The following is a 57,671-nucleotide window of genomic DNA, read 5'->3' as shown; positions in this document are numbered from 1 at the left end:
CTTTAAGCGTCTTCGCGTCCATAACGGACGACTCAGCCGCGGCGAGAGGCCCTGCTTTTACCGGGACCGAAGTAGCGCCAGCGACCTCCATCCACACCGTCCGCTTCACGCAGGAGGATTCGAAGTCGCATATGCGGATAGCGTTAGAAGCGGAATCGTTGGAAGGTAGTACGAAATAACGGCAGGATATTCTATTTCCGTCTAATGCGTTTGTGTAGGTCAAATAGTACGAATCGCCTTCACGGCGAACCTGGAGATTTTTAAGGTCGAAGGAGCCGATACGGTTAGAAACGGCTGGGCCGACAAGGCGGGAGCGGTGAGCAGTTATAAGATCTTTTACGCCGTTTTCGCTTGTTATGTTCAATCTACAGGCATCGGCAATGGCATGGCCTATGTATAATTCACTGAATATTGCTGAAAACTCAGCGGTGCGAATTTGCGAGTCAAGCGCCAACGTATCATGCGCCTTAACCGGAATAAAATCATAGCACAGCGCTACATCGGAAAACGTCAGAAGGCAGGCTATGGCAAGAACTGCCGATATAATCTTAATACCAATATTATGCATTAATTCTCCGGATTTTTTATCGCTTAATATTGTTAAAACGATAACATATATTCCAAAGAAATCAAAGCGGAAAATATAACTTTTTTATACCTTAATTTAACCCGGAGGTTCGACCGCGCAATCAACCGCGTAGGTTACCTACGCGGTTGATTCAGAGGTTTTGAGGAAAGCTACGAGATCCTTCTGCGGGATCTGATCTATCTTGCCAGTCTTGCGGGATTTGACTTCAACTATATTATTTTTGGCGTTTTTCGATCCGATTATTACCTTTATCGGTATGCCTATGAGATCAGCGTCTTTGAATTTTACTCCAGCGGATTCATTCCTATCATCGTATAAAACATCAAATCCTGATTTTATAAGCGCCTTATAGGATTCATCCGCCAGCTCTTTCACCTTTTTATCTTCCATATTCAGCGCGAGAATTATAATTTTGTACGGAGCGATGGACTCCGGCCATATTATCCCGTCCTTATCGTTCGAGGTTTCAATAAGACTGGCCATTATCCTGTTCACACCTATGCCGTAACAGCCCATTATGGCGATATTCTCTTTACCGTCCTTATCGAGGAACTTCGCCTGGAGCGCTTCCGAATATTTAGTGCCGAGCTTGAACGTGTGGCCTATCTCTATAGCCTGCTTTATCTCTATCGGCTTGCCGCACGCCGGACATCCGTCTACAGCCGTTATCATCCGTAAATCTGCAAACTCTTTCGTCTCAAAATCACGGTCTATGTTTACGTTTATAAGATGCGCGTCCTTCTTATTGGCGCCGGTAATAGAATTAACCATGCCCTTGACGCTGTTATCGGCAATTATGCGCGCGAGGCGCAATTTCACCGGGCCGGAAAACCCGACGGGCGCGAGCGTTACATCTTCTATCGTTTTGGCATCGGCGAGTTCAAGCGAGACGCATTTCAGGTAATTTTTTATCTTCGCTTCGTTGGCCTCGAAATCACCGCGCAAAAGAACCGCAACTATTTTGTCGTCGCATTTATATATCAGCGTCTTGACCAACCGCGTCGGCTCTGTCTTTAAAAGTTCGGAAACCCCCTCGATCGTCGTTATCCCCGGCGTCTCCACTTCGGCTATCGGCAGTTTCTTCTCTTTAGCCGCCTGGGCCTTACCGAACGCCGGACCCCCTTCGCACTTGGCAACTTCTGTGCTCGCGGAGTATTTGCATTTAGTGCAAACGACGATCCTGTCCTCACCCGCCGGGGTCGGCACCATGAATTCATTCGAATCGTTGCCGCCCATTATGCCGGGGTCGGCCTCTACCGCCACATACGGCAATCCGCAACGCTCGAATATCCGGCAGTAGGCATCGTACATCTTCCTGTAACTCTTCTCGAGCCCATCGCTATCGCAATCAAAGCTATAGGCGTCCTTCATTATAAACTCGGAGGTGCGCATAATGCCGAAGCGCGGCCTGGGCTCATCGCGAAACTTCGTCTGTATCTGATAGAGTGTGAACGGAAGTTCTTTATATGATTTGAGATTATTGGCTACAAGGTCTGTTATTATCTCCTCGTGGGTCGGCCCGAGAACGCACTCCTTGCCGTGGCGGTCTTTGAATTTTATAAGCACCGGCCCCAGCACATCGTAACGGCCGGTCTTCTTCCATATTTCAGGCGGATGGATGGCCGGCAGGAGCACCTCCTGACAACCAACACTATCCAGCTCTTCTCTTATTATCGCCTCGATCTTATGGAGAGTCTTCACGCCAAGCGGAAGATACGAATACGCGCCGGCGCTGAGTTTGCGGATAAACCCTCCGCGTATCATAAGCTTATGGCTTATAACTTCCGCGTCCTGCGGATCTTCTTTAAGTGTCGGGATTAACGCTTCGGTCCATTTCATATTTGTCTCAATAATTCTTTAATCGCGTCTTTTGCTTTTACTTTTTTAATCATCTTACCTTTTTTAAATAACATTCCCGAGTCTTTGCCGAACGCGATGCCTATATCCGCCTCGCGTGCCTCGCCGGGCCCATTCACTTCACAGCCCATCACGGCTATCCTGATATTTCCGTATCCTGCGGCTTGCTCCAGAACCTTCTTCTCAAGTTGTCCGACTATCGCGCCTAAGTCCACCTGGCACCGTCCGCACGTCGGGCACGCTATAACTTCCGCGCCGTCGCGCCGCATACCTACGGAACTTAATATGCGTTTGGCGGCTAAAACTTCTTCGACCGGATCGGCCGTCAATGAAACCCGTATTGTATCGCCTATGCCGTCGAGAAGAAGCGCGCCTATGCCTATCGCAGACTTTACGATACCCTGATCATGCGAACCGGAAGCGGTAACCCCCAAATGCAGAGGGTAATCGCATCTCTGCGATATTTCCCTGTAAGCGGCTACGGTCGTGGCCACATCCGAGGCCTTCAGTGATATGATTATATCACGAAAGTCCATTTGCTCAAATAATTTCACGTAGTCGAGCGCGGATTTTACGAGGGAACTCGTCACTGTCCCGCGCCCTTTAACCACCGAACCGGAGTTTACCCCTATCCTGATCGGTATCCCCGCCCCCTTCGCGGCCATTACGACCTGAGCTATCTCACCGCGCTTTCTTATATTCCCGGGATTCAAACGTATTTTATCCGCACCGTTTTTTATCGCCTCGAGCGCCAGGCGGTAGTTGAAATGGATGTCGCAGACGAGCGGTATATGTATCTTCTCTTTTATCTTTCTTACCGCGCGGGCGTCGTCCATATCCTTTACGGCAATCCTTATGATCTCACAGCCGGCGCGCTCGAGCTCTTTTATCTGAGATACCACGCGACGCACGTCGGAAGTGGCGACCTTGGCCATCGATTGTATCGACACCGGCGCGCCGCCGCCTATCTTAACGCCTCCGACAATAACCTGCCTGGTCTTCTTACGCTTTATCATTTTCCGAATAGTTTCGCTATCTTATCCGCGATCCCAAATTTAATAATGTCGTTGTAAAAAACAAATATGGTGAAGAGTATCAGTAGCGCCACCCCGACATTCGCGATCATCTCCTGCGCCTTCATCGATAACGGCTTCCCGCGCGCCTTTTCGATCGCCAGGAACAGCAAATGCCCGCCGTCTAAGATCGGGAGCGGTAGAAGATTGAATATAGCCAATGACGCGCTTAATATAGCCATGAGATTTAGAAGATATATACCGCCCATCTTCGCGGCCTGGGCGGTAATAACAAATATACCGACGGGCCCGCTCATCTCCTTAACGGACAGCTTTCCTATCAACATACCCCATAGCGCCTTGTACGTCAGCGCCGTTATCTGCCAGAGCGACTGCGCGCCCATATACATGGAACCGAAAAATCCATACCCGCCCTTAACTATCTTCTGGGCCGGCTGTATCCCGATGCGCGCGATCTCCACCTCTTTGCCGCCTAAACCGACTCTATGCTTTTCCACGACGGGCGTAATTTCCTGAACAAATACCTTACCCCGTCGCTCTACGGTCAACGAGATCGGGCCTTTGGTGTGCTTATTGATAACCGCGACAAGCGCATCCCCGTAACTTATGGCTTTGCCGTCTACGGCCACTATCTTATCGCCCGAGAGAAGGCCTGCGCTTTTAGCCGGATACCCGTCCATAACTATACCCACTTCGGTAGTCGTTACGGGCGTGCCGACCATAAATACGACGGATAGCAGTATAAAAGCGAATACATAATTCAATAGCGGACCCGCAAGTATTATCCGAAACCTGTCGAATATGGGCCTCGAAAGAAATTCCCACTTTTGGCCTGTTATCTTCTCCCCCGGCTCGTCGCCGCCCATCTTGACATATCCGCCGAGAGGAATCGCTGAAATGAGATATTCGGTATCGTCTCTTTTTATAGACGCCACCTTCGGGCCGAAACCTATCGAGAATTTCTCGACACGCACGCCGAGCGATTTCGCCGCGAAAAAATGGCCGAACTCATGAACTATAACAAGGATCCCAAGAACCACTAAAAAAATTATTACTGACAACAGATTACCCTCGCTTCCTCTTTTGAACGCCCCACGGCTTCTAATATGTCGCCAAGAGACGGCTTTGTATCGTTTATATTTTTATGCGCGGAAAGGACCCGCGATATCACTTTTGGTATATCCGAAAACTTTATCCGGCCGTCGAGATAGGAGGCGACAGTTTCTTCGTCTGCCGCGCACAGGGCCGCCGGAGCGGTTCCGCCGAACGCAGCCGCCCGGGCCGCGAGTTCAAGACATGGAAACTTTTTGTAATCCGGCTGTTTGAACGTAAGACGCCCTATTTTAGCAAAATCCACGTGTTTGGCTAAGCCGTCGGCGCGGCGCGGATACGTAAGCGCATATTGGATCGGCAGACGCATGTCCGGCGCACCGAGTTGCGCCAATATAGCGCCGTCGGCGAACTCCACCATCGAGTGTATAACCGCTTCGGGGTGGATGAGTACCTCTATCCGGGCGGCATCGACGCCGAAAAGATACTGGGCCTCGATAACCTCGAGCCCCTTATTCATCATGGTAGCGGAATCAACGGTTATTTTTCTGCCCATCTTCCACCTGGGATGGTTCAGGACATCTCCTCGTCGGAGAGAATCGAACCTTCGGGCCGGGACGTTTAAAAGCGGCCCGCCGCTACCTGTAAGGTATATCTTAGAAAGGTATTCGCGCCTGCCGTCAACGCACTGGAATATCGCGCTATGCTCGCTATCAACCGGTATGATCTCGGCGCCGGACTTCGCGGCAAGCTCCATCACGATCTGACCCGCGCTTATAAGAGCCTCTTTGTTCGCGAGAGCTACGCGGCGCTTCTTCTTTACGCTCTCGACGAGCGGCATGATGCATTCGGTGCCGGAGATCGCCATAAGCACAATATCGATCCCGCCTCGCGACAATATTTCGCTCGGGGCATCGGCGCCGCATAATATCTTAGTCGCGCCCGGCAGGAGCGCTTTTAACTGCCGCGCGAGACGCTCATCGGCTATCGAAACGACCCGTGGCCTGAAGGCGCGCGCCTGGGCCGCGAGAAGCTTTACATTGGAACCTGCGGATAGCGCGACAACCTCAAACGCTCCGCCGGAGCGCGCTACGACATCGAGCGCGCTCGTTCCTATCGATCCGGTCGACCCGAGGATTGCGATTTTTTTTCTCATTTTTTCATTAATACCGCGACATAAAAATAAAATATGGGGGCTGTGAATAATAGGCTATCTATGAGATCCAACATCCCGCCGAATCCGGAAAAGACCGCGCCGGAATCCTTAACACCCGAATCTCTCTTTAAAAGCGACTCGGCCAGATCCCCTACCTGAGCCAGTATCCCGAGCAAAATACCCAGCACCACAAGATGCGCGTAGGAAAAATCGGGAAGATAGCTCCTGCTTGCCACAGCGCTCATGACGCTGAATAAAAGCCCGCCTATCGTCCCCTCGATCGTCTTGTGCGGGCTTATCCGCGGGATAAGCGCGTGCTTGCCGGCCGCGTTGCCGACAAGATATGCCCCCACGTCGCCCATCTTCGTTACGAGGACTAAGAATGCCACCAGATACGCGCCGTTATGCAGGAATTTCAGCTTAAGAAAATAAGAGAAGAACCATGCGATGTAAAGAAGCCCGAAGAGCGTTACGGCAATACTCACAAGCGCCTGAGAGCTGTCCCGCCTTGTAAACTGCAGTACGAATATAAACAGGCACGCTATGACTATGAAGAACGGTTCGAGTGTAAAATACCCTTCTCCCCCCATCTGAAAATAGAGCATGATAGGCACGCACATACCTATTATCACGCCGAGATATTTATACACAAATATATTCTTACGCTCGACGAGAGCGAAGAACTCGATAAGCGCCAGGCCTATCATTACAGAAGCAAGAAGCGCGAAGACCCAATTCGGGAAAAAGAATATGACGAGAGTTACAAGCGTCACTATTATGATGCTCGTAATCATCCTCTTTGTAACGCTTAAATTATCCGCCAAATCTCCTCTCCCTCCTTTCGTATTCCTTTAATGCTTTTTTAAAATCCGGCTTTTTGAAATCAGGCCAGAACTTTTTAGTTATGTAAAGCTCTGAATAGGCGATCTGCCAAAGCAGAAAATTGGATAGGCGGCATTCGCCCGAAGTACGTATCATAAGATCCGGGTCCGGCAGATCTTTGGTATATAAATAATCGGCGAAACCGGCCTCGTCTATCGCTTCCGGATCGAGCCTCCCGGCCACTGCCGCTTTGGCAATACCGCGGCAGGCGTTCAATATCTCGTGCCGGGCGCCGTAATTCAAAGCCAGGTTCAGCACAAGGCCCGTATTCCCGGCGGTGGATGCCGTCACTTTCCGGATCTTTGCGCGGACGGATTCCGGCATAGCGTCGATATCACCTATGGTCGAAAATCGTATGTTATTTTTATTTAAAGATTTTTCTTCCTTGTCGAGATATTCTTCGAGAAGCCCGAAAAGCTTATCGACCTCGTCCTTCGGCCTCTTCCAGTTCTCCGTCGAAAAAGTATACAGCGTCAGCACCTTTACTCCGCATTCCCTGGCGGCCTCTATCACCTGACGGACGCTTGACGCGCCGGCGCGATGGCCGGCTATCCTCGGTAGATGATGCGCTCTTGCCCATCTGCCGTTACCGTCCATTATGATCGCAACGTGCTGAGGTATCTTTTCGGGGCTCATATATTTTACGTATATTGCTCAGTAACAGCAATGGGGGATGTAAAAATCCCCCATTGCTGGTTTATGATCCATATTTAATGACAACCGCTTACCTGTCCTATTTTACCGACTCCTGCGCTTCGGGGGCCTTTGACTCTTCAGCCGCCTTAGCTTCTTCCGATATCTTGCCCTGTATCTCTTCGTATGACTTCTTGCTCATCTCTTTGGGAAGGATAATTATCTCGACGCGGCGGTTCCTCGATCGGCCTTCTTTAGTATCATTCGCGTCAACCGGCCTGAATTCACCGTATCCTATCGCCGAGAGACGGCGGGGACTGACATCTTTGCCTATAAGATAATGGAGCACGTTGGTAGCGCGCGCCGAGGACAACTCCCAGTTTGATTTCCATCCGGAACGCTTTATCGGAGCGGAATCGGTATGACCTTCCACGCCTATATCTCTATCCGGGACCGTTTCGTTCAAAACTACCGCGACCTTATCGAGGGCGGGATAAGCATTCTTCTTCAGCTTCGCCTTGCCGGAATCGAAGAGGATGTCGTTCGCCATGGTTATGATAAGGCCCCTCTGAGTCTGCTCTAAAAGTATCTGATTGTCCGCTATCTCTTTGGCGAGCCGCTCCTCGAGGGTACGCTTAGCCTGCTCAAGATCCTCAAGCTGACTGGTCAACTGTTTTATCTTGCGTTCCTGCTCCGGTTTACCTTTGTAGAAATTGAGCGCGCAACCCGTCAATGAAACTGTGAAAATTAACGCTAAAGCCAGTACAGCGACCTTCCTCATCTTGCTCCTCCTGTTTAATGTTCGAAACCACTAATGTTTAAAATGTTAGCACCGCACACTTTTAAAGTCAAGGCAAAACCGTTACGCGCCCTTGGAAAACGTCTGTTTCCTGTCGCACCCTACGGATATGAGCACAATTTTCGTATTAAGGATATGCTGTATCCTCTTAAGGTAATTGCGCGCGTTGACTGGAAGTTTCGCGTAAGACGTCACCCTGGTAGTATCGCTCCGCCAACCCGGAAGCTCTTCATAAATAGGCTCGCAGGCGGCCAGAACCCTCGGGTTTGAAGGAAAATGATTATATATCTTGCCGCCAAATTTGTACGCCGTACATATTTTTATGGAGTCGAGGTCGTCGAGAACGTCGAGTTTTGTAACCACTATCTCATCTATTCCGTTAACCATAACTGAATGTTTCACGATAACGTTGTCGAACCATCCACAGCGCCTGGGCCGGCCGGTCGTTGCGCCAAACTCCTTGCCCTTCTTCCGTATCTGTTCCATGAGATCTTTTGTAAACTCTGTGGGAAAAGGCCCTTCGCCGACCCTCGTCGTATAAGCCTTCACAACACCTATAACCTTGCCGATCTTCGTGGGGCCTACGCCTGTGCCGGTTGAAGCTCCGCCCGCGGTGGAATTGGAAGAAGTAACGAACGGATACGTCCCGTGATCCACATCGAGGAGCGTACCCTGCGCGCCTTCAAATAGTATACGTTTCTTTTTCTTTATAGCGTCGTTCAAAGCCACTGCCGTATCAACAACGTATTTCTTTATTTCTTTCGCGTAGCCGGAATATTCTTCATACAATTCATCGAACGAAAACCCCTTCGCGCCGTATATCTTGCCTAAAATATCGTTCTTCTCGTCGAGATTGCTCTGCAGTTTTTCTCTCAGCACGGCATCGTCTATCAAGTCCGCGACGCGTATACCGGAGCGCGCCACTTTGTCCGAATAGCAGGGCCCTATCCCTCTCTTGGTGGTGCCTATTTTTTTGCGTTTCCCTTCTTTGAGTTCATCGAGCAATCTATGATATGGAAATATAACATGGGCGTTATCGCTTATAAAGAGACGGCCATCTACGTCGATGCCGCGGTTTTTCAGCATATTTATCTCGTCTAAAAGCGCTTTTGGGTCGATAACTACGCCATTGCCTATGACGCACATCTTTCGCTTATGAAGTATACCGGAAGGGATAAGATGCAGTATGAACTCCTCATCACCGATAACTACGGTATGGCCCGCGTTATTCCCGCCCTGATACCGGACGACATAATCTACTTTGCGCGTAAAGATATCGATGACTTTCCCCTTACCCTCATCGCCCCATTGGGCTCCCAGTATAACCATATTCGCCATAGTTTTTCCTTATTATTTATAAGACGTAGTCTTTGGGATCTTCGGTATCTTTGGTATTTTTGGAGTCGATATTGTGGCGGTAGCCTTTGGAATATTGTAGTTGGTTTTGGCCGACGTCGTAGCGATCGCCCTTCTCTGCCTGTTAAATTGTTCCATTTTGCGTATAAAATTCAACTGCTTATTAACTCTCTCCGTCCTTATGCGCGAGGCCTCGTTCCTTACCCTGCCGAACAATTTCCCCAGCGTCTCATCGTCGAGATTCTCCAGCTTCTTGCCCTGAAATGTATAAGATGCCTTACCGTTAGAATCCACTTCCTTTTTCAAGTCTGGAATAAAATTCATTATCTCCGCAAAATTATTCAAGCTCTCATTGACCCGATCGAGTTTCTCCGCTTTCGTCAGCTCTTTCTGCGGCGCTTCGGCCGTCACGGGGGCGGTAGCGTCGGAAGTAGCCGCGATACCGGTAGTGGCCCCAGCGGCGGTCTTCCCGGAGCCGGAGGCAACACCGGCGGCAACGATCTTCCCGGTAACCGGCTCAGCGGTAACGGACGCAGTTGCTGTTTCTTGCTTCGCGGTGTCTGCACCGAACGCGCTTATTGGAGCGCTCATAAAGCAACTCACAACAAAACCAAGCGCCAGCACCTTAAGATCCTTCATGCCCCACCCCATATATTACGGCGTCATTGTAAATATTTTACGCGCTATTTCCGGATGCCGCGCGATAAATAAAAGCTCGTCTTCGGTAAGCGGCTGTTGAGTATGGACATTGGCATACCTTACAAGCTCCAATATCTTCGTCGCTTCTTTCTCGTCCTTGAACTTCACTTCTAGCTTGTCGTAAACATTCCTAAAACCTTTAATACCACTGTATTCTCCCGCAGTTATCTGTCTGCCGGTATCTATTATTTCGGGCTCGCCGCGGCCGAGCTCTTCAAAGTCGTAGAGTTCGTAGTTACGCCTGTCTTTAAGCGCGCCGTCGGCATGTATGCCGGACTCATGCGCGAACGCATTGGCGCCCACGCCCGGTTGATTTATAGGTATCGGCACATCGAACGCGTACGAGGCGTATTTGGCCAGCTTCCAGGCGGAAGATAGCTTAACCCTCTCATCAAGAATATATTTCTTACCCTGAAAACCGCTCGAATATTTTACCGCCAGAATAACGCTGACAAGATCCGCGTTACCGGCGCGCTCACCCATGCCATTAACAGTGGTATTGATATAGGCATCTACGCCTGCGTCTATCGCCGCCTTTGCGCCCGCGACCGAGCACGCCACAACCATGCCGAGATCGTTGTGGCAATGAAGTTCTATGGGTAATTTTATTTCGGACGCTAATACTTTAACTCTCTCATATATCGTAAAAGGATCGTCGTAACCGAGCGTGTCACAATATCTTATCCTTTCGGCGCCTGCCTTCTTGGCGGCTCGCGAGAATTTTATGAGATAATCGATATGAGTTCTTGACGCGTCTTCCGCGTTCACGCCTACGTATTTTATGCCAAATTTTTTCGCTGTACGCACCGCTTCGACCATCTCTTTTATAACATCTTCCTTTGTAAACTTGCCCTGAAATTTGCCGTTTATCATCTGCTCGGACGTCGATATCGAAAGATTTAAGTTTTCCACTTTCGTCATTTTGCACGCCTTCTCGACATCGCTTTTTATGGCCCTGATCCAACCGCTCAGCACGATAGGCTTGAGCACCCCTAATTTAGCGAGCTCAAGATTGGCGTTTAAATAATTCGTCTCATGGCGCGTAACAGGAAAACCGAACTCCGACTGCGTCACACCCATATCATTAAGGTAAAGGTTGATCATCGTCTTCTGGAGTTTGGCAAGACCCAGCCGAGAGGTCTGAACGCCATCCCTATTAGTAACATCAACTATGTATATCTTATTCTGCTTCGCCATGTTGTAGACCTCGCCTTTTATTTACCTACAATTTAACAAGTTTCAGCTCGTAAACATCCCCTGAACTCTTTATCTCGTCGAGCACCTTCTTCGACACTTCACTATCGACATTCCACACGCTTACCGCGCGGCCGCCTTTCGCTTCCCTGCCGAACGACACGCTCGCGACGTTTATCTTATTCTTCCCGAATATAGTGCCTATGTGGCCTATTATCCCGGGCACGTCCTTATTAAATACCATCAGGAGAGTTCCCTCGGGTACGAAATCGACGTAAAAATCATTTACCTTCACTATCCTCGGATCAACCTTAGTAAAAAGCGTGCCGCATATGGAGCTCGTCATCCTGTCCGTCTCGACCTCCACCCATATCAAGCTGGCGAAATCCTGTATCCGGTCGGTCTTCGACTCAACGATGGTTATCCCGCGCTCCTTGGCCATGACGAGCGAATTGACGAAATTGACGGTATCCTGCATTATGGGCTTTAGCAAGCCCTTCATAATGGTCGCGGTAAACGGGGTCAGATCATATTTCAGAAGATCGCCCACATACCTGATCTTTACTTTCTTTATGTGCCCGTCGACAAGCTGTGTCTGCATACAGCCGATATTCTCGGCGAGTTTCAGGTACGGCTCGAGGACTTTATAAACTTCGGGATCGACGCACGGAACATTGACCGCATTCTTCACCCCGCGGCCTAAAAGCGCGTCGCGTACAGTGTTGGCAACATCGATGGCGACATTCATCTGCGCCTCTTCTGTAGATGCGCCCAGATGCGGCGTCAGCACTACCTTGTCGAGCTTCGCGAGCTTCGAGTTCTTCGGCGGCTCTTCCTCGAACACGTCGAACGCGGCACCCGCCACTTTACCGGCCTCGATGGCTCTCACGAGCGCCTCTTCGTCAATTATTCCGCCCCTGGCGCAATTGATAAGACGAATGCTCTTCTTCATCACCGCAAATTCTTTATCCGAGATCATATGCCGCGTCTCATCCGTAAGAGGAGTATGCACCGTTATGTAATCGGCATTCTTGTATATCGTCATGATATCGACAAGTTCTATGCCGAGTTCTTTGGCCTTTTCCACGGACAGGAACGGGTCGTACGCCATGACCTTCATCCCAAAAACAAGAGCGCGCCTGGCTACCTCGGTGCCTATCCTGCCTAAACCCACTATACCGAGCGTTTTGCCGTAAAGCTCCACGCCCATAAATTTCTTTCTCTCCCACTCACCCTTCTTCACCGACATATCCGCCTGCGGGATATTCCGCGACAACGCCATCATCATGGAGAATGCGTGCTCGGCGGTCGATATAGTGTTACCGGCGGGCGTATTTACGACTATAATGCCTTTTTTCGAAGCGGCCTCTACATCAACGTTATCCAATCCAACTCCGGCCCTGCCGATTATCTTGAGTTTTGAAGCGGCCTCGATCACATCCTTGGTTACTTTCGTCGCGCTACGCACAAGAAGAGCGTCGTAATCCTTTATCGCCGCTTTAAGCTCCTCCGGCGTCATCTTCGTATTGACATCGACCTTGAACTCTTTTTCTTTTTGAAGTATCTCGACCGCCTCTTTCGAAAGAGAGTCGCTTATCAGAACTCTAAATGACATCTTTGACCTACCTTCCTAATATCCCGGCCGCGGCGTCTATCCCGCTACCAGCTTTGAATTTATATCCCAGCTTTGTAAGCGCAGACTCCAGCGCCTTTATCGATTCTACGGTATGTTCCTTATCTATACCGCCCATGTGAGCGCCCCTGAAGATCTTACCCTTGAGAGCGTCCTGGCCTCCGGCAAATGTAACGCCATATTCCGTCTTAAGTAATTTGATTATATCATCGGCATTTATGCCCGCGGGCGCATTCACACCCGTAACTGCCGACGAGGGATGCCTGGAGAATATCGTCAGTCCCATAGCCTTACATGCCTCGCGAAATGCCTTGGCCATGTTCTCATGTTCGGCTATCACATTATCCACGCCTATTTTATTGATCGTCTCGACAGCCTTCTTGAGGCCTATGACGAGCGTTATGGCAGAGGTAAACGGCGTATCCGTGTTGAGATATGCTTTCTTGTATTTTTTAAAATTAAAATAAAACTTCGGCAATTTCGATTCTTCGACCGACTTCCATGCCTTCTCGCTTACAGAACAGAACGCGAGCCCCGGAGGTATCATGAGCCCCTTCTGCGAACCACAGATGGCTATGTCAACTCCCCACGCGTCGTTCTCGAACCTGTCCGCGCCAAGTCCGCTTATACAGTCGACGATGAAAAGCGCGTTCGTTTTTCGTACAACCTCTCCTATCGCCTTTATGTCATAGACGGTGGCAGTGGACGTTTCACAAAGAGTCGTATATACGCCCTTTACCTCCGGGTTACTCTTAAGAGCTTCCCTGATGACTTCCGGCTTAGGCGCATCGCCCCACTCGACATCTATTATGACGACTTCCACGCCATACGCCTTCGCAATGTCAGCAAATCTTTCGCCGAATTTGCCTCCGCGCACTACGATTATCTTATCGCCCGGCGACATCACATTGACGATGGACGCCTCCATGGCGCCGGTACCGCTCGAGGTAAAAGTAAAGAGGTCTCCCGAAGTTTTGAATATCTTCTTCAGGCCCTCGGTAGCATCCTTAAATATGGCCTGGTACTCCTTCGTACGATGATGTATCATCGGCCTGGCCATCTCATCTCTTATTTCCTGCGGCACCGGGGTCGGGCCCGGGGTCATCAAATAATGTTTCTTCACTTTAATCTCCTATCTTATTTCTTCCGCGTTACGTTCGCAATAACCTCATCGACTATCCCGTACGTCTTGGCTTCCTCCGCCGACATAAAATAGTCCCTTTCTGTATCCTTCTTTATCTTCTCAAGCGGTTGTTTCGTATGCTTTGCGAGGATCTCCTCGATCTTGGAACGCAACCGCAGTATCTCCTGCGCCTGTATGCTTATATCAGTGGCCTGCCCTTGAAAACCGCCCCACGGTTGGTGGATCATTATACGCGCGTGCGGAAGCGCGTAACGCTTACCCGGCCTGCCTGCGGCCAGAAGCACAGCGCCCATACTGCTCGCCTGCCCGACGCAGTAGGTATTGACGTCCGGCTTAACGAACTGCATCGTGTCGTATATCGCCAGCCCGCTCGTGACCGATCCTCCGGGCGTATTGATATATACCTCAATATCTTTGCCCGGGTCTTCCATCTGAAGAAATAAAAGCTGAGCTATAATGAGATTAGAGACAACGTCGTCGATCGGCGTTCCAATGAATATGATCCTGTCCTTCAAAAGACGCGAATATATATCATATGCCCTCTCGGACCTTCCGCTCGTTTCTATTACCATGGGAACCAATACGCTCATCACGCCCTCCTTGTGGCTTTTTACTTTTCCGCTATCTCGGCGTTCTTGATCAAGAACTGAACGACTTTCCCTTCTCGTATCTTATCTTTCAAATTGTCAACGATATCCTCTTTTTCATAATGCGCGCGGATCTCGTTTTCACTCTTGCCGGATTGCGCGGATATAGCCTTATACGCGTCATTGAGATCTTCGTCGGAAACCGCGATCTTCTCCTGATTCGCTATGTCGTCGAGAATGAACAGAAGCCGTACTTTCCGTACCGACTCGTCCTTGAACTTGCCCTTAAGTTCATCGTTCTTTTTATCGAGATCCTCTTTCTTAAAACCCTTGGACATAAGATGATGTTTCGCGTCCTCGACCATGAAGTCGAGCTGACGGGCGGCAAAACTCGATGGCACCGCGAATGCGTTGGCATCGATCAGCTTATTCAGCATCTGGTTCTCGACGTCGATCTCGGCATCCGCCGCCGCGCGCGCGGCCAGCTCCTTCGATATCTCCGCTTTCAGCTCGGCCATATTCGCCTTGCCGAATATCTTCGCGAATTCGTCGTTCAATTCCGGCAGTTGGCGTTTCTTTATCTCTTTGGCTTTTACATGATACTTCGCCATCTTCCCCGCAACATTCTTATCCGGATACTTCTCCGGGAACGGCGCCTCAATGTCGCGTTCCTCGCCTTTTTTCATCCCAGTCATCTTCTCGGTAAGGCCGGGAACCAGCGCGTCCTTGTCGAGGAATAACCACAGGTTCTCCCTGGTCTTGTGAACGCTCTTCCCGTCCACGGAGCAATCGAGATCGCTCACTATATAATCACCCATGGCGGAGGGCCTGTCTTCGACATTAACATACGTTGCGTTGACATCTCTTAAATTGGAGATCATCCTGTCTATATCTTCGTCGGATACGCTCACCTTTTTCTTATCGACTTTTATGCCTTTATAATTTTTTAATTTAAAATTCGGCCTGGTATCGACGCGGGCTTTAAACGAAAGCGAAGTTTCGCCTTCGAAATTGACGTCGCTTATATCCGGCATGCCTATAGGAGACAGCTTATGTTCTATTACGGCATCACGGTATGCATCCGGGATCAGGTGTTTTAAAACCTCTTCGCGCGCGCTCTTGGCATAATGCTGTTTGACGAGCTCTTTCGGCGCCTTTCCTGCCCTGAATCCGGGGATGACGGCATACTTCGTTATCTCGGCATAGACCTCATCGAATGCCTTCGCGATATCTTCTTTAGACACATCTATTTCGAGTAATGACGCGCATTCTTCAATGGACTTTATCTTTGCTTTCACTTCTTCTCCTTATTGATTTAATTAAAGTTTCAAAAGAGGGATTATATCACAAATGCAAAAAAAATTACATCGTGAATTTTTCACCCAGATATATCTCGCGCGCTTTGGGGCTGGATATAAGGTCTTCCTTCGGCCCTGATATCAATATCTTGCCGTCGGCCATAATGTACGATCGGTCTGTTATCGTCAAAGTCTCCCTAACGTTATGGTCGGTCAGGAGCACGCCCAAACCTTTATTTCGTAAATCTTTTATTATCTCCTGGCATTCGGCAACCGCTATCGGATCGATACCGCTGAAAGGTTCGTCGAGTAAAATGAACATTGGATTCGTAACGAGCGCGCGCGTTATCTCGACGCGCCTTTTTTCGCCGCCCGACAGGGTGTACGCTTTGTGACGCCTTAGATGAGCTATCTTGAGCTCATTTAAAAGCTCGTCGCATCTTCGTTTACGTTCACGCGGACAGAAGCCCAGCGTCTCAAGCACCGCCATGATATTCTCCTCCACGGTGAGTTTGCGAAATATGGATGGCTCCTGCGAAAGGTACCCTATGCCGCAACGGGCCCTGGCATGAAGCGGCATATCGGTGATGTCGCGCTTATCGAACACTATCGTGCCTGTATCGGGCTTAACTATACCGGTAATCATGTAAAACGTGGTAGTCTTGCCGGCGCCGTTAGGTCCGAGCAGGCCGACTATCTCACCGCGCTTCACGTTTATATCCACGGAATTAACAACGCGCCTGGCCCCGTAGCTCTTTACAAGTCCTGTCGTTTCCAGAAGATGCACTTTTATTTACCTCACTTTTTGGACGCGCCGAGAAAGTCCATCTGATCGTCGCCTTCTTGATATATGACAAGCTTGGGCTGGCCCGAGAGCACTATCTTCTTCTCCAGAGCCATATATGTCGCCCTGTCACTGTAAGTAATATTTTCACCGCGCATGATCTTCACATTTCCCTCGGCAACTATGGTCTTTACCGTCTTCGTGGCAGGATCCAGGTATATGGTAATTCTGTCCGCATCTATCGTGCCATCGTCATTCACTACATGGACGTTCTTATTAAAATATCCCTCATTTTTTTCGTAACTGAACTCCACCTCTGCGTCACATGTGATCGTCGTCTTCGCTTTCTTTAGCTTATCGGATCCATGAGCAGGCGGCGTCGAGGACGAGTTTGTTTTGTTTTGCGGCTGTAAGTCTATAAAGCTTTCCGCGCCGTTACCGTTATTTTCGATTACGGCCTTAACATTCTGCTCAAGCCGGACGTTGTTTTTCGCTTTGTCATACATCCCGGTGTCAGCGGTTATGGTCGCCTGGGCATCTTTACCGTAACTCGAAGCGGTTATATTATTGAGTTTTACCTGGTTTTCGGTGACGGCTTCCGCGGACTGGCCTTTAACATCCCATTTCTTGGAACCGTCGTCGCCTAAACCTTCGAGATCGAACGCCATTACCTTGTGCTTTATCTGGTCGCCTTCCTGAGAAGGAGCGGCAGTCTCTTTAGTGCCGGAAACCACCGGCGTCGACGTCTCCGCCGCCTGCGCGAGAGACTCTTTACGCGCGCACGCCGACACGGCACACATCATTATTATAGCTATCAGCGCCAATATCTTCTTCATGAACTTTATGCCTTCCTGGTCTTCCATCTGCGATGCATCCACACCCACTGGTCAGGATATTTCCGTATGTAAGATTCTACCACATCGGACCATTTCTGGGTATTATAAATTAGGTCCGCTTCCCTGTCGCCCGTATCGCGTAATTCGACCGGTTCATCGATCGCTATTGTATGGCCATTGCCTTCGCGGATTATGAATACGGGCAATAAAACGGCGCCGCTTGCTCTCGCCAGCGCGACAGGGCCTGCGGGCGTATATGCTGGACGGCCGAAGAAGTTGACGAAAACGCCTTCCACGGAATCCACGTCCTGATCCGCGACGATCCCCACGATCCAGTTCTTCTTTAAAGTCTTGAGCATCTTGCGCGGCGATTCATCGCGATATATGACCTCGACGTCGCGCGAACGGCGCAGTTGGTTCAAAAAATCATCGTATTTTTTGAAATATATCCGCCGGCCTATCGTAACGCCGGGATAATTATTTTCACGTAGCGCCGCGGCCATCAACTCCCAGCTTCCGAAATGCGCCGTCAGGACTATTACGCCTTTGCCTTTTTCGTATGCCTTATCGAGCCGCTCGCGGTTCCTGAACCCGACGAACTTATCCATCCGCTTCTTGTTAAACTTCGGAAGGTTTACCAGCTCGAGGGAGTTCTTGCCCAGGTTCTGGAATACGCGCCTGGCTATCGCCTCAAGCTCCGCTTCGGATTTTTCACTGCCGAACGCGTATCTCAGGTTATCTATCGTCAGGCGCCTGTATCGCGGGAGGATATAAAATGCGAACGCGCCCAGCCCCGACGCAATGGATAGTCCGGCCTTAAGCGGGATGACGGTAAAAATAAACGCGATCGCCCGGCCGATGTAGTACAAAAAGTATCTGCGTAATTTAAACTTCATAAAAAATATTTGGATGTGGCAAGGTCCCACTTGTCCTGGGACTTGAGGATGAGATCGCAGATCTCGCGGACTGCTCCGCGGCCGCCGACCTTCGAGGTAACATGATGCGCGACGACTTTGACTTCTTCCATCGCGTTTGGAACCGCGACGGCAAACCCGACACGTTTCAAGACAGGAATGTCGATAAGGTCGTCACCGATAAAACATACCTCCTCAGGAGAGACCGCGAGCTGTTTCAGCATCTGATTAAACGGGATGAGTTTATCGATAAAACCCTGGTACGCCCTGGCGACTTTAAGATCACGCGCACGGTGCTTGACGATCTTCGACTTCTTCGCGGTGATTATCACCGTCCCGATACCCGCTCTGCGCAAAAGCGTTATGCCAAAACCGTCCTGCACGTCAAAAAATTTAAGCTCCTCGCCGTAACCGCTGTACACGATACGGCCGTCCGTCATGACACCGTCGATATCGACTACCAGAACTTTAACGCGTGCGGCCTTTTTTAAAATATCGTTTGGTATCATACGAGCCCGGCCTTTAAAAGATCCTGGACGTCGAGCAGGCCTATGGGCCGATTAAACTCATCAACGACCGGAAGCTCATCTATCCTTTTCGACCGCAAGATATCAAATGCTTCCGCGGCCAGCCTGTCTTTGGTTATGGTTGTGGGATTTTTCGTCATCACATCTTTAACTTTTCTGTCGATGAGCCGTTCGTCACGCTCCACATGCCGCCTCAAATCCCCGTCCGTGAATATCCCGACAAGCTTGCCCTTAGCGTCGACTACGCTTGCGGACCCGGCGCGCGCATTTGTTATTGCGACGAGCACCCGCTTGACCGGCGTATTTTCTCCGACGACAGGATTGGCGTTGGCTTTTCTCATGATATCCGACACGGTCAATATGAGCCGCTTACCGAGTATCCCGCCCGGATGGAATAGCGCGAAGTCCTTTTCCTTAAAACCCTTCTTCTCCAAAAGCGCTACCGCTATGGCATCACCCATCGCCAGCATCGCGGTCGTGGATGTCGTCGGCGCCAGACCCAGAGAGCACGCCTCTCTCTTCACGGAAACATCTATCGAGTGGTCGGCAAACCTGCCGAGGGTAGAGCGGACATTGCCGGTTACCGCTATCAGCTTCGCGCCGATCTTTTTTATGATCGGTAAAAGCTTCACTATTTCTTCGGTCTCTCCGCTATTGGAAAGCGCGATTATCATGTCTTCTTTAGTAACGCGCCCGAGGTCGCCATGTAGCGCCTCCGCCGGATGAAGATACAAAGACGGCGTACCCGTAGAAGACATGGTGGCGGATATCTTCTGGGCGATAAAACCGGGTTTGCCCATACCGGTAACTATTATCCGCCCCCTGGTTTTGCATATCGCGTTTATTATCCTGTCAAAATCCGGGCCTATCCTGCCGATCAAAACCGTCAGGGCGTCGCGTTCTATTTTTAAAACGTCTTTAGCTATATTTTTCGACATATCCCGCCTATTTAACCGCTTTCGCTATTCTTTTCAATTTCATTAAAATATCTTCAAGCTCGTCGAGCCTTACCATATTCGGCCCGTCGCTTGGCGCATTGTCCGGATCTTCGTGAACCTCCATGAATATACCATCCGCCCCGCACGCTATCGCCGCCGACGAAAGATATGGCACGTACGCCCTCTCTCCGCCGGACTTGTCGCCCAGGCCGCCGGGCATCTGTACCGAATGCGTCGCGTCGTAAATAACAGGATAGCCGAAACCTTTCATTATCAATATCGAGCGGAAATCGCTAACCAGATTATTGTAACCGAAACTTACGCCGCGCTCGGTAAGAAGGATATTCTTATTGCCGGCGGACTCTATTTTTTTAATAACGTTCTTCATGTCCCAGGGCGCAAGAAATTGCCCCTTCTTTATATTTACTACCTTGCCGGTCTCCGCGGCCATCTTTAAAAGATCCGTCTGGCGCGAAAGAAACGCCGGTATCTGTATTATGTCAAGCACCTTCGCGGCCTCTTTCACTTCAGACTTGCAATGCACGTCCGCGAGTACGGCCACTCCCAGCTCATCTTTGACTTTCCTGAGTATCGCGAGCCCTTTTTTGAAACCCGGGCCGCGAAATGAATCTGCGGAAGTTCTGTTTGCCTTATCGTAACTCGATTTATATATAAACGGTATGCCCATCCGCCCTGTCAGGGAACGAAGAGCCCTGGCATGACGCATAGCTCCGGCCTCCGACTCAATAACGCAAGGCCCGGCTATCAAGACAAATGGATTATGCCCGCCTATTCTGATATTACCGACGCTAACTTCTTTCATTCGTCTTCTCTGTCTCCCGGTCTTTGAGAAGAGCCTGCTCGGCTCTCTTCAGGTCTTCGGAACGGTCTATGCCTATAGTGTCCAGCTTCGTTTCTACTACTTTTATCTTGTAACCATTCTCAATAACTCTCAATTGCTCGAGTTTTTCGGCATTTTCGAGCGAGGAATTCGGCAGATTCCGGAACGTGAAAAGAAAATCCTTGGTAAACGCGTATAGCCCGATATGTTTGTAGTAGACGGGCCGCTTCGCCTCATCGACCTCGCCTGTCCTGTTATATGGAATAGCGTAACGCGAAAAATATATGGCGTAACCGTTCTTATCTATCACTACCTTGACCACGTTTGAGTTGGTAAGCTCAGCGGTATCCTCTATCTTCTTTATGACCGTAGCCATCTGGGCCACCTTCTCGTCCTGGAGCGCGATGACGAGACTATCGATGATTATCGGCTTTATGAGCGGCTCGTCGCCCTGTATATTGACGGCGATGTCGACATCCATCGGATTGACGACCTCGGCCAAGCGGTCGGTGCCGGACGGCTGATCGGGGGATGTGTATACCGCTTTGCCTCCAAAGCCCTCCACTACCTTCATTATGCGTTCGTCGTCGCAAGCGACTATCAGTTCGTCGAGCGTCTTGGCGCGCCTGGCGTTCTCCCAGACATGTTGTATTACGGGTTTACCCAGAAGGTTGGCAAGCACTTTACCTTCGAATCTCGTCGCGCCCCAGCGGGCCGGTATCACTCCTATTACTTTCACTATCGCTACTCCTTTATTTTTTATTCAATTCTATTTTTATTCTCGCTAAAAGTTCGTCCGGCGTTACCACGGCAATACCGACCTTGCCCACAACGATCCCGCCCGCGCAATTCGCTATGTGCGCCGCCATTATCGGGTCCGCCCCCGCGGCAAGGGAAAGCGTGTAGCTTGCTATAACGGTATCGCCGGCTCCGGATACGTCGAATACCTCCTGGGCCACCGTCGGTATATGTTTCATCGGTTTGGCCTTTTGGAATACGGCCATACCGTGCTCCCCAAGCGTTATAAGCGCTATCCTGCATCCGATCTTCGTTAAAAGAGCGTGCCCCGCCTTAACAAGAGTCGCCTCATCTTTTATCTTAAATCCTACGGCTTTTGAAGCTTCATGGTTGTTCGGGGTAATGACACTTATGCCCCTATAATATTTGAAATGCTCTTCTTTCGGATCTACGGAAATTATCTTTTTATGTTTTTTCGCCAACGGCACTATCCGGCTCAATAATGCCGGCGTTATGACGCCCTTGCCGTAGTCTTCGATTATTATCGCGTCGATATCCTTTATCACACCTTCGATATAGCGAATCAGCGACGCTACGATATTGGCGCCCAGCGGGTCGATTCTTTCTTTGTCGATCCTTACAACCTGCTGATGCTGAGCGACAACGCGCGTCTTTAGTATCGTAGGACGCGAACTATCTGTGATGATGCCTGCCGTATTTACGCCTTTTTGCTCAAGTTCCCCCCTGAGTATCGAACCGCGTTCGTCGTCCCCGACGACACCCGCCAGGTACACTTCCGCGCCCAGCGAACTTAAGTTGTTGGCGACATTCGACGCGCCGCCGGGCATGAAGCTCTCCTTCTTTACCCAGACGACCGGAACGGGCGCTTCCGGCGATATCCTGGAAACGTCCCCCCATAAAAATTCGTCCAATATGAGATCGCCGACTACGAGCACCCTGGCGTTCTTAAAATTCTTTATCGTGTTCTTTATTCCGCCAAAACCCATCTTCTGCATTTTTATATCTTTCCTATTATAGAATGGTACAGGAACGGGAACATTATTTCATGATGACCGATAATATTGTAACCTTTGCCGCCCATCGAGGTCGGCCTCGAGAGTATATTCTGGTGGGGCCTGTACTGATTTATCATATCGAAATTAGCCGCAGTAAATATGTTCGGCTTATAGTCAAGATTGCGCGCTACGGTAAGCGCCTTCAAAAAAACTTCGGGCAATATTACCGCGGAGCCAAAATTGATCGCGACTCCGCCCTCGAGTGAGCCGACACTGTAGATGAAGTTCCGGAAATCGAGAAGCGATCCCTCGCCGATTGCCTCGCCGTTCGCGGACGGATGCTGATGCACGATGTCTGTGCCGATGGCCACGTGCACGGTAACGGGGATATTCAGTTGGTAGCCCGTAGCGAGTATGCTGAAATTACGATATGGCAGACGCGCTTTTGTTACATGCTCTCCCAGGGCTTCACCTATGCCGATGCCTTCCTGGAAACCGTCGTTTATCGCGCCATTAATAAAACCGGCCGTCTCTTTCGCCATGCCGAAAGAACCGTCGAGTATACCCTCGCCGACGTCTTCGCTCGTCCTGCCTATCATCGCTATTTCAGTATCGTGAATCATGCCGGCACCGTTGAGAGCGACGGCTTTTATCACGCCGCGCTTCATCAGGTCGATAACAAGCGGCGAAAGGCCGCACTTTATGACGTGCGCGCCCATCATGAGTATAATCATCTTCTTTTTCCGGTATGCGCCGACTATCCTGTCGACGAGCGCGTGAAGATTCCGGCTCGCAAGCACATCGGGCATGGAATCATAAAAATCTTTAAAAGATGCGCCCTTACGGCCAATTTTTGCAAATTCCTTTGTGGACACCTTGCATTTCCTGGCGTTAAGCGGTATCGTCTTTATCTTTGTAAGGTCCACCCTTTGTCTGGTCATATATTTTCCCTCAAAACTATAATTTTATCATGAATGTTACTTATACGCCACTATTTTTTACTGCGCTTGATCTTACCTTGTATATCCAGCTCAACAACTTCACCCACCGTAACTTCAAATATAACGAACCTCTCGTTCATCAGTATCTCGAACGTCTCATGCGCGGGATTGCCCCTGACTTCATCGATGATATGCTGGGCGGTAAGTCGCACTTCTTTATCGGTCATCTCTTCACACAGTTTCTTATAAAGCTTACCTTTTGACAATATCTTCACGTTACCGTTAACCTGATAACCTTTTAATGTCATGGGATCGATAAGCGACATCGATATCCTTGGGTTCGTCTTAAGATTTTCCCAGGTTTTGCTTATCGTATAATCGACCAGATAGATGCGGCCACTCTCTACTTTGAGAATGAATTTAGGCGCCGCGGTTGGATGTCCTTTAAAATCGCACGTCGCCACACCAATGAACTCCCGTTTATCGAAAAGGTTCAATAGTTCTTTTGACAACATATACCATCTTCTCCTTATACATTAAACCGTATGTTTATAATATCTCCGTCTTCGACGGTATAATCCTTGCCTTTAAGGTAATACTTGCCGGCCTCTTTCACCTTGTCTTCGCCGCCGAGCGCGACAAGGTCCGCGTATTTCATGCATTCCGCCCGTATGAAACCTTTCTGAAGGTCGGAATGTATCGCCCCCGCGGCCTCAGGCGCCGACGAGCCTTTCTTCACAAGCCACTGCCGCACCTCATCGGTTCCGACCGTGAAGAAAGATATAAGGCTCAGCGCTTTTATGCAGACACGCGTGAGAACGCTTACAGCGCTCTCGTTTATACCGAGGGCGCCCATGAATTCCTTCTTCTCATCGTCCGACTCAAACGCCGCTATTTCTTTTTCCACCTTAGCCGAAACCTGCATCACGTCGATCTTTAGCGGCGCAAGCTCGACGGCAAACTTCTTTACAACGTCCGTATCTTTTAAACCATCCTCCGAAACATTCAATACGATTATCATCTCTTTAAGCGTTACAAAAGGATAGCTCGATATTAGCTTTTTCTCATCCGCGCTCAAGTCCAAAAGACGCAAAGGCAGTGTCTTGTCGAGGTGGGTTTTTAATTTTACAAGCACCTCTTTCTCTTTTATCGACGCCTCTTCTTTGGTTTGCTTTATTTTCTGGTCGAGCCGTTCGAGGCGTTTTTCGATAAATATGAGGTCATGAAGTATCAGCTCGGAATTGACGAAATCGATATCGCGCTTTGGATCGACGGATCCGTCGACGTGGTACACGGTGTCGTCCTGAAATGCGCGCACTATATGACAGACGGCATCAAGTTCATTTATGTCCGCGAATATCTCACCCTTGGCGATCGTATCCTTCTCTATTTTGGGAAGAGTCTCTATGTCGATCCTTGCCCTGACGTCTTTCTTCGGCTTGTATATCGTTACGAGATTATCGAAACGCGGATCCTTTATCTCGGCTATGCCTTTGATAGGCTTGGCCGAAATGATCTCTTTCTCGGATGGTTTGTGATTTGTGAGCAGTTCGAAAAGCGTCTTCTTGCCTGTCTGCGGTAATCCTATCAATCCTAGTTTCATATTTTTCCTGTCGTAGAGCCTCGATTGTGCCGAGGATTCCTCCCCGGGTTAGAAAATTTGGGGATGAGCTTGCTTTTTTATATTTTATGTGTTATACTATAATTGTAACACGAGAGGGAACGATAGCGAAAGCCATTGAGGCCTATCACCTCCGAAAAAGACCCGCAAAGAGCGAGTCTTTTTTGTTTATATGCCTCCATCCATACGCAATTTTTACCTCCCCAGTATCTTAGCCGCCGCCGCGAGTACTTCATCGACGGTTACCGCTTCGAGGCATTTAAAACCGAGCTTGCAATTGTGCGCCAGGCACTCATCGCAACCCACATCCTTATGCAACACGATATCGCGTACGCCCGTCGGCCCCCAGCGCCGCGGAGATAGCCCCCTGTCGCTCCTGCCGAATACCGCCACAACCGGCGTGCCTACGGCACACGCTATATGCACCGGCCCGGAGTCATTGGAGATAAATAACTTCACTCTTCGCAGGAGGCTCGCGAGTTCCGCAATGCTCGTTTTACCCGAAAGGTTCACGCAACCGCTTTTCATAAGCGCGGCCACCTTATCACCCCGCGCCTTGTCCGCACATCCGGCGACCACCACTATCTTCGCTCCATATTTTTCATTCAATATATCCGCGGCCCCGGCAAATTTATCCGCGCCCCATATCTTCGAAACACAGCTGGCGGCCGGATTTATGGCAATGCATACGTCGCCTTTTTTTATGCCGCTATCTTCAAGCATCTCATCTACATGACGCTCAGCGACGGCATCGATGGGCATATACATCGTCCTCTCTTTAGCGTCGAGCCCCGTATAGCGCAGAAGATCCAACGCATAATCGATCTCGTGTTTCAACCCGTACTGCTTGGTATGCGGTATGCGAGTAGTCAAAAGAAAGCCCCACTTCCTGTTATACCCGACTCTCTCAGGAATACCTGCCATCGAAACGATAAGATGCGTTCTTTTTGTAGGATGCAGTATCAACGCTATGTCGAATTTTTTCCGCCGGAGCTTGCGTATAAACCGCATATTACGCAGAAACCCCTTCTCCCGCCCTGATTTTTCGTATACTATGACCTCGTCAAGATAAGGATTACCTTTGAGAATATCTATCGCGTGGCGCCTGGCCATGAACGCGATGTGAGCATTCGGGCATATACCGCGCACCGCTTTTATAACGGGTGTCGAGAGAAGAACGTCGCCTATCCTATCGAGCCGCACGATAAGCACTCTCTTGGTCTCGGGCTTTTTGCTTTCCTCTTTTATCTTTTCTCTTTTATCTCTACTCATACCCCTCCAACAGCATCTTCGCGGCGTCAAAAACCGCATCCGGAGTTATCAATTTCATGCATTCGTAATTACGGACGCACTCGGCGCTCTCGCACGGCGCGCAGGAGAGCCTCTCCTTCACGACAACATCGAACTCGCCCGTCGGGCCGTATCTGCGCGGATCGGTCGGCCCGAAGAGCGCCACCACCTTTACTCCGACCGCGCAGGCCAGATGGAGGGGCGCGCTGTCATTGGTTATGAGGAGCTTTGAGTGCTTCAGAAGTCCGGCGAGCTGTCTGATATTCGTATGCCCCACGAGATTATAAGGCTTATTTTTCATCTTTGAAATGATCTCGCCGACTATTACCTCGTCCTCTTTTAACCCGACAAAGACGACGCTCGCCGCGCACCGCGATATAATATTGTCGGCTACTTCGGCAAAACCCGCGGCAGTCCATCGCTTGAGATGACTCTTCGCTCCGGCATTTATAACCACTATGGGATCGACAATACCTTTAGCCTTCAGCATCCCGACCACGTGACCTTCGTCTTCTTTAGTAATATGTATATAAGGAAGCTCCTCCATCCTGTCGATGCCGATAGACTGGAGGCGGTACAGATGGCGTTTTCTGCTGTGCAATATATGCCGCGGGAAACGCTGTATCGTCGCGGTTCTGTATTTCGGGCCGATAAGAAGCGGGAATACCGTATTCCGGATATCGACAACCAGGTCGTAACGCAATTTCTTGAGTTTTAACTGCAGACGCCTCTTCTGCATTATCGGCAGGTGCTTGTCGTATATTATTACTTTGAATACGCGGGGGTCTTTGGCGAAAATCTCCTTACCCTGCGGGCCAACCATAACGTCTATCCTGCAACCGGGAAACTCCTTCGCGAGCGCTTCCACGACGGGCGTAGTAAGAATGATATCGCCGACATTGCTGAGGGTAATGACCAGGATACGCTTAACCTGTGTCTTATCTATCGTCATAAAATTTTACTTTTGAGCCAGTATCGACTCGGCCTCTTTTAAAACATCTTCTACTTTTATTGCCGCCATGCAACGGTTATCAGTGCATGTAAAATCGTAACATGGTATATCGCAAGTTTCGTTCTTAAAAATTACCTTATACCTGCCGGTGCCGTACGGCCCGGTTAAAGCGGGAGAAGTCGGACCGAAAAGCGCGATGGTCGGCGCGTTCATGGCAACCGCCATATGCATGGTGCCGGTATCATTGGCCACGACGAGGCTTGAGCGCGCGAACAGGGCGCCGAGCTGTTTTAGCGTGGTCTTTCCGGCAATGACGATCGCCTCGGAGGTCATCATACCTTTTATATCGGCGGCCAGTCTCGCGTCTTTCGCCGCGCCTGATATAATTATGCGGCAGGCGTATCGACTGACTAAAGCGTCCGCTACCCTCGCAAAACTCTTACATGACCAACGCTTCGGAGCCCAGTTTCCGCCAGGGCACAAAACCGCTATCCTGTCGGTATCCCGAACGCCGGCCTGGCGCAAAAACCCGTCGATAAACTTTCTGTGCGAATCGTCCACGAAGAATTCATACGCCATGCTATTAACAGCCAGACCGCAGGCCCTGGCTATGTCGAGAAAATACTCCACTTTATGCATCTCTTCGGACGGCTCTTCAACCGTTTTCGTAAGGAGCGCGCCGCGCCTTTTTGTCGGATAACCTATGCGCTCTTTTATGTCGGCCAAAAAAACTATCAGCGCTTTGGTAAAAGACCTGTGAAGGAGAAAGGCCGTATCGAAATGTTTCTTCCGCAATCCCGTTATAAGCTTAAGCTTCCCGGCCAATGTGCGGTGAACGCCCTCTTCGTCGTATATTATGATTTCGTTAAGGCACGGATTCAGGTCAAGCATTTCGACACATCTGGGATGAGTAAGACATGCGATATAACTGTCAGGGTGAGCATCTCTTACCGCGCGCAAAAAAGGCGTAGCAAAAAGTGTGTCGCCTATCCAGTTGACATTTACTATGAGTATTTTTTTCATATTAGTAGCGCTCTTTAGCCACTTACCTTATCTGACCCGCTTAAACCAGGTATAAATCCTGGTAGTTTCCCCCCAAAATATAAATAGATTATAGGACGAGCGGGATATCTTGATACGTTTTATAGCATACACATCTTCCGGCAATACACCTTTTGGGTTCGTCGCTACCGCGCAGGTGTATCCGGCCTTCTCAACCGCTTTCTTGGAAACCGCATCGAAGGCACCCATAGGATAACAAAAAAGCCCCGCCTTCTTACCAAGTTTTTCTTCCAGCGTCTTACGCGATCCGTCCAATTCATCTTTAAGGAATTGCTCATCCGACTCTAAAAGCCAGATGTGCGATTTTGTATGGCTACCTATGGTTACAATCCCGGAATCGGACATCTCCTTTATTTCCGTCCAGTTCAAGAAATCCGGAGCGCCCACCCTATTGATTATTACATATATCGTCGCCGGAATATCATACTTCTTAAGAACAGGATAGGCATAAAGATAATTATTCTCAAAACCGTCGTCGAAAGTTACGGCTATCGTCTTTGATGGCGGCTTCGCTTTCTTCGATATATAGTAAGCGGCCTTTTCAACCGGAACGATATTATAATTGTTTTTCCTTAAAAACTCCATTTGCCTGGCAAATTCTTTTGGAGAGACGGAGAGCTTGCTTGTCTCGTCATCATAATCGATAGAATGATACATGAGCACAGGGACGATGTAGGTTGTTTCGTTTACAATAAATACCACTATGCCCGCCAAAATAACGGCTATGGCGGACAAAATAATTATTATTTTTTTTCTATTCTTCAGCATCCTAATACCTTTTTGTACGACTGTATAACTTTATCGCCCATAACGTCAAGCGAAAATTTTTCCGATACAAGCTTTCTCGCCGCCGTACCCATATCTTTACGCAACCGTTCGTTGTCAATGAGCGTTATTACGGCTTTGCTTATAGCGCCCGCGTTGCCAACGGGCGTAAGTGTACCGGCAGAAGGATCCCCGATAATATCGATTATCCCTCCCGCTTCGGATGCCACGCAGGCACATCCGGCGGCCATCGCCTCCAATAGCGCTATACCCAGCCCCTCTTTCACGGACGGGAACACGAATACATCCATTATAGACAATAACTTCGCCGTGTCGGAACAGGATGGAATGAAATGCACATCCTCGCCCAGGCCCAGGCCCTCGGCCAGCGATTTAAGCGAATTTTCCTCGGGACCGTCACCCACTATAATGCATTGCGCGTTAGACCGCGAAGCCAGGATTCCGGCCATCGCCTCGATGAGATACCTGTGCCCCTTCACGGGAGAAAGCCTCCCGATCGAACCGATAACAGGGCCATCCTTAAGGCCCAAAGCCTTCCTTAAGGCGATCTTTTCCGCTTCAGGAAACGTTCGGCCAAACCTTCGGGCATCAACCCCGCTGTAAATAAGTTCTACCCTGTCCGCCTCAACTCCCAGGTCATTCCTTAGATGTTTCTCTACGGCTTCGCTTATAGCTATAACCTTAGATCCCCAGGTATCGAATATTTTCCGGGAACGAAGTTTAAAATATCCGTGACAGGTCGTTATATACGGCACCCCCGTCATCCGTGACGCCAGCGCCGAGGCGACCTGAGAAACCCTGGTATGGGCATGAACAATATCGACCTTCTCCCGCCGGATTATATTCGCCAGACAGAATGCGGCGCCGATCACCTTTGGCCCGAATTCAAACTTTGTTTTTATGTCGAGCGGAATATGCCGTATGCCCGACGCGCAAAATTCATCTTTCATGCCGCCGCCGCTCGAGACAATGACCGCATCCACGCCTTTAGCCTTAAGTGTCTGTGACAGAATAAGGATGTAGTTGGTTATCCCGCCTATATTGATGTGCGTGGTTACCTGCAGAACTTTCATCCGGCACCTTCTCCCTCGGCGCTGGCCATTTCACCGGAAGGCGCCTGGCCAAGATACGGCCGCATGGCCGCGAGAACATCATCCACCGTTATCATCTTCATGCAGGCAAAATCTTTTACGCAACTCGGCTTATAACACGGACTACATCTAAGTTCGTTTTTCTTAGTTACGGCAATACATAATCCCGATGGTACCATATGCCGGAGGGGATCCGTCGGCCCGAAAAGCGCAACGCAGGGCGTGCCGACGCACGACGCTATATGTAGCGGCGCGGAGTCGGGCGTCAGATATACTTTGAAACGCCTGATAAGCGCGGCGAGCTCGAGTATAGTGGTCTTGCCCGCGGCGACGAGCGGCTTCGATTTCGAGGCCTTCGCTATCGCCTGCGCAAAATCAGCATCTCCCTCAGTACCGGTAAGGACACAGCGCATATTGTATTCTTTGGCCAAGCGATCGCATAAGAGCGCGATATTGGCAATCGGCCAATTCTTGGTAACCCAGCGTTCGGACGCCCTGACATTTATCCCCACAAGTCCCATCGAGGGTTTTATCCAGCTATCGGCAAGCAGTCGCTCGACACACTTCTCATCCTCCTCTGACGGCCAAAGCTCGAGACACTTATCCTGCGGCTTCATTCCGGCAAGCTTGAGGGTTCTGAATTGATGTTCTATAGGATCGAGGTGCGGCGCGTCGTCTTTAATACGCCTGTTCAAAAAGAACGAGAATTTTTTATTGTCATAACCATAGCGCAGTGGCGCAAAACTCAGGGCGGCCAGAATATGACTCACTTTGTTATTCTGCAGGTCTATCGCGATATCGAAACACGACCTGCGCAATTCTTTACCGAGACGCCACAATCCGACAAGGCCGCGGTGCCTTCCCCTAAGATCACACACGATCCTATCGTTGATATACGGACACCTGTCGAGAACCTCCCTCGATTGCAGTCCGACGAGAACTTTTATATTGGCCTTCGGATATTTTGCGCGTATAGCCTTCAGGGATGGGACACTTAAAATAACGTCCCCTATCGCGCTCATTTTTATGACAAGGATATTCAGACTTTCGACAGCCTCTTCATATACGGCAAGAGTCCTCTCCATCATCTTCGGCAGATTAAATTGCTCTTCCACGCGTTTACGCGCTTCGATCGCAAGGCGCGAACGTAAATTAATGTCTTTGTAAAGTTCCTGTATCTTCTCGGCCATGTCTTTAGGGTCCTGGGGCGTCGAAAGAAGTCCGTTGACCCTATCCTCAATTATATCGACCACACCACCCACCCTCGTAGCTACCACCGGCACACCGACAGCCTGGGCTTCTATAATAACCCGTCCGAAAGCTTCCGGGGTTATCGTCGCGGAGACGAGCACATCCAGGCTCTTCATTATACCCGGCACATCCTGCGTTGCCGGTAAAAACTGTATCGTATTGACAAGGCCGAGGCGGCGGATGAGAAGCTCTAAGTCTTCTTTATATTTCTCTTTCGGCGCGGCGCCCACTATCACCACCTTAAGTCGTGGTATTTGACGGCTCAATATGGATATGGCTTTTATAAAATCCGAGTGGCCTTTAAGGGGCGTTATCCTCGAGACCATCCCTACTACAAACCATTCCCGACTATGCGTAGATGGATCCCTGAAGCGGAATTTTTCCAGGTCCACCCCGCGCGGTATAAGCCGAATGCGGTCGTGCGGCACGTTAAAATTACCCGCCATGTGTTTTGCCATTATGTTTGAAGCGACTATAACGTACTTGCCCCACCCCATAGCCTCGCTCATAAGATGTTTCTTGTAATATCCGTGGGCGGTGGTTATAAAAGCACGCCCGGACATTTTTGCCGCGAAATACGCGATGAGCGCCGGGACACGCGAACGGGCATGGATCACTTCAATATCTTCCCGGCGGATTATCTCGCGGACTTCTTTTATCATCATTATAATGCTGATGAGGGATTTTTTATCGACGGGCAGACTGTAATGGCGCGCGCCGATAGAGTCGAGCTCCCGGACGAGCCGCCCTCCGCTGGAGACGGTAACGGCTTTGTGGCCGCGAAGAGTAAGGTACTTCGCGAGGTCGATCGTTCCCGTCTCAACCCCTCCGACATCCAGTGATGGCAGAATCTGTAAAATATTCATCTATTATATGAGTTTACCTTCCCTGAAGGCCCTGATATATTCGGCGCAGTACTCGTCTTTACACGCGAGAGCCTGTGATGCGCGTATGCCGGATATAACATGTTTATCGAGCGGATCGAGGATCGCGGCATCAAGGCCCGCATATATCGCCATGGATAAGAACGTCGCGTTGACCAGCCGCCTGTTCGGCAGTCCGTAGGAGACGTTCGACAGCCCGCATATCGTCTTCGCGCCCAACTCTTTTATGAGCGGTATCGAACTTAAAAACTCGACCGCCTGATCCGGCTCTGTGGCTATCGGCCTTATAAGAGGATCGAAATACAGATTATCGATATTAAACCCTTCGCGTTTGACGCGTTCATATATCTTCGCGGCCGCCTCATATCTTTCCCGGACGGTATGCGGCATGCCTTTAGCGTCCATCGTAAGAGCTATGAGCCTGGCATCGTATTTTATCGCGAGCGGTAATATCGACTTTATCCTCGCCTCGTCGCCGCTTATGGAATTGATCATAACCGGCCCATTTGACCGATGCGCCTTCAAGGCCGTCTCGATCGCAAGATAGTTGGGGCTGTCGATGCAGATACCCGCATCCTGCACTTCGCTCTGCACGACGCTTATAACCCAGTCCATATCCTGCAGTTCGTTGCCGGCAGTCACCGCGCAATTGACGTCGACATAATCGGCTCCGGCGTCGACCTGCGCGCGCGCTTCGGAAGCGATAAATGCGGCATCCCTGGCTTTTATCGCTTCCTTAATTTTTTCTTTCGTGGAATTTATACGTTCACCTATTATCATCAACATGGAAAATGCCTCCGTTATAAAACCTTACCGCCCGTACCACCGCCGGCCAACGACTTATCATAACTGGCCTCTATCGTCTTCACTAAATTCGTCAATACTTCATTTACCGGAGTGGCTATGCCGAGCGCCTTGCCCTGTCTGACCACCGCCCCGTTTATAAAATCGATCTCCGTCCTCTTTTTATTCAATACATCCTGCAACATGCTCGAGCAATTAGCGAACGTAGCCTTGCAAACCGATTCCACCTTCTGTATCGGATCGTCGTATGCGAGTTTTATCCGCTTGCGCTTTACGACCTTCGCCGCTTCCTGCACAGCGCCGCGCAGGATGGAACGCGCCTCTTCATATTCCGTCACCCGGCCGTTATTCAAGCGCGTTACCGCGGTGAGCGCGTTTATCCCTACGTTTATTATAAGCTTGCCCCATATCACCGAATCGATATCTTTCGATATCTTCGTCTCAAAACCTGCCTTATTCAGAACCTCCTGCAGACTGCGCAAACTTCCCGACAGCTTACCATCCGCCTTACCTATGATCGTCTCTCCTTTGCCGGCGTGCCTGACACGTCCGTCGGATATTAAGGTCGCGCCGTGATTGGTTATTCCGGCTATCACTCTCTCGGGCCCGAAATAATCGTTTAGTATCTGGACATTACCTATACCGTTCTGCAAGGTCACGACGAATGTCTTCTCACCGACCATCTCTTTAATATCCTTGCAGGCGTCTTCCGTCGAATAACTCTTCACGCATATTAAAACAAAATCGCATATGCCTATCTCTTTCGGATCGGATGTAATATTCACCCGCACCTGGTGACTGCCGCTTAAACCCTCTATTTTAATACCGCTGTCCTTTATGCGCATGGCGCGCTCTTTGGAATTATCACATAACCAGACGTCTTCTTTAGTTTTATTCTTTACGTGACCGGCTATAAGACATCCCAGGGCGCCCGGCCCTACGATCGCTATCTTCATCCGCCACCTCTCAGGTATTACTTATATTTTTTTCAGTTTTTTTATTTCTTCTTCTTTGATGGTGAACGTGTGCTCCGCGGCCGGGAACGCGCCGCGTTCTACCTCTTCTTTGTATTTCTTTAATCCTTCCAGGATCGAGTGGGAGAGCTTTACATACTGTTTTACGAACTTCGGAACGAATCTGTCAAAAAGCCCGACCATGTCGTTCACTACAAGAACCTGCCCGTCGCAATGTTTGCCGGCGCCTATGCCGATAACCGGTATCCTGACTTTTTCCGCAACCAATTTCCCCACCAGTTCCGGCACGCATTCGAGGACGATACCGAAACACCCCGCCCTCTCAAGTTTAATCGCCTGATCAACGAGGTTTTTGGCGTCGTGGGCTGTCTTTCCCTGGATCTTAAACCCGCCCAGTTTCGATATCGTCTGCGGCGTGAGCCCTATGTGCCCCAGCACCGGGATACCCGCATTTACTATCGCTATAGTAGCATCGATCACTTCATCGCCACCCTCGAGCTTTACGGCATCGCAGAGCGCCTCTTTCATAAAACGGCCCGCGTTCCTGACCGCCTCCTCCTTCGAGACCTGATAAGACATGAACGGCATATCGCCGACTAAAAACGCGTATTTCGTACCGCGCCTGACCGCTTTCGAATGATGTATCATCTCATCCATCGTAACGGGTACGGTAGAATCGTACCCCAGCACGACCATGCCGAGCGAATCGCCGACGAGTATCACATCGATACCCGCCTCATCGACAAGCCGCGCCATCGGATAGTCGTAAGCGGTCAACATCGTTATCTTCTTACCTTCGATTTTTTTATTTTGAAGATCTGTTATCATTATCTTCCTGCGTTCCATTATTGTCTCCTCGTATTTTGCGTGTCCGCCTTGACTATTTTTCCCGATCTCACGGCAAACACTTTATCCTGCCCGGTTACAAGACTGATCGCGAGCCGCCCAGAAACATCGTCAAAAGCTATCCGCTTCTGCCACTGAAAACCTGCGAGCGCGCGAACCAGTTTTTTAGGATCGCCGCATAGGTCGCCGATCGTATATTTTTTCACAAGCTTGCCTTTACTGTAAAAAGCCACCGCAAGCTGTGCCATATCCGGCTTATCGTTTATTGCAACCACACTCTTCCTGCCTATTCTTACTAAATGAACGCCATCCGATGAAATATGCACGGTCGGGGAATACCAGTTCACGCTCCAAAAGCGCTTTGCCGGTTCGCCTGCCTTATACAGGCCGGAGCGATCATATTTATCTTTAAGCGTATCGACCCTGCCTTCTTTGTCCGGCGATTTTGCGAGCATTACAAATATGTATTTACCGTTCGGGCTCAACTGTTCATACGAGCGCTCCTCGTACGCTATAGCCGTGCCCGCAAGCGTAGCCATCATTGCTACAGCCACGATCGCAATTATCGTCAATCCCATCCATTGTCTCATCGCCCACCCGCTTTCTTTCTATTTTTTTCTGTATGCGCCCAAAAACGAATCGCAATATATCGCCTTATTCAGGACGAGTTCAGCCGTGATCATTGCATCCATCAATTCCTTATCAAGCGGATCGAGTATCGCGGAGGTAAGCCCGTTCGCTATCGCCATAATGAGGAACGTCCGGTTGACGAGCGGACGGAACTTCGTGCCCTGCGACACATTCGACAGTCCTATCGTCGTATTCGGCGGCGGATCGCACAGGAGGCGGAACTCCCGTATTGACTCAAGGACTTCGCGGCCCTGCGCCTGCGCAACGTTTACCGGCAGGACTATCGGGTCGAGAAATAAGTCCTCGGTGTTAATACCGAACTCCATCGCCTTCGCCACTATCGCCGCCGCAAGCTCCAGCCTCTTATCTTTCGAATTCGGGACGCCGGTTTTGTCCATAGCGAGCCCTATCACTTGCGTATTATATTTTTTCGCGAGGCCGAATATAGATTCCATCTTCGCCTCATCCGCGCTCGTCGAATTTATTATCGCGCGTTTCGAGACAAGTTTCAAACCCTCCTCGATAACGTCCGCCTTCGTGGAGTCGAGCGCGAGCGGTACCCGGACAACAGCCTGAATGACCTCGATGAGCCACTTCATGTCGTCCTTTGGATTTTTCGAATACGGGCCTGTATTCACGTCAAGCACAGAAGCGCCGGAGTTCACCTGATCTGTAGCCAGATGCTGGATAACATCAGTCTCTCTATTAGCTATCGCCTTACCCACATCTTTATACATCCCGTTTATGAGCTCACCTATCACTATCACGGTTGACCCCTTTCATTCATGGCGCGCGCTATGTACACGGCTATAGCCTTAGCGGCGTCCGGATGGCGCATCACCAGCATATCGGCACCGGCCTGCAGCATCGGAACCGCCGTAGCCAGCTCCCAGTTGATCCCCTGGCCCACCGTCGATTCCTTCGCCTCTTTCGTCTTCCAGGCTTCGCTTCCCACAAAAAGTATGAACGGCATTGCCAGCATTCTGTCGCCCATAAAAGCGGCAAGGCGGGCGCGCTCCATTATCGAATATACGTATTCCATGCCGTAACCTAAAGATGTCGTGGTCGGATGCATCACGATCCTGGACGGGTCAAATCCCATATCGGTTATAAGTATATTAACCTGCTTGGCGATATTTATATCGATTGGCGATTCGGCTATTATCGAATGCCCGTCCGCCAGGCACGTGGCGGCGAGCGTTTTGTAATTATTCTGCGTCGCGATCCCAAATAGGCAGTTCAATCCTTTTACCGCCTGGCTTACTTTAGGCAAAAGGTCGTTATCGATCTCATCGTCGCCGCAACCGGTGATTATGAGCGGAACGGCCGCTTTCTTTGCTATCGTTTTTACCAAAGAAGCGATATGGCCCGCGTCCTTCTTCCCCCAATCCGGATGGGCGCTCTGCAAACGCAAAGAAAGCGCCTTAGCGCCAAAATCTTTTACGGCCTTTTCCGCCCATTTAACCGGATCTTTTATGCAATCGCCATATGAGGCTTTAAGCTGGTCCGGCCAATCGGCAGGTTCGCAATCCCATATCTCCAGCGCCACTACCGGCGCGTTCGGCATGGTACCCTCATCGAATAAAAACGGCATCGTCGATTCGCCGCCTATCTTGATAATGTTCGCGCCGTCGCCTATCACTACGGTATTGATGGGATTGGAATACTTTTCTTTAATGAAGTCCATTATCATGCCTCTTTTATTAATTTGTTAAATATCTCTTCGATCTCTCTTTCTACCGCCGCGCTATTAAACTCAAATATTGCCTTATTTGAGACATTCCACTCAACTATCTCCTCGTCGTAAGGCATACTGCCCGCGACGTCTAAACCCGTCTTCTCTATCTCAGCGGCGAGCGGCGCGAGCGGCCCGGAGACTTTATTGACCACGAGATATGCGCCGTCGAATTTTATACCGAGCTCTTTGGCAAGCGTATATATGCGCGCGGATGAGCGAATGCCCGGTATCGAGTAATCGCTTACAATGAGGAGTTTGCTCATCTTAGCCGTCGTCCGGCGGGAAATATGTTCCATACCCGCGGCATTATCTATTATCACAAAATCGTAACCTTTTGTGATGTCTTCTATTATCCCGCGCAAAAGGTTATTAACGTAACAGTAACATCCGGGCCCCTCGGGCCTACCCATCACCAGGAGATCAAACCCGCTACCTTCATTGACCGCCTCCTGGACGCGCATTTCTATAAACCTGTCTTTCGTAATCCCCGCGGGTATCTTTAAAAGGTTCTTCGATATTGTTTCGCATGTTCCGACTATCGTATCCGGCGCGGTCATTCCGAGATTATCGGCCAGGCACGAATTCGGATCCGCGTCTATCGCCAGGACTGAACCGAGGCGCCCGGCCACAATATGCTTAACTAAAAGCGCCGCTATGGTCGATTTGCCCGTGCCTCCTTTGCCGTTCACCGCTATGACCGTATTGATGGAAACCTCCATAAATCTGTGTGCGGAAAAAAGAGCGACGCGACATACTCATCCATGTATGACGGCTCGGCGCTCAGGTCGATATAGGTTATATTCCTGTATATTTTGTCCGTCTCGGCGAATGCGGAGGATGAAACGAGCGACATCCTCGCCCCGGCCAGAGACGAATTCCCAACAAAATCGTAAACATCCCTGGGAACATCCGGTAAGAGCCCTATCGCTATAGCATTCTCGATATTAAGATAATTGCCGAATCCGCCTGCAATAAATATCTTCTTCACATCCTTGATATCCTTACCCACTTTAGCCATCAGGGCCATTATGGCGCTGTATATCGCCCCCTTGGAGCGCTTTATATTCTCGATATCGTCATTATCTATTATTATGTCCTTGCCCGTACCTGTCTCCGACGCAAAAGCAACGACAAATTCCGTAACTGTTTTCCCCTGGCGAATCCTGTCCGACTTCATAACCTTATTTATCCTGCCGGCCTTGTCTATAATGCCGCGTTTCAGCATCCGGCACAAGAGATCTATATAACCGGAGCCGCATATCCCGAGCGGCCTGACGCCGCCTATGGTACCGCACCGCACGTTCAGGCCGGCGTCGATATCCACCTTCTGGATCGCGCCGGAAACCGCCTTCATGCCGCAACTAAGCCCACTACCTTCGAAGGCCGGCCCCGCGCTTGCGGAGGCGCCAATCATCCATTCTTTATTGCCGAGCACTATCTCGCCGTTAGTCCCTATGTCCGCCAATAACGACAGATCGTCGGAATCGTGTATCCCGCAGGCAAGAACACCCGCCACTATATCGCCGCCTATGTATGTGCTGACGCCGGGCATGAATAACATTAGCCCTTTCGGGTTCGCCTCAATACCCGCTTCCGCCGGATGCATCGACTGAAACGTGACAGAAGCCGGGATATGCGGCGGCCGCCTGATGCCGGACGGATCTATTTTTAGAAAAAGGTGCATCATCGTCATGTTGCCCGCGCACGTTATGGCATCGATATCCGTGAAATTGATATTGCGCGTCCGCGCCAGATCTTCTATGATTTCGTTCATGTTCGAAACAACCGCCTGGTGCATCTTCTCGAGCCCCTCAGCGCTCGACGCCAATATTATCCGCGTTATCACGTCACTGCCATATGCGGCCTGTTTATTGAAAGCTATGCGGCTACCGAGTATCTCGGATGTGTTAAGGTCGATGAGCTGACCCGCTACCGTCGTCGTGCCGATATCGAACGCGAACCCGTAGCTTGCGGCGCTGGTATCGCCCGGCTCTACAGAGAGGATCTCGGCCTGCCCCTCTCTACAGCCTACGGTAACGGTCACCGCGAAATCGCTATCGCGCAGGCACTCGCCGAGAAATTTGACGGTCGCCAGCTTCGCCGAGATGTGCACCCCGTCCATCTTAGAGGCAAGTTCCTTCGATATGCGCTCCAGGTCGCTCAAATTATCGTCATCGGTCGGGCCCTGTAGTTTCATGTATATCTTGCGGACTACCGGAGAATGCTTATACGCCTTCTCCCTTTTTAAAATAATGCCTTTGGTGAACTCTTCCGCGGACGTCTTTACACTTTCGCGCGCCTCGAGCGATTCCTTGGGAACATTTACTACAAGGTCACGGTCGACTATCACCTGGCACGCGAGCACCGTCTTGTCTTTTATCCCGACTTTACATTTACCGCACAGGCCTTCGCCGCCGCAGGATGCGTTTAAAAATACACCCGCTTTTATTGCCGCGGTCAGAAGGTCGGTTCCCTGCGCTATTCGCACACTTTTAGCAACCGGCTTCTTGAATATAAAAAAACCGCGGGAGAGAATAAAATTTACGTTAAATTCTTTCACTTATTTCCAGTTCCTCAGATAATTCGGTATCCCGGACGCTTCCCTCGGGCCCACCGAAACTTTCCACCCCGAAACTTCTTCGAGTTTTCCGCTTAATACCGAGACGTATCCGGGTATAATAACTTTTTTATGCGAGACTATTCCTTCGATACCGCTTTTTTTGAGAACATCGGCAATGCTCTCCGCGGTGAACTTCTCCGCCGCCCACGCGGTCAGAACCGACATCCCCTCCGAATCACAGCATATTATGTACGCAGGCACCTTGCTCGACTCTACCTCCCCCGCAACGGTAAAATAAGTTATCGAGAAATTCGTCGTTACGACAACTGGGGAATCTTTCGTGACCTTGCCTATCTCGTATATCTTCGGCTCCACCTGCACCGGCTTCTGCGGATCCTGATAAACGTCCTGTCGGGCTACAAGAAGAGGAAATACAAACTCTTTCGCGGTATTCTTCATTATAACGATGCCGGCATACTTCAAAACGTACGATATCGCCTCGGCCAGCTCCATCTCGGCCGAAGGCTCATCGGTAAACGCAAGTACAGGATACCCGAGCGCGCGGATACTCTTCTTAAGCGCCGCTCTGCGGGCGTAAGTGAAATCCTGTATTTTACCGGAAAAGCTACTATTCTTCATAGAAATAACTATCTCTTCGACGCCCGCCTTCCGCGCGATATCCGTCAATTGCGCCGCGTCATCCAGGCCCGTACATGTAACCGCCAGAGGGCATTGACTATCTTTGGCAATCTTCGCAAATTCCGCCGTACGAAGCGCATCGGACGCGATAAGAAGCGGCCTGGCGTCCCTGATCTGGGCGAGCGCCTCTATCGCCGCGGCAGGTTCGGACGTCTCCAAAGCCAGGGGTAAGCCACCGGACATAGAAACCTTTTTAACCACAAGCGCAAAAGTTTCTTTGTTTTTCGAGGAGTTTCTCACGCATATTAGATTGGCCGATATTACCTGGCCGACCCTTTCGAATACGAGAGCTTTTATCTCCTCGATCTTTTTATCGATATCGGCGGGTAAGGCCGTATCCTCTATAAGAAATCCGACCGCCGCAGGATGGTAAAACTTCTGCTCATGCCTGTACATCACCGTCTCGTTGCCTATCTCGATCTTTCGCGCGCCAACGCCTATCGTAACGAGCCTGATCGGCGGTTGGGCGGCGCTCTCGAGAGCCGCGCGCGCGTCCTGCGTAACATGCGGGCATTTTGCGAGCGAAGCCTTCTTCTGGGCGAGCGCCATGGCAAACGCCAGGCATGTCGCGAAACCACAATCCTTGCAATTGGTTTTTGGTAAAAGTTTATATATATCCAGTCCTGACAACGCCATCCGCTCTTCTCCTTATGCGATCCCAACTTTGCTGATTACGGCTCTATATTTATACTGTTTCGCGCTATCGGTAGGCGGCTCGGTAAAAACCCTGTATCCTACGGATTCCGTGCCGCGCGTAATGCCGGGAATTATCTTTTCGATCTTTTGCGTTATCGCATCCGCTTCGTCCTGTATCGGCACGGCCCTATTGAGCGGATGCTGGGTCACGTAGATAACAACCGGTATGAGTTTACCATTGGTAAATTGAATATCCAGGCCGTATATAGCGGGCATATCCTTAACCCAGGTCGCCTTCACAGGAAATTTATACTTTCGGGATGTCTCTGCCGCGCCCGCGGCGAAAAAATCCCGCATCTGCGGCTCTTTTTCATATTGGAGGAATGGCGCGGGGCGCATAAACGTATCGATAAGCTGCATCCGTTGCATCGCCGGCACATCCCAGCCGTTCTCATACATCTCCCTGGCCTCCGCGTACCATTGAACCGGCGTTTTGCCTCCCACGCGGTACGTGCCGAGATGGAAAGTGTGCAGGCGCCACGCGTCTGCCTTTTTCATATAAACGAAACAGAGCGCAAGATCTTTAAAATTACTCTTAGAGATAAGGAATGACATGTACAAAGGCCCTTTGCCGGCGTCGACATTCATAAGAAAATTTTCGCCGTCCGCGCCCGGCAAGGTAACCGTAACCGTCCCCGAGCCTTTCACGTCAATGAGGTATTCATGCAGCATATCAAACCCGGTACCTTTCGCGAGCTCACCCATCTTATCGTATGCCGCTTTTACGTTCTCCTCGAGAGCTTTATCGGCCTTCCCCTCGTCGACGAACATCTCCATCATAACGGCAGGCTTGTTGCTCTTCATGCTTTCAAAGAGAGTGTTATTTATATCGCGAATCGCGTTACGCGTATCCGGCATTATCTCGTTATCGATCTGCATCGAGATTACCGGCTCACCGCAAAAACCCGGACAGGCCGTCGAAATAATAATCCCTGCAAAAATTGCCGTCATAAATATTTTTATCGTTTTCATTTTTTAGCTCTTTGTTAATATTCCGCGAAACATAAAAAACACAGCCGCGACGATAAAAATCGCCGCCCATATATAATCTTTTTTAAACCCTTCTTTCATATAAAGTATCGAGAAGGGTACAAAGATGGATAGGGTTATTACCTCCTGGAGTATCTTCAGCTGTCCCAGATTCATCACCTGATGGCCTATCCTGTTCGCCGGAACCTGTAAAAGATATTCAAAGAGCGCGATGCCCCAGCTTATAATGGCCGCAACGATCCACGGTTTATCATTGTAATTTTTCAGATGGCCGTACCACGCAAACGTCATAAATATATTACTGCAAACCAGCATCGCCGTTGTAATAATAACCTTGTTCATTTTAACCGCCTACTCCTTTTCAAATTAATTTTATACACCCTTAGGCTTGCGCGGGATAATCATCCATATGAGGATATACCCTATAACGCCGAGGCCGAACGACAAAAGGGCGATCAGTATAAAGATCACTCTGATGAGCGTCGGGTCGAGATCGAAATATTCTCCGAGCCCTCCGCATACCCCGCCGATCTTCTTATTCGTGTCCGACAAATATAGTTTCTTCATCACTACCTCCGGTAAATTTTTCGCTTCCTGTCGGAGGAAGACCCGCAGGGATTCGTGCCGAGCGGGGCGTAAAAATTGCGAGGCAACGTCCGAGCAATTTTTCTCGAGCGAAAATTTTGCATGGTCAAAATTTTCGCGTCCACGCGAGGCATGAATCCTGAAAGGGTCTTCCTTCCAGGACGAAAAATTTAGATTAAGAACCAATGTATATCAGCCCATCGACCTCGGAGGTTATCTCATGAAAAATAGATGACCAATCTACGAGGTTATCTCGCTTTACATCAGCGGATCCATCGCCAGCGCCGGATGACCGACTTTCTGCAGATATTCGACCAGCGCGGCGGAATCGGTCGCGATCGTCTCATCAGCGATCTTGTCAAACAGCTCCGGGGACCCGAGTTCTTTACAGCGCGCCTTCAATTTATCGCTAAGTACCTCTTTGAGCTCTTTCGGCATCCACACGACCCGTTTTAACCCGCCCTCGGCCGAGATGAACTTCCTGCTGGCCACGTATAATCTGCCCACACCCAGGAACCCCGGGGTCTGGTTGCCGCCGCCCACCGTCCCGGCAAGCGTCGTAAACTTCATCCCCACCGGCGTCTCGCCCGCGTACTCCCTGTTTACGATCATGACACCGTTGGCTTCCGGGACTATCGCCACGATACACTCGAAACAGCCGCACGAGGTCATGGGCGAATCCATGATCGAATACGCCGCCATCTGCGAGGTATGCTGATGAGAAGCGGTAAACACAAAATCATTCACGCCTTTCCAGAAACCTTTCGCCGCGTCGATCGCATTACCCTTCTTTATCGGCTGGTTGCCGCCGGTCGGCGTAATTTCGTGGGCGGCCTTCGCGTCGAGCCATGAATATGCGCCGCACAGTCCGAGCCGCTCGGGACTCACAACGCAGACGTGATCCGGCGCGAAACTCTGGCAAAGCGTACAGCTGTAGAATGTATCGACCGACTCATCCGTCATTCCCGCGAGCCGTTCGTCCCTGGCCACAAAAGCCCGCCTGGCCTCCGGCAGAAGCGCCATCACTTCCTTCTCGTCAGTATATATCGTAACCTGGGCTTTATCGACTATGGCACCGTATTCGTCGTGGAGCTTGGCCACTAAGATATCACCCAGATGGTGCATCTTGAAACCGGCCTTCTTTGCGTCCTTTGATATGCGGATCCAGTTCATGTCGCGCTGGCCCATATGAAATACGCCCATGGCGTAATTTAGAAATTTGTGTATCTGCCGTTCGAGTATAGGCTCGTAATCAACCGACATCTTCCTGCCCGTAACGTCGATCACCAGCGCCAGCGGATAATTTGAACCTTCCTGCATCCGGTCGATCTCGGGGCCTATGACCGTAACTTTACCGTCTTCGACCTCGGAGGTTTTTTTCATCCGCAGGTATTCGAAGGCGGGCGAATACTTCGCGCCGAATTGCGCGAACATATTCTCTTTCCGGACGCGCTCGCCCTCAAAAGCGGCCGAGAACGGTACCGGTATGGGGATCTGCGCGACTTTTACTTTTATGCCGCGCACCTCTACGGCCCTCTGGACTATTTTTTTATAATCCTTCTCTTTAACAAGGCACTCTTCGTGAGCGCACACTCCCGGAACACGCACTTCGGGAAGATCGAGATCGGTTATGATCGGCACTCCCGCCGCGATGGCGCCCGCGCCCGTCGCCGCCTTCACCTCATCGACTCCGCCCAAAAGCATGACGAACGCCGGCACCCTGTCTCTGACGTAATCGACGCACGCTTTCGCGTTGCCCGCCTTGATGCCGCCGAATGAGAGCGCCGCCCTTATCGCGAAGTTGAGGACGTAGACGATCGACAATGTGTCGCGGCCGTAAGGCACCACATAACTGTCGAGCCCCATCTGAAGGCCGCCTTCTTTCAACTGGTCTATAATGCTGACACCATCGACATTACCGCCCAAGAGTGTCAGTATGTTACGTTTCTGCAGGTCGCGCACTATGCTAACGGCGATCGCCGAGTCCGGCGCGCGGCCCAGGATGACCGCGATGCCGGATATCCTTCCGTCGACTAATTGTATCCCGAGCGAACGCAGTATCGTGTCCGGGAAGAACCCCGGGCAGTCTTTTTGCGGCTCCTGGCCGTAAACGTATTTCAAAGCCGAGATGAGTTCCTCGCAAAGTATGGCCGCCACACCTGCATTGAGCGAATCTTTAAGGAATGTGCCCCATGCGTCTTCGGAAGGCACGTCCTTTATAACAAGCGTCTTAGCCGCAGACAGTATCTTTTCAGCATCGGCTACCGTCTTCGTTTCGAGCCCGAGAAGCGCGTTAGCCAACGGGAGATAGAATGCTGTTTCCGGAAATGCGACCGCCTGCGCGGGGCCTTTTTCTTTTTTTGCCCTGCCCAATAACGCATCGGCCTGCGCAATGACCTTTTTCGCGCCTGAGACCATCAATCCCGCTACTGTTTTTATAGTTATCTCCGATGCTTTCGACATCGCGTTCTCCTGTTTTTCGAAATTCTACAATCCAGCGGCATCCAATATCGCCGGTACTTTCTTATCCCATCCGATCGGCATTATATGTATGCCCCGGCAGAGGGGCTTGAGATCTCTGATGAGACGCGCCGCAATCTCGATAGACTTCGCCGATTTATCTTTTGTCGTCTCCATCTCGTTTATGAGAGCATCGGGAACGAATACCCCGGCAACGTTCTTATTCATGTATTTCGCCATGCCCGCGGACTTTAAAATCACGATTCCCGCAAGCACGGGTATTTTTATATGTTTCGAGGCGTCTAAAAATCTTTTGAAAAGATCGATGTCATATACCGCCTGCGTCTGAAAAAATTGTGCGCCGGCTTCTACTTTCTTCTCCATCTTTATTATCTCGGGCTCGAGCGGATCGGCGCCTGGATTGACGACCGCGCCGATACAAAACTCAGGCGCGCCTTTCAGCGCGTTGCCCTTCATATCCTTCCCGCCTTCGAGTGTTTTAGCGGCCTGTATGAGCTCGACGCTATCGAGGTCGAATACCGGCTTCGCTTCGGGATGGTCGCCGAGCGTAGGGTAATCGCCCGTCAGGATTAGGACGTTCTCTATCCCGAGCGCACCCGCGGATAAAAGATCCGACTGGAGCGCCAGGCGATTCCGGTCGCGGCAGGTCATCTGCAATATCGGCTCGATGGCCATATCTTTTAAAAGTTTACATACCGCGAGCGAACCGACCCTCAAAACGGAACTCTGCAGATCGGTAACATTCATAGCGTCGACACGGCTTTTTATGAGCTCCGCGTCTTCGAACATCTCTTTTAAATCGATGCCTTTAGGTGGTCCTATCTCGCTGGTAATTACGAAACTGCCCTGTTTTATCTTTTCACAGAATGTCATTTAACCTGCCCCTTAAATAATTCTACGGTATTTCGCATGAGTATCGTGGTGGTCAACGGCCCTACCCCCCCGGGAACCGGCGTAATATACGCGGCTTTATCCGCGGCGCTGTCAAACTCGACATCGCCGAGTATCTTATCGCCCGCTCGATTTATGCCGACGTCTATCACTATCGCTCCGGGTTTTATCCATTCGCCCCTGACTACTCCCGCCTTCCCGACCGCGACCACCAATATCTCGGCGCGCCTTATGTGCTCCGGCAGTACCCCGCGCTTGCTCGTAGCTATGTGGCATACCGTGGTCGTCGCGAACTTACTCAATAACATCATCGCCAGGGGCTTACCGACTATCTCGGAATGCCCGACGATAACCGCTTCTTTGCCATAGAGATCCGCTTTTATCGAACCTAAAAGCTCCATGACCGCCATCGCCGCGCACGGCCCGATATTGTACTGCCCCAGCAATATCCTGCCGAGGTTCTGCGGATGCATGCCTTCGGCATCTTTCCCGGGCGATATCAGGTTCACCAGACGCTTGGCGTCGATACCTTTCGGCACCGGGAGTTGAAGTATGACGGCGGCAATACCCGGATCTTTATTTAAATCTTTTATCAATTTTTCCGCCTCCGCCTGGCTCGTCAAATCGGCAACCGTCCTAAGCTCGTAGTCTATGCCCAGCGATTCGGCCGCTTTCTTTTGCGCCTTCGCATATACGGCAGACGAAGCATTTACGCCTATCTGGAGCGCCAAAAGCTTCGGCGCCATCCCCCGCTCTGCCTTCAAAACCTCGACTTCGGATTTTATTTTAGCCCCCAACCTTTCGGCTATCGGCTTACCCTCTAATAATATTGCCGCCATTTCTCCCCCTGAGCTAAACGCTATTTTATAACTTCCTCACACATTTCCAATATCTCTTCTTTTAATTCCGGCAGAGACTTTTCCAGAGGCGAAAGCTCTTTGTGGATATTGCCGATAAAATCAATGTCTTTTATATATTTCAAATTTATGTACACGTTAAACTTCGCGGAAAAAAATGCTCCTTCGAGAAGTATCGCGGCTATCGCGGTATCTGTTATCAAATTCCTGTTCCCGCATTCCGCAATTTCCTTACATATCCCGAGCGCTTCCGCGGATATCCTGCACATCTCTAGCGGCGGGGTGATCGCATCCTTATAAAGCCCGTCCGGGGCCTGAGAACCTTTGGGTGAATTTTTTATTCCGTCGCATAATTTTTCATACGCGGACACGTCTTCATCGACCAGCGCCAGAAGCCGGGTACGATACGCCTCAGCCTTCTTCAGAATAACGGCTACTTTATCCTCATCCGATTTATATTTCGGGTTACCCACCGTATAGTTCGCTACCATAGAAATAAGAGCGGCTCCTATCGCCGCGGAAAGCGCGGCCGCGCTTCCGCCGCCCGGCGCGGGGCGCCTGGCCGCAAGGTCATCCAGATAATCACGTAGCGGCTTTTTATTGTACATATTTAAGCCTCCCCTTCGCATCTATGTCGACATGCTCCCCCACCGGCCTTGACGGTAAGCTGGGCATGGTCATTATGTCTGCGCACAATGCGTAGAGAAATCCGGCGCCTGCGGACGGCTTCACGTCACGCACCGGCAGGATGAAATTTTTAGGGGCGCCCTTGATCTTCGGATCATGCGACAACGACAGGTGCGTCTTCGCCATGCAGATGGGAAGTTTCGCCAACCCGAGTTTCTTGTAAAGTTTTATATCTTCAGCGGCGGTCTTTTCAAAATGTACGCCGCGTGCGCCATATATCTTCCGCGCTATCATGCCTATCTTCTCTTCGATCGGCATAACATCCGGATATAGAAAATTAAATTTTCCGTTTGCCGAGCACGCATCTTCGACCGCTTTGGCCAACTCCACTCCGCCGCGGGAGCCGTACCTGTGAACTTCGCTCTGGACGCAACTGAAGGCGCCCGCTTCAAGCGCCTTCTTTTTAATAAGTTCAATTTCGCGGTTGGTGTCGGAGGCAAACCTGTTGATCGCGACGATACAAGGGATACCGTATATCCGGACGTTCTCTATCTGCTTTTCGAGATTTGCCAGGCCCAACTCAACAGCGTCAAGATTCTCCACGGAGAGTTCGCGACCTAATGGCCTGCCCACGACCATATCGAATAATCCGGAATGTATTTTCAGCGCCCTGACCGATGCTACGAGCACCGCGGCCGATGGTTTAAGCCCGCTCGCCCTGCATTTTATATTGACGAATTTTTCGAGGCCGCAATCCGCGCCGAAGCCCGATTCCGTTACGACGTAATCGGACAGCCCGAGCGCCACTCTATCGGCAAGTATGGAACTGTTGCCGTGCGTAATATTGGCAAACGGGCCGGTATGTATAAAAACCGGGGTATTCTCTATCGTCTGGACGAGATTCGGGTTGATCGCGTCCGTGAGTATCGCGGCCATGGCGCCGGCGACCTTTAAGTCATCGCATGTAACCGGCCGCCCCGACTTATTCAGCGCGACTATTATTCTGCCGAGCCGTTTTCTCATGTCAGGCATTGACTCGGCGAGCGCGAGAATAGCCATGATCTCGCTTGCGGCGGTTATGTCGAAGCCCGTATCGCGTTCGACGCCCGACTCCTTCCCGCCTATGGCTATCCTGATATTCCTAAGCGCCCTGTCATTGACATCGAGTACGCGGCGCCAGAAAATCCTGTTAATATCTATGTTGAGTTTATTCCCTCGGTAGAGGTGGTTATCGAGGAACGACGCGGCAAGATTATGCGCCTGCGTAACCGCATGGATATCGCCTGTCAGATGCAGATTTATATCATATTCCGGAGCTACCTGCGAATAACCACCCCCGACCCCGCCGCCTTTTACACCAAAGAAAGGCCCCATGGACGGTTGTCTCAGGCACGCTATAGACCGTTTCCCAAGACGATTGAGCGCCATCGAAAGACCGATCGTCGTAACGGTCTTCCCCTCGCCCAGATGCGTAGGCGTTATGCCGGTAACTACGATGTACTTAGACTTTTTTTTCGGTTTTAAGGACGTGAGAATATCTATGGAGACTTTGGCTTTGTGGCTTCCATAAGCCTCGATATATCTGCCGGGTATGCCGATACTGCCGGCTATCGCTGATATCGGCTTCAACTTCGCTTCCGCTGCTATTTGAACATCGCTCTTCATCGTAAGCCCGCTATCGTAGCTATTATATTATATTGTTAATTGAAGGAAATATTATTATAAGGTTAAGTCAGGATTATATCAAGGGTTTTTTGACTGAAATGGCGGCTTCTTTGACAGGTTGGTAGCTGTATCGATGTATCGGGGACGGCCCAAAGCGGCTTAGGGCCTCTTTATGCAGGCGCGTGCCATAACCTTTATGACGGGCAAAACCGTACTGAGGGTACTCTTTGTGGTAATCGACCATGATCCGGTCGCGCGTAACCTTGGCCACTATGGATGCGGCGGCCACGGACATCGACTTCGAATCGCCCCGAACAACGCATAGAACCGGACACTTCGCGGTAAGTTTCATTTTACCGTCCACTATGATGTGATCGGGCGGGATATCGAGGTTTGCAATGGCGATCTCCATCGCGCGTAAAGTCGCGCGATATATGTTCAATTCGTCGATCGCTTTTTCATCTACGATGCCGACGCCGACAAAGGCCTTTTTGAATATCTCATCGTAGGCCTTTTCACGTTTTTTTTGCGATAATTTTTTCGAATCGTCTATCGTGCAGGTAAAATCGAGGCTTTTCAGTATGACAGCGCCGGCAATAACAGGCCCGGCGAGCGGGCCGCGGCCCGCTTCGTCTACACCGGCTATTGTCAGACAACCCGAATTACTCAGCCGCCTTTCGATCTTGAGGAGCCGGCGGTTGTTCGGCGATGTGCGTGATCTTCTCATCGACTTTCGTATCTTTCCCTACTTTTCGCTTCAGGTAATAGAGTTTAGCCCTATTCACATCGCCCTTCTTCACGATCTTGATCTTGTCGATCGAGGGAGAATGTATGGGGAATACCATTTCAACGCCTTCGCCGTACGACATCTTGCGCACAGTGAATGTTTCGGTAAGCCCTGAACCGGCGCGCGCTATGACTATGCCCTCAAATGTCTGGATACGCGCTTTTCCTTCTTCAACGATCTTCATCTGAACGTCAACCGTATCGCCAATACTGAACTGTGAGATCTCCTTCTTCAGGAATTTCGCCTCAACGAGTTTGATCATATTGTTATCCATTGTTAGTCCGCCTTTCCATGTTTACTTTTTACACCAATCAACAAATCCGGCCGGCGCTCTTTTGTTCTCTTCAGCGCCTCAGCCATTCGCCACTCTTCTATCTTTTTATGGTCGCCGCTTAAGAGTACCTGCGGGACCTTCTTTCCTTTAAATTCCGCGGGCCTCGTATATTGCGGATATTCCAAAAGCCCTCTTTCAAAAGATTCCGACACTATCGATTCATCGTCACCCAAAACGCCCGGTATCAGCCGGACTACCGCATCCATAAGCGCCATCGCGGGTATCTCACCGCACGTCAGGACATAATCGCCGATCGATACTTCTTCGTCGGCCATCTGCCTTATCCGCTCATCTACGCCTTCGTAGTGGCCGCATATCAGGATAAGCCGTTTTTCTTTCGCAAAACGTTTCGCGGTCTTCTGGTCGAACCGTTTACCTTGCGGCGTCAAAAGCACTATCTTTGCCGCGCGAGCTTTGCCTTCCGGGCTTTTTTTCAATTCCTCGAGCGCGCGCCAGACCGGCTCTATCTTCATCACCATTCCGGGCCCGCCGCCGAACGGTTTATCGTCCGCACTGCGATGGGCATCCGACGTCCAATCACGTAAATCCCACACCCTTATCCCGGCAAGACCCTTCTTCTGCGCGCGGTGCAATATCGATTCGCCGAGCACGTTCTCGAACATTTTCGGGAATAGCGTCAGGATATCGATTAACATCTTGTTATACTTTTATACCCTGTTTCTTCAGAAGCGTCCTCACTGCCGGTGATGGAAGCGCGCCTACTCCAAGCCAATATTCCGCTCTCTCTTTTTTAACCTTTACCGTAGCGGGATTAGTCTTCGGATCATAGTAACCAAGATACTCTATGGGCTTTCCGTCCCTTGCCCTCGTTTTTTCTATCACCACTATCCGGTGGACCGGCTTTTTAAGTGCCCCTGTCCTCGTCAATCTTATTACTGCTGGCATTATCTCCTCCGATTTGTTATTGTTTCACTCTGTCAAATCGTCCCGCCTATAATTCAAATCCCGGCGAGACTTTACTTTCTACTTTTCTTTCTCTCTCCACACCTTCGCCCCGAGGGAGCGGAGCTTCGCTTCTATATTTTCGTATCCTCTATCGAGGTGGTATATCCTGTGAACATCCGTCCTGCCCTTGGCCACAAGTCCTGCCAAAACCAACGCGGCCGACGCCCTGAGATCCGATGCCATGACAGGAGCGCCGCTCAAATTTTTTACGCCTTTCACTATAGCGCTGGCACCTTCCAACAATATCTCGGCGCCCATCCTGCTCAATTCGCTTATATGAATAAATCTCTCGGGATATATCTTCTCGGTTATGACGCTTATTCCGTCGGTCACCGTCATCAAACTCATGAACTGCGCCTGCATGTCCGTCGGAAAACCCGGATACGGCAGTGTCGTTATATCCATCGGCTTCAATCTTTTGGTGTAACGTACCCGCAATCCGGAAGCAGTCTTTTTTATTTCAAGCCCCGCTTCGGTAAGTTTATCTATCAAAGCGACCATATGATCGGCTGAAGCGCCCTTCAGTGTAATATCGCCCTTTGTTATCGCCGCGGCCAATATGTAAGTGCCGGTCTCGATCCTGTCGGAAATAACATGATGCTCCGCGCCGTGCAGTTTCTTTACGCCTTCGATAATGAGCGTATGCGTTCCCACGCCTTTTATCTTAGCGCCCATATTAACGAGAAAATTGGTAAGGTCTACGACCTCCGGCTCGCAGGCGGCATTCTCTATCACCGTCTCGCCCCTGGCGAGCGTGGCCGCCATCATCGTGTTAGCGGTGGCCAGCACGCTCGAGCCGAAATGCCCGCCCAAATAAACGTTGCCGCCCCGAAGACGCTTGCCGTCGGCGATTATGTAACCGCGTTCGACTTTTATATCCGCGCCCAGCGCCCTCAAACCCTTAATGTGCAGGTCAATCGGCCTCGGGCCTATAACGCACCCGCCGGGAAATGAAACCTCCGCCCTTCTCTGTTTGGCCAGAAGCGGCCCCAACACACAGACTGAGGCGCGCATCGTGCTGACGAGCTCATAAGGCGCCGCGTACTTTTTGTAACCGTGCGGCTCCACCATAACCGTCGAACCATCCTGCTGAACCCTGACGCCGAAGTTCTTCAGTATCTTCAGCATCGTCGACATATCCCGCAGGGCCGGTATATTGTGTATGACCGATTTCTCGTCGGAGAGTAACGCCGCCGCGAGTATCGGCAGGCACGCGTTTTTGGCGCCGCTTATTGTTACGGCTCCTTCCAGACGCCTGCCGCCTTCGATTACGAGCTTATCCATTTGGCGATAATGACCCTATCGATATCGTTAAAATCTTTTTTCGTTTCAATTACCTCAAAACCACCCGACGTTATTATCTTCTTTATTTCGCCGGCCTGGCCGAAACCTATTTCAAAAATGATATGCGCGCCCAAGTTCATGTGTCCGGGTGCGTCGGAAATTATTCTGCGGTAAAGATCAAGCCCATCGGCGCCGCCGTCTAAAGCTATCCTGGGCTCTTTCAAAACCTCTTTCTGCAATGTCTCGAATTCGAATCCGGCTATGTAAGGCGGATTCGATACGATGATATCTAATTTTCCGGTGATATTATCGAATAGATCGCTTTGAACGAACTCTATTTCCCGCAAAACACCGTGCCGCCCGGCATTGATCCGGGCAACATCAAGCGCCTTGGCGGAAATATCGGAAGCGACTATTGTACAACCGGATACGCTTTTTGTCAATCCCTCAGCGCGTCCACCTTCGGCGGCCTTGCCCGGGATTGATGGTGAGCGGAGTCGAACCATCAATCCAATCGCTATGTTGCCGGATCCGGTACAGAGATCGAGTACCCGCACAGCGCTATGTTTTTCGGAAATTAACTTTACCGCTTCCTCGACTAAAAGCTCGGTCTCCGGACGCGGTATCAGCACGTCTTCATTGACAATAATATCCAGGCCGCAAAACTCCGTATGGCCGATCATGTATTGAATTGGGGTAAAGGGTTCCATAGTCTTCATGCCGCCGCGGCCTTTATTTTAAGCTTCTTTTCTTCCGCTTTCAGGGCGGCGACCAGTTCACCCATCTCGCCTTCGAGGACGTCCTCCATATTATGCGCGGTAAATCCTATCCTGTGGTCTGTGATGCGCCTGTCCGGAAAATTATATGTCCGTATCTTCTCCGACCTGTCGCCCGATCCGACTTGCGCGCGCCGGGCCTGCGACATCTTCTTGTCCTGCTCGGCCTGCCTTGCGTCGAAAAGACGCGCCCTGAGGACGCGCATAGCCTTCGCTTTATTCTTAAGCTGAGAGCGTTCGTCCTGGCATGTGACAACCATCCCCGTCGGTAAATATGTCAACCGCACCGCCGAGTCGGTCCTGTTTACGCCCTGCCCACCTGCGCCGCCCGAGCGAAATACGTCTACTTTCAGATCTTCGGGTTTTATATCGATCTCGACCTCTTCAGCCTCAGGCAACACCGCCACCGTTGCGGCGGACGTATGTATCCGCCCCGACGCCTCGGTCTCGGGAACGCGTTGCACCCTATGCGTCCCGCTCTCGAATTTCATGTCGCCGTATACATTCTTGCCTGAGATGGAAAACACTACTTCCTTGTAGCCGCCTTTTTCGGTCGTGCTGGAATCTATCAGCTCCACCCTCCAGCCTTTTTTTACGGCATATTTCGAGTACATGCGCAGTAGGTCTCCGGCAAAGAGCGAAGCTTCAAGCCCGCCGGTACCGGCGCGGATTTCCACGATAATATCACGATCGGAACCCGACTCCTTCTCGAGCAGAAGCTCTTCTATCCGGCCCTCAGCTTCTTTCACATCCTTTTCGAGTTTGCGCCGTTCTTCTTCGGCGAGTACGAGAAACTCCTTATCCTGTGCCTGAGCTTTGTCGGAAAGCACTTTTTCGAGATCCGCAACATCTTTCGACGCCCTCAGATAATCGTTGTGCGCGCTTATTATCGGAGTAAGCCCGGCGAGTTCTTTCGCCAGCGCCTGATATTCCGGCGCGTTTGCGATAACTTTGGGGTCCGCCAAAAGCTCGTGCAGCTTATCGTACCGCTTCCGCTTCTCTTCTATTACCTTCGCGAAAACCATTGTCTTATTTCGATTTCACTTTGCCCGCATAGCGCTTGGCAAATTTCTCGAGACGGCCCGCAGAGTCAAGAAGCTTCTGCTTACCCGTAAAGAACGGATGGCACTTCGAGCAGATATCGACGTGGATATTCTGTTTTGTCGAGCGTGTCTGAAACACTTCGCCGCATACACATGCGATCGTCGATTCTTTGTATTCCGGATGAATTTTATCTCTCACGCTACTCCTCCTTGTTATTGGTTCATTGACATTAAGAACTCGGCGTTCGTCTTCGACTTCGACAGCTTCTCTATCAGAAGCTGCATCGCCTCGTCCGTATTGAGCTCATTTAAAACTTTCCTCATGAGCCATATCCTCTTAAGCTCGTCGGGATGGACGAGCAGTTCCTCTTTACGCGTATTCGACCGTTTGATATCGATGGCCGGATATATCCTCTTCTGGAAAAGGTTGCGGTCCATCTGGAGCTCCATGTTGCCGGTGCCCTTAAACTCCTCGAAGATAACTTCGTCCATCCGCGACCCCGTATCGACTAAGGCCGTCGCGATGATGGTAAGCGATCCGCCTTCTTCGATATTACGCGCCGCGCCGAAAAACCTCTTGGGCTTCTGTAGCGCGTTCGAGTCTACTCCGCCGGAAAGTATCTTCCCGGAGTGCGGCACGCACGAATTGTACGCGCGCGCAAGGCGCGTTATAGAATCCAAAAGTATCACGACGTCTTTTCGCGATTCGACTAACCGTTTCGCCTTCTCGAGAACTATCTCCGCGACCTGTATGTGGCGCTCCGACGGCTCGTCGAAGGTCGAGCTTATCACTTCGCCCTTTACCGAACGTTGCATATCCGTAACCTCTTCGGGCCGCTCGTCTATGAGAAGCACGATAAGCACCGCTTCCGGATAATTCGTCGTAACGGCGTTGGCGAACTTCTGCAATAACACCGTCTTGCCACTGTACGGCGGCGCGACTATAAGCCCGCGCTGGCCTTTGCCGACCGGGGTCAGGAGATCCATAACCCTCATCGATACCTCATCAGGTTTTGTCTCGAGGATAAATCTCTCGTCGGGATACAGCGGCGTGAGATTATCGAAGAGCGTCTTGTCTTTCGTCTCGTCGGGATTGCCGAAATTGACCGCTTCGACCTTGAGTAGAGCGAAATACCTCTCGCCCTCTTTCGGCGGACGTATCTGGCCGCTAACGGTATCGCCTGTGCGCAGATTAAAACGCCTTATCTGCGACGGTGATACGTATATATCGTCGGGGCCGGGAAGATAATTGTAGTCCGGGCTCCTCAAGAAACCGAACCCGTCGGGAAGTATCTCAAGAACACCTTCGCCGAATATAAGACCTTCTTTCTCGGTCTTCGCCTGCAGGATTTTGAATATAAGATCCTGCTTCTTCAACCCGCTCATGCCGTTGACATTCAAGTCCTTCGCCAACTTGGTAAGTTCCGAGATACTCATCGACTTAAGCTCGGCTATCTCCATAACTTTCCCTCCCCCCATACTCTTCGCACCTGTTCTCTCGTCCGGAACTTTGTCCCGCTGTTGTCTATCACCAGATCCGCCATTTTCAGTTTTTTCTTTAACGTCATCTGGCTGGATATCCTTCGCGCTATTTCCTTCTTTTGAATGCAGAATTTTTCTCGGCATCTTTCTACCTGTCTCCTTTTTGAACATTTGACTACTACCAATTTATCGGTAAGCCTGTCAAGACCCGCCTCTATGAGAAGCGGCGCGTCTATGACAACTACACCTTTTCGATTTGACTTCTTCGCTCTGCGGATGGAGCATTTAATTTCTTTTATAATCCGCGGATGAACTATTTTATTCAATTTTTTCAGAAGCGCGGGGTGTGTAAATACTTTATCCCCCAGGCGCTTTCTATCTATCTCTCCTTTTCTATTTAATATGTCCTTACCGAATAGCTTGACTATACGTATATATTCCCGGCTCTTCTTTTGGATGACCGCGTGCGCTATCCTGTCGGCGTCTATTACCGAGGCGCCCAAAGAACCGAATACCGACGCGACGAAGGTCTTGCCGGTGCCGAAACTTCCTGTTATGCCGATTATCGTTGCCATATCCGCTATATACCTTCTCGACTCGGCTAAAATTATTCTTCGCGATTCGTAAATAACCGCGTAGGTTGGCCGCGTGTCAATCCTTAGATAACCTACGCGGTTATTTCACGCGGTTATCTTCCCATACAGCTTTACATATTCTTTCGCCGACGATTCCCATGAAAAATCGAGCGCCATTACCCGTTTAACGAGATCCGACCAGACCGTCTTATTTTTATACGCCGCGAGCGCCCTTTTTATAGCGGCAAAAAGATGGTCGGCCCTGTATTCGGAGAACGTAAAGCCGTTGCCCTCCCTGGTCTTGGAACTGAACTCTTCTACGCTATCCTTCAAACCGCCCGTCTCCCTGACGACCGGTATCGTGCCGTATCGGAAACTTATCATCTGGCCAAGCCCGCATGGTTCATACCTCGACGGTATCAGAAATATATCCGCGGCGGCATATATCTTCTGCGCCAAGGTAGCGTCGAACTTCAGGTTTATAGACGCGTTCTTGCCGTGGATCTTTTTCATCTTCTCGAAAAGGATGTGGTATTTATTGTCTCCCGTGCCCAGAAGGATGAACTGCACTTTCATATTCAGGAGCTCGTCGATTATCTTCGCCAGAAGATCGAGGCCCTTCTGATCCGCAAGGCGCGATATGATACCGATCAGCGGTATATCGCGATCTATCTTTAAAGCCGTCTCTTTCTGGAGCCTCTCTTTGTTCGCGTATTTATCATCGACGGTCGGGATCGAATATTTTTTAAATATCTTCCTGTCGGTCGCCGGGTTCCAAGCGGTATAATCGAGGCCGTTTAGAATACCGGACAGCACCTTCTCTTTGTTTTTCAATACACCTTCCAGCCCGCAACCGAACTCTTTGGTAAGTATCTCTTTGGCGTAAGTCGGGCTCACCGTGCTCACCGCGTCGGAATAAACGATACCCGCTTTCGCGAGATTAACCTTGTCGTAGAATTCGAAATATTCTATGGTGAAAAGATTCCAGTCCAATCCAA

60 protein-coding genes (2 of these 60 only partly in view) are annotated in these 57,671 nt (G+C 50.5%); all 60 read right to left on the bottom strand.

Annotated elements, in window-relative coordinates:
- On the bottom strand, positions 1 to 568 hold the beginning of the coding sequence (locus tag PHS46_02835) for a helix-turn-helix domain-containing protein (GenBank protein ID MDD3905449.1). Its footprint begins 3,941 nt before the window's first position; 568 of the gene's 4,509 nt are visible here — the first part of the coding sequence; its start codon is at positions 566 to 568; the stop codon falls past the left edge of the window.
- Positions 569 to 706: 138 nt separating this feature from the next.
- Positions 707 to 2,428 carry a proline--tRNA ligase gene (locus tag PHS46_02830; GenBank protein ID MDD3905448.1) on the bottom strand — a complete coding sequence of 574 codons (1,722 nt, stop codon included), beginning with the start codon at positions 2,426 to 2,428 and terminating at the stop codon, positions 707 to 709.
- Positions 2,425 to 3,459 (bottom strand): flavodoxin-dependent (E)-4-hydroxy-3-methylbut-2-enyl-diphosphate synthase, encoded by a 1,035-nt coding sequence (gene ispG / locus PHS46_02825; GenBank protein MDD3905447.1) that lies wholly within the window; start codon positions 3,457 to 3,459, stop codon positions 2,425 to 2,427. Before ispG ends, PHS46_02830 begins: the two co-directional genes overlap by 4 nt.
- Entirely contained in the window at positions 3,459 to 4,541 is a 1,083-nt protein-coding gene (rseP, locus tag PHS46_02820; protein MDD3905446.1) for an RIP metalloprotease RseP, read from the bottom strand. The genes ispG and rseP overlap by 1 nt, the downstream gene beginning before the upstream one ends.
- Positions 4,532 to 5,686 (bottom strand): 1-deoxy-D-xylulose-5-phosphate reductoisomerase, encoded by a 1,155-nt coding sequence (locus PHS46_02815; GenBank protein MDD3905445.1) that lies wholly within the window; start codon positions 5,684 to 5,686, stop codon positions 4,532 to 4,534. Before PHS46_02815 ends, rseP begins: the two co-directional genes overlap by 10 nt.
- The gene (locus PHS46_02810) at positions 5,683 to 6,510 is read right to left on the bottom strand and encodes a phosphatidate cytidylyltransferase (GenBank protein ID MDD3905444.1); all 828 of its coding nucleotides are present in this window, start codon (positions 6,508 to 6,510) and stop codon (positions 5,683 to 5,685) included. Before PHS46_02810 ends, PHS46_02815 begins: the two co-directional genes overlap by 4 nt.
- Positions 6,500 to 7,204, bottom strand: coding sequence for an isoprenyl transferase (locus PHS46_02805; GenBank protein MDD3905443.1), 705 nt, complete (start codon positions 7,202 to 7,204; stop codon positions 6,500 to 6,502). The genes PHS46_02810 and PHS46_02805 overlap by 11 nt, the downstream gene beginning before the upstream one ends.
- Positions 7,205 to 7,301: 97 nt before the next feature.
- Positions 7,302 to 7,982, bottom strand: a complete 681-nt coding sequence (locus PHS46_02800; GenBank protein ID MDD3905442.1) for an OmpA family protein — start codon at positions 7,980 to 7,982, stop codon at positions 7,302 to 7,304.
- A gap of 81 nt (positions 7,983 to 8,063) precedes the next feature.
- The gene (locus PHS46_02795; GenBank protein MDD3905441.1) at positions 8,064 to 9,338 is read right to left on the bottom strand and encodes an adenylosuccinate synthase; all 1,275 of its coding nucleotides are present in this window, start codon (positions 9,336 to 9,338) and stop codon (positions 8,064 to 8,066) included.
- Positions 9,339 to 9,350: 12 nt separating this feature from the next.
- The gene (locus PHS46_02790; GenBank protein ID MDD3905440.1) at positions 9,351 to 9,995 is read right to left on the bottom strand and encodes a hypothetical protein; all 645 of its coding nucleotides are present in this window, start codon (positions 9,993 to 9,995) and stop codon (positions 9,351 to 9,353) included.
- A gap of 15 nt (positions 9,996 to 10,010) precedes the next feature.
- Positions 10,011 to 11,252: a homocitrate synthase gene (locus PHS46_02785; GenBank protein ID MDD3905439.1), complete on the bottom strand. Its 1,242-nt coding sequence runs from the start codon at positions 11,250 to 11,252 to the stop codon at positions 10,011 to 10,013.
- Between the two features lie 25 nt (positions 11,253 to 11,277).
- A complete protein-coding gene (gene serA, locus PHS46_02780; protein ID MDD3905438.1) occupies positions 11,278 to 12,864 on the bottom strand; it encodes a phosphoglycerate dehydrogenase in 1,587 nt (528 codons plus the stop codon).
- A gap of 7 nt (positions 12,865 to 12,871) precedes the next feature.
- Positions 12,872 to 14,005, bottom strand: a complete 1,134-nt coding sequence (locus PHS46_02775) for an alanine--glyoxylate aminotransferase family protein (protein ID MDD3905437.1) — start codon at positions 14,003 to 14,005, stop codon at positions 12,872 to 12,874.
- Between the two features lie 14 nt (positions 14,006 to 14,019).
- Positions 14,020 to 14,616 (bottom strand): ATP-dependent Clp endopeptidase proteolytic subunit ClpP, encoded by a 597-nt coding sequence (gene clpP, locus PHS46_02770; protein MDD3905436.1) that lies wholly within the window; start codon positions 14,614 to 14,616, stop codon positions 14,020 to 14,022.
- Positions 14,617 to 14,636: 20 nt separating this feature from the next.
- A complete protein-coding gene (gene tig / locus PHS46_02765) occupies positions 14,637 to 15,911 on the bottom strand; it encodes a trigger factor (GenBank protein MDD3905435.1) in 1,275 nt (424 codons plus the stop codon).
- A 64-nt stretch (positions 15,912 to 15,975) separates the two neighbouring features.
- Positions 15,976 to 16,698: an LPS export ABC transporter ATP-binding protein gene (lptB, locus tag PHS46_02760; GenBank protein MDD3905434.1), complete on the bottom strand. Its 723-nt coding sequence runs from the start codon at positions 16,696 to 16,698 to the stop codon at positions 15,976 to 15,978.
- An 11-nt stretch (positions 16,699 to 16,709) separates the two neighbouring features.
- Positions 16,710 to 17,558, bottom strand: a complete 849-nt coding sequence (locus tag PHS46_02755; GenBank protein MDD3905433.1) for an LptA/OstA family protein — start codon at positions 17,556 to 17,558, stop codon at positions 16,710 to 16,712.
- Complete coding sequence (locus PHS46_02750; GenBank protein ID MDD3905432.1) at positions 17,537 to 18,427, bottom strand: lysophospholipid acyltransferase family protein; 891 nt, start codon at positions 18,425 to 18,427, stop codon at positions 17,537 to 17,539. Before PHS46_02750 ends, PHS46_02755 begins: the two co-directional genes overlap by 22 nt.
- A complete protein-coding gene (locus tag PHS46_02745; protein MDD3905431.1) occupies positions 18,424 to 18,954 on the bottom strand; it encodes an HAD-IIIA family hydrolase in 531 nt (176 codons plus the stop codon). Before PHS46_02745 ends, PHS46_02750 begins: the two co-directional genes overlap by 4 nt.
- Positions 18,951 to 19,910 carry a KpsF/GutQ family sugar-phosphate isomerase gene (locus tag PHS46_02740; protein MDD3905430.1) on the bottom strand — a complete coding sequence of 320 codons (960 nt, stop codon included), beginning with the start codon at positions 19,908 to 19,910 and terminating at the stop codon, positions 18,951 to 18,953. Before PHS46_02740 ends, PHS46_02745 begins: the two co-directional genes overlap by 4 nt.
- A 7-nt stretch (positions 19,911 to 19,917) precedes the next feature.
- Positions 19,918 to 20,733, bottom strand: coding sequence for a 3-deoxy-8-phosphooctulonate synthase (gene kdsA / locus PHS46_02735; protein ID MDD3905429.1), 816 nt, complete (start codon positions 20,731 to 20,733; stop codon positions 19,918 to 19,920).
- Complete coding sequence (gene kdsB, locus PHS46_02730; GenBank protein MDD3905428.1) at positions 20,720 to 21,490, bottom strand: 3-deoxy-manno-octulosonate cytidylyltransferase; 771 nt, start codon at positions 21,488 to 21,490, stop codon at positions 20,720 to 20,722. Before kdsB ends, kdsA begins: the two co-directional genes overlap by 14 nt.
- Before the next feature lie 13 nt (positions 21,491 to 21,503).
- Positions 21,504 to 22,505 carry a D-glycero-beta-D-manno-heptose-7-phosphate kinase gene (gene rfaE1 / locus PHS46_02725; protein MDD3905427.1) on the bottom strand — a complete coding sequence of 334 codons (1,002 nt, stop codon included), beginning with the start codon at positions 22,503 to 22,505 and terminating at the stop codon, positions 21,504 to 21,506.
- Between the two features lie 2 nt (positions 22,506 to 22,507).
- A complete protein-coding gene (locus PHS46_02720; GenBank protein ID MDD3905426.1) occupies positions 22,508 to 23,446 on the bottom strand; it encodes a hypothetical protein in 939 nt (312 codons plus the stop codon).
- 50 nt (positions 23,447 to 23,496) lie between these two features.
- The gene (locus PHS46_02715) at positions 23,497 to 23,961 is read right to left on the bottom strand and encodes a pyridoxamine 5'-phosphate oxidase family protein (GenBank protein ID MDD3905425.1); all 465 of its coding nucleotides are present in this window, start codon (positions 23,959 to 23,961) and stop codon (positions 23,497 to 23,499) included.
- A gap of 14 nt (positions 23,962 to 23,975) precedes the next feature.
- A complete protein-coding gene (ychF, locus tag PHS46_02710) occupies positions 23,976 to 25,049 on the bottom strand; it encodes a redox-regulated ATPase YchF (GenBank protein MDD3905424.1) in 1,074 nt (357 codons plus the stop codon).
- Positions 25,050 to 25,262: 213 nt separating this feature from the next.
- The gene (locus tag PHS46_02705) at positions 25,263 to 26,339 is read right to left on the bottom strand and encodes a glycosyltransferase family 9 protein (GenBank protein MDD3905423.1); all 1,077 of its coding nucleotides are present in this window, start codon (positions 26,337 to 26,339) and stop codon (positions 25,263 to 25,265) included.
- Positions 26,332 to 27,309, bottom strand: a complete 978-nt coding sequence (locus PHS46_02700; GenBank protein MDD3905422.1) for a glycosyltransferase family 9 protein — start codon at positions 27,307 to 27,309, stop codon at positions 26,332 to 26,334. Before PHS46_02700 ends, PHS46_02705 begins: the two co-directional genes overlap by 8 nt.
- Positions 27,310 to 27,315: 6 nt before the next feature.
- Complete coding sequence (gene waaF / locus PHS46_02695; protein ID MDD3905421.1) at positions 27,316 to 28,332, bottom strand: lipopolysaccharide heptosyltransferase II; 1,017 nt, start codon at positions 28,330 to 28,332, stop codon at positions 27,316 to 27,318.
- Between the two features lie 27 nt (positions 28,333 to 28,359).
- Positions 28,360 to 29,139 (bottom strand): polysaccharide deacetylase family protein, encoded by a 780-nt coding sequence (locus PHS46_02690; protein MDD3905420.1) that lies wholly within the window; start codon positions 29,137 to 29,139, stop codon positions 28,360 to 28,362.
- Positions 29,133 to 30,230: a glycosyltransferase family 4 protein gene (locus tag PHS46_02685; protein MDD3905419.1), complete on the bottom strand. Its 1,098-nt coding sequence runs from the start codon at positions 30,228 to 30,230 to the stop codon at positions 29,133 to 29,135. The genes PHS46_02690 and PHS46_02685 overlap by 7 nt, the downstream gene beginning before the upstream one ends.
- On the bottom strand, positions 30,227 to 32,365 hold the full coding sequence (locus PHS46_02680) for a glycosyltransferase (protein MDD3905418.1): 2,139 nt from the start codon (positions 32,363 to 32,365) through the stop codon (positions 30,227 to 30,229). The genes PHS46_02685 and PHS46_02680 overlap by 4 nt, the downstream gene beginning before the upstream one ends.
- 3 nt (positions 32,366 to 32,368) lie before the next feature.
- Positions 32,369 to 33,169, bottom strand: coding sequence for a dihydropteroate synthase (locus PHS46_02675; GenBank protein MDD3905417.1), 801 nt, complete (start codon positions 33,167 to 33,169; stop codon positions 32,369 to 32,371).
- Between the two features lie 14 nt (positions 33,170 to 33,183).
- Positions 33,184 to 34,143 carry a 2-dehydropantoate 2-reductase gene (locus tag PHS46_02670; GenBank protein MDD3905416.1) on the bottom strand — a complete coding sequence of 320 codons (960 nt, stop codon included), beginning with the start codon at positions 34,141 to 34,143 and terminating at the stop codon, positions 33,184 to 33,186.
- A gap of 21 nt (positions 34,144 to 34,164) precedes the next feature.
- Complete coding sequence (gene panB / locus PHS46_02665; GenBank protein ID MDD3905415.1) at positions 34,165 to 35,007, bottom strand: 3-methyl-2-oxobutanoate hydroxymethyltransferase; 843 nt, start codon at positions 35,005 to 35,007, stop codon at positions 34,165 to 34,167.
- Positions 35,007 to 35,597, bottom strand: a complete 591-nt coding sequence (locus PHS46_02660) for a hypothetical protein (protein ID MDD3905414.1) — start codon at positions 35,595 to 35,597, stop codon at positions 35,007 to 35,009. The genes panB and PHS46_02660 overlap by 1 nt, the downstream gene beginning before the upstream one ends.
- 18 nt (positions 35,598 to 35,615) lie before the next feature.
- Positions 35,616 to 36,404: a dihydropteroate synthase gene (locus tag PHS46_02655; protein MDD3905413.1), complete on the bottom strand. Its 789-nt coding sequence runs from the start codon at positions 36,402 to 36,404 to the stop codon at positions 35,616 to 35,618.
- Positions 36,401 to 37,324, bottom strand: a complete 924-nt coding sequence (locus PHS46_02650; protein ID MDD3905412.1) for an acetyl-CoA decarbonylase/synthase complex subunit delta — start codon at positions 37,322 to 37,324, stop codon at positions 36,401 to 36,403. The genes PHS46_02655 and PHS46_02650 overlap by 4 nt, the downstream gene beginning before the upstream one ends.
- A 2-nt stretch (positions 37,325 to 37,326) precedes the next feature.
- On the bottom strand, positions 37,327 to 38,064 hold the full coding sequence (locus tag PHS46_02645) for an AAA family ATPase (GenBank protein MDD3905411.1): 738 nt from the start codon (positions 38,062 to 38,064) through the stop codon (positions 37,327 to 37,329).
- Positions 38,065 to 38,066: 2 nt separating this feature from the next.
- A complete protein-coding gene (locus tag PHS46_02640) occupies positions 38,067 to 39,935 on the bottom strand; it encodes an ASKHA domain-containing protein (protein MDD3905410.1) in 1,869 nt (622 codons plus the stop codon).
- On the bottom strand, positions 39,936 to 41,270 hold the full coding sequence (gene acsC, locus PHS46_02635; GenBank protein MDD3905409.1) for an acetyl-CoA decarbonylase/synthase complex subunit gamma: 1,335 nt from the start codon (positions 41,268 to 41,270) through the stop codon (positions 39,936 to 39,938). It lies immediately after the preceding gene.
- A 12-nt stretch (positions 41,271 to 41,282) separates the two neighbouring features.
- A complete protein-coding gene (locus PHS46_02630; GenBank protein ID MDD3905408.1) occupies positions 41,283 to 42,302 on the bottom strand; it encodes a hypothetical protein in 1,020 nt (339 codons plus the stop codon).
- Between the two features lie 3 nt (positions 42,303 to 42,305).
- Positions 42,306 to 42,662, bottom strand: coding sequence for a DMT family protein (locus tag PHS46_02625; GenBank protein MDD3905407.1), 357 nt, complete (start codon positions 42,660 to 42,662; stop codon positions 42,306 to 42,308).
- 30 nt (positions 42,663 to 42,692) lie between these two features.
- Positions 42,693 to 42,887 (bottom strand): PspC domain-containing protein, encoded by a 195-nt coding sequence (locus tag PHS46_02620; protein ID MDD3905406.1) that lies wholly within the window; start codon positions 42,885 to 42,887, stop codon positions 42,693 to 42,695.
- Between the two features lie 276 nt (positions 42,888 to 43,163).
- On the bottom strand, positions 43,164 to 45,368 hold the full coding sequence (gene acsB, locus PHS46_02615; GenBank protein ID MDD3905405.1) for an acetyl-CoA decarbonylase/synthase complex subunit alpha/beta: 2,205 nt from the start codon (positions 45,366 to 45,368) through the stop codon (positions 43,164 to 43,166).
- A 24-nt stretch (positions 45,369 to 45,392) separates the two neighbouring features.
- On the bottom strand, positions 45,393 to 46,259 hold the full coding sequence (locus PHS46_02610) for a methylenetetrahydrofolate reductase (GenBank protein ID MDD3905404.1): 867 nt from the start codon (positions 46,257 to 46,259) through the stop codon (positions 45,393 to 45,395).
- Positions 46,256 to 47,116 (bottom strand): bifunctional 5,10-methylenetetrahydrofolate dehydrogenase/5,10-methenyltetrahydrofolate cyclohydrolase, encoded by an 861-nt coding sequence (locus PHS46_02605; protein MDD3905403.1) that lies wholly within the window; start codon positions 47,114 to 47,116, stop codon positions 46,256 to 46,258. The genes PHS46_02610 and PHS46_02605 overlap by 4 nt, the downstream gene beginning before the upstream one ends.
- A gap of 20 nt (positions 47,117 to 47,136) precedes the next feature.
- Positions 47,137 to 47,742, bottom strand: coding sequence for a cyclodeaminase/cyclohydrolase family protein (locus PHS46_02600; GenBank protein MDD3905402.1), 606 nt, complete (start codon positions 47,740 to 47,742; stop codon positions 47,137 to 47,139).
- Positions 47,732 to 49,426 (bottom strand): formate--tetrahydrofolate ligase, encoded by a 1,695-nt coding sequence (locus PHS46_02595; GenBank protein ID MDD3905401.1) that lies wholly within the window; start codon positions 49,424 to 49,426, stop codon positions 47,732 to 47,734. Before PHS46_02595 ends, PHS46_02600 begins: the two co-directional genes overlap by 11 nt.
- A gap of 73 nt (positions 49,427 to 49,499) precedes the next feature.
- Complete coding sequence (locus tag PHS46_02590; protein MDD3905400.1) at positions 49,500 to 50,153, bottom strand: ribonuclease HII; 654 nt, start codon at positions 50,151 to 50,153, stop codon at positions 49,500 to 49,502.
- Positions 50,089 to 50,487 (bottom strand): 50S ribosomal protein L19, encoded by a 399-nt coding sequence (gene rplS, locus PHS46_02585; GenBank protein ID MDD3905399.1) that lies wholly within the window; start codon positions 50,485 to 50,487, stop codon positions 50,089 to 50,091. Before rplS ends, PHS46_02590 begins: the two co-directional genes overlap by 65 nt.
- A gap of 2 nt (positions 50,488 to 50,489) precedes the next feature.
- Positions 50,490 to 51,203 (bottom strand): tRNA (guanosine(37)-N1)-methyltransferase TrmD, encoded by a 714-nt coding sequence (trmD, locus tag PHS46_02580; GenBank protein MDD3905398.1) that lies wholly within the window; start codon positions 51,201 to 51,203, stop codon positions 50,490 to 50,492.
- Between the two features lie 4 nt (positions 51,204 to 51,207).
- Entirely contained in the window at positions 51,208 to 51,453 is a 246-nt protein-coding gene (gene rpsP / locus PHS46_02575; GenBank protein ID MDD3905397.1) for a 30S ribosomal protein S16, read from the bottom strand.
- 78 nt (positions 51,454 to 51,531) lie between these two features.
- Positions 51,532 to 52,797 carry a UDP-N-acetylglucosamine 1-carboxyvinyltransferase gene (murA, locus tag PHS46_02570; GenBank protein MDD3905396.1) on the bottom strand — a complete coding sequence of 422 codons (1,266 nt, stop codon included), beginning with the start codon at positions 52,795 to 52,797 and terminating at the stop codon, positions 51,532 to 51,534.
- Positions 52,782 to 53,516: a peptide chain release factor N(5)-glutamine methyltransferase gene (gene prmC, locus PHS46_02565; GenBank protein MDD3905395.1), complete on the bottom strand. Its 735-nt coding sequence runs from the start codon at positions 53,514 to 53,516 to the stop codon at positions 52,782 to 52,784. Before prmC ends, murA begins: the two co-directional genes overlap by 16 nt.
- Positions 53,513 to 54,598, bottom strand: a complete 1,086-nt coding sequence (prfA, locus tag PHS46_02560) for a peptide chain release factor 1 (protein MDD3905394.1) — start codon at positions 54,596 to 54,598, stop codon at positions 53,513 to 53,515. The genes prmC and prfA overlap by 4 nt, the downstream gene beginning before the upstream one ends.
- A 4-nt stretch (positions 54,599 to 54,602) precedes the next feature.
- The gene (gene rpmE / locus PHS46_02555; protein MDD3905393.1) at positions 54,603 to 54,815 is read right to left on the bottom strand and encodes a 50S ribosomal protein L31; all 213 of its coding nucleotides are present in this window, start codon (positions 54,813 to 54,815) and stop codon (positions 54,603 to 54,605) included.
- 14 nt (positions 54,816 to 54,829) lie between these two features.
- A complete protein-coding gene (gene rho / locus PHS46_02550; protein ID MDD3905392.1) occupies positions 54,830 to 56,077 on the bottom strand; it encodes a transcription termination factor Rho in 1,248 nt (415 codons plus the stop codon).
- Positions 56,068 to 56,673 (bottom strand): dephospho-CoA kinase, encoded by a 606-nt coding sequence (gene coaE, locus PHS46_02545; GenBank protein MDD3905391.1) that lies wholly within the window; start codon positions 56,671 to 56,673, stop codon positions 56,068 to 56,070. The genes rho and coaE overlap by 10 nt, the downstream gene beginning before the upstream one ends.
- 105 nt (positions 56,674 to 56,778) lie before the next feature.
- Positions 56,779 to 57,671, bottom strand: partial view of a glycogen synthase GlgA gene (gene glgA, locus PHS46_02540; protein ID MDD3905390.1) — the 3' portion only. The gene runs 493 nt beyond the window's last position; only the last 893 of its 1,386 coding nucleotides appear in the window; its start codon lies off the right edge, out of view; the stop codon is at positions 56,779 to 56,781.

This window comes from Candidatus Omnitrophota bacterium (genome assembly GCA_028699255.1).
Classification (GTDB): domain Bacteria; phylum Omnitrophota; class Gorgyraeia; order 2-01-FULL-45-10; family 2-01-FULL-45-10; genus FEN-1322.
The sequence above is the reverse complement of the archived record's forward strand: the minus strand, read 5'-3'. Positions and strand labels throughout refer to the sequence as shown.

Bases quoted from the DNA above. Each gene is read 5' to 3' on its own strand.
- PHS46_02830 (MDD3905448.1), bottom strand. From the start codon at position 2,428: ATGAAATGGACCGAAGCGTTAATCCCGACACTTAAAGAAGATCCGCAG.
- PHS46_02815 (MDD3905445.1), bottom strand. From the start codon at position 5,686: ATGAGAAAAAAAATCGCAATCCTCGGGTCGACCGGATCGATAGGAACG.
- PHS46_02805 (MDD3905443.1), bottom strand. From the start codon at position 7,204: ATGAGCCCCGAAAAGATACCTCAGCACGTTGCGATCATAATGGACGGT.
- PHS46_02800 (MDD3905442.1), bottom strand. From the start codon at position 7,982: ATGAGGAAGGTCGCTGTACTGGCTTTAGCGTTAATTTTCACAGTTTCA.
- PHS46_02795 (MDD3905441.1), bottom strand. From the start codon at position 9,338: ATGGCGAATATGGTTATACTGGGAGCCCAATGGGGCGATGAGGGTAAG.
- PHS46_02790 (MDD3905440.1), bottom strand. From the start codon at position 9,995: ATGAAGGATCTTAAGGTGCTGGCGCTTGGTTTTGTTGTGAGTTGCTTT.
- PHS46_02785 (MDD3905439.1), bottom strand. From the start codon at position 11,252: ATGGCGAAGCAGAATAAGATATACATAGTTGATGTTACTAATAGGGAT.
- serA (MDD3905438.1), bottom strand. From the start codon at position 12,864: ATGTCATTTAGAGTTCTGATAAGCGACTCTCTTTCGAAAGAGGCGGTC.
- clpP (MDD3905436.1), bottom strand. From the start codon at position 14,616: ATGAGCGTATTGGTTCCCATGGTAATAGAAACGAGCGGAAGGTCCGAG.
- PHS46_02755 (MDD3905433.1), bottom strand. From the start codon at position 17,558: ATGGAAGACCAGGAAGGCATAAAGTTCATGAAGAAGATATTGGCGCTG.
- PHS46_02750 (MDD3905432.1), bottom strand. From the start codon at position 18,427: ATGAAGTTTAAATTACGCAGATACTTTTTGTACTACATCGGCCGGGCG.
- PHS46_02745 (MDD3905431.1), bottom strand. From the start codon at position 18,954: ATGATACCAAACGATATTTTAAAAAAGGCCGCACGCGTTAAAGTTCTG.
- PHS46_02740 (MDD3905430.1), bottom strand. From the start codon at position 19,910: ATGTCGAAAAATATAGCTAAAGACGTTTTAAAAATAGAACGCGACGCC.
- kdsA (MDD3905429.1), bottom strand. From the start codon at position 20,733: ATGAAAGAAGTTAGCGTCGGTAATATCAGAATAGGCGGGCATAATCCA.
- rfaE1 (MDD3905427.1), bottom strand. From the start codon at position 22,505: ATGCAGAAGATGGGTTTTGGCGGAATAAAGAACACGATAAAGAATTTT.
- PHS46_02720 (MDD3905426.1), bottom strand. From the start codon at position 23,446: ATGACCAGACAAAGGGTGGACCTTACAAAGATAAAGACGATACCGCTT.
- PHS46_02715 (MDD3905425.1), bottom strand. From the start codon at position 23,961: ATGTTGTCAAAAGAACTATTGAACCTTTTCGATAAACGGGAGTTCATT.
- ychF (MDD3905424.1), bottom strand. From the start codon at position 25,049: ATGAAACTAGGATTGATAGGATTACCGCAGACAGGCAAGAAGACGCTT.
- PHS46_02705 (MDD3905423.1), bottom strand. From the start codon at position 26,339: ATGAGTAGAGATAAAAGAGAAAAGATAAAAGAGGAAAGCAAAAAGCCC.
- PHS46_02700 (MDD3905422.1), bottom strand. From the start codon at position 27,309: ATGACGATAGATAAGACACAGGTTAAGCGTATCCTGGTCATTACCCTC.
- waaF (MDD3905421.1), bottom strand. From the start codon at position 28,332: ATGAAAAAAATACTCATAGTAAATGTCAACTGGATAGGCGACACACTT.
- PHS46_02690 (MDD3905420.1), bottom strand. From the start codon at position 29,139: ATGCTGAAGAATAGAAAAAAAATAATAATTATTTTGTCCGCCATAGCC.
- PHS46_02685 (MDD3905419.1), bottom strand. From the start codon at position 30,230: ATGAAAGTTCTGCAGGTAACCACGCACATCAATATAGGCGGGATAACC.
- PHS46_02680 (MDD3905418.1), bottom strand. From the start codon at position 32,365: ATGAATATTTTACAGATTCTGCCATCACTGGATGTCGGAGGGGTTGAG.
- PHS46_02675 (MDD3905417.1), bottom strand. From the start codon at position 33,169: ATGTTGATGATAATAGGTGAACGTATAAATTCCACGAAAGAAAAAATT.
- PHS46_02670 (MDD3905416.1), bottom strand. From the start codon at position 34,143: ATGAAGATAGCGATCGTAGGGCCGGGCGCCCTGGGATGTCTTATAGCC.
- panB (MDD3905415.1), bottom strand. From the start codon at position 35,007: ATGGAACGCAGGAAGATAATGATAACAGATCTTCAAAATAAAAAAATC.
- PHS46_02660 (MDD3905414.1), bottom strand. From the start codon at position 35,597: ATGAGACAATGGATGGGATTGACGATAATTGCGATCGTGGCTGTAGCA.
- PHS46_02650 (MDD3905412.1), bottom strand. From the start codon at position 37,324: ATGGACTTCATTAAAGAAAAGTATTCCAATCCCATCAATACCGTAGTG.
- acsC (MDD3905409.1), bottom strand. From the start codon at position 41,270: ATGGCGTTGTCAGGACTGGATATATATAAACTTTTACCAAAAACCAAT.
- PHS46_02630 (MDD3905408.1), bottom strand. From the start codon at position 42,302: ATGAAAACGATAAAAATATTTATGACGGCAATTTTTGCAGGGATTATT.
- PHS46_02625 (MDD3905407.1), bottom strand. From the start codon at position 42,662: ATGAACAAGGTTATTATTACAACGGCGATGCTGGTTTGCAGTAATATA.
- PHS46_02620 (MDD3905406.1), bottom strand. From the start codon at position 42,887: ATGAAGAAACTATATTTGTCGGACACGAATAAGAAGATCGGCGGGGTA.
- acsB (MDD3905405.1), bottom strand. From the start codon at position 45,368: ATGTCGAAAGCATCGGAGATAACTATAAAAACAGTAGCGGGATTGATG.
- PHS46_02610 (MDD3905404.1), bottom strand. From the start codon at position 46,259: ATGACATTCTGTGAAAAGATAAAACAGGGCAGTTTCGTAATTACCAGC.
- PHS46_02605 (MDD3905403.1), bottom strand. From the start codon at position 47,116: ATGGCGGCAATATTATTAGAGGGTAAGCCGATAGCCGAAAGGTTGGGG.
- PHS46_02600 (MDD3905402.1), bottom strand. From the start codon at position 47,742: ATGTACAATAAAAAGCCGCTACGTGATTATCTGGATGACCTTGCGGCC.
- PHS46_02595 (MDD3905401.1), bottom strand. From the start codon at position 49,426: ATGAAGAGCGATGTTCAAATAGCAGCGGAAGCGAAGTTGAAGCCGATA.
- PHS46_02590 (MDD3905400.1), bottom strand. From the start codon at position 50,153: ATGAGAAGATCACGCACATCGCCGAACAACCGCCGGCTCCTCAAGATC.
- rplS (MDD3905399.1), bottom strand. From the start codon at position 50,487: ATGGATAACAATATGATCAAACTCGTTGAGGCGAAATTCCTGAAGAAG.
- trmD (MDD3905398.1), bottom strand. From the start codon at position 51,203: ATGTTAATCGATATCCTGACGCTATTCCCGAAAATGTTCGAGAACGTG.
- rpsP (MDD3905397.1), bottom strand. From the start codon at position 51,453: ATGCCAGCAGTAATAAGATTGACGAGGACAGGGGCACTTAAAAAGCCG.
- murA (MDD3905396.1), bottom strand. From the start codon at position 52,797: ATGGATAAGCTCGTAATCGAAGGCGGCAGGCGTCTGGAAGGAGCCGTA.
- prmC (MDD3905395.1), bottom strand. From the start codon at position 53,516: ATGAAGACTATGGAACCCTTTACCCCAATTCAATACATGATCGGCCAT.
- prfA (MDD3905394.1), bottom strand. From the start codon at position 54,598: ATGGTTTTCGCGAAGGTAATAGAAGAGAAGCGGAAGCGGTACGATAAG.
- rho (MDD3905392.1), bottom strand. From the start codon at position 56,077: ATGGAGATAGCCGAGCTTAAGTCGATGAGTATCTCGGAACTTACCAAG.
- coaE (MDD3905391.1), bottom strand. From the start codon at position 56,673: ATGGCAACGATAATCGGCATAACAGGAAGTTTCGGCACCGGCAAGACC.